This window comes from Rheinheimera sp. (assembly GCF_037442525.1).
Taxonomy (GTDB): domain Bacteria; phylum Pseudomonadota; class Gammaproteobacteria; order Enterobacterales; family Alteromonadaceae; genus Pararheinheimera.
On record NZ_JBBIQD010000007.1, the window covers coordinates 55,686 to 113,121 of the forward strand.

Here is a 57,436-nt window from a genome sequence, read left to right on the forward strand (position 1 = left end):
GTAAATCCTGCACCATGGCTTCGGCTGACGACAGCACCTGCTGGCGGTAGGCCGGGGACTCCGGCTGCACCAGCGCGGCGTTAAAAGACGAGTTCAGTTCAGCCAGCGCGTCATTCAGGTTCAGTGAATCTGTGCCCAACACTTCTTCCAGATACCCCAGATAATCCTGATAACTCTGGTAGTAATTCAGATCCGATTCGGTGCGCCAGATATCGGCATTGAGAAACTCGTCGACAATACGTTCAATTTTGGTCACCTTGACGCCGTTTTGCGTGCCATCGGCCGTCTGCAGCACCACAGTCTGGCGGCTGTAGCCTTTGACGGCCGCATTGGCAACGTTCTGGCTGACCGTATTCAGGGCGGCTGACGAGGCGTTCAGGCCAGAAATAGCGTTCGATAACATACTCATGATTCACCCTGACGCTTTGGAGTCAGTAACGGCTGCTGCAAGGCAGGCACTGAAAATTGCTGATACAACTCATCAGCGACAGGTTCAGCTACCGACTTTAATTTATTTTCCGGCCCGTCCTGGGTCAGCGGTTCCAGCTGCCGCACAATTTGCTCTGCCAGCCCCAACTGACTGCGCCCTGCCATGGTCTGCGCCAGCTGGCTGTCGTGCATATCACGGAACAACTGGGAGGAAGAGCTGGAAAACATGCCATCTTCACCGCTGATGGCTTCATTTGCCGCCCGCATGTTTTTCAGCACCAGCTGTAAAAACAAAGCTTCGAACTGCTCAGCACTTTGTTGCAAGGCTTCGGTCTCCGACAATCTGGCCGGTTGAATACGTTGAATTTGGGGGGCGAACGCCAGTCCCTGCGTCCGTTGTAATTGCACTTTGTCCATTAAATCACCACCAGATCGGCATCCAATGCCCCGGCTTTGTCCAGCGCCAGCAGGATCGACATCAGCTCAGTAGGGGTTGCGCCCAGGCTATTGACGGCCTGCACTATGGTGTCCAGCGAGGTACCTTCCGGCCACAACAGCATATTGGCGTTTTGCTGAGTCACATCAACCCCACTGTTTTGCACTGGCACTGTTTCGCCCTGACTGAAGGGCAACGGCTGAATAGCGCCCTGCTGCTCAGAAATGGTAATGGTCAGGTTGCCATGGCTGACGGCGGCGCGTTTCACCCGCACCAGATCGTTGATCACTACAGTGCCGGTGCGGCTGTTGAACACCACCCGGGGCCGCTGCGAGCCTTCTTCGACGGTCAGATCCTGCAGCATCGCCATAAAGGTGGTGCGGTTATCCGGGTCCAGCGGTGCACTGACCACCAGTTTGCTCCAGTTTTCCGCTTTGGCCACCGACGGGCCAAAGGTGTTATTGATGGCGGTGACCACATTGCGCGCCGTTTTGTAATTGGGTTTCTTCAGGTGCAGTACCAGGTCCGGCGACTGCTGCAGGCTGTCCACACTGCGTTCAATAATGGCGCCGCCAGGGATAATACCAGCCGTCGGCACGTTGACGGTGACCGAGCTGCCGTTCTGGCCTTCGGCTTTAATACCACCGACCACCAGATTGCCCTGCGCCAGCGCATAGACTTTCCCGTCCACCCCACGCAAGGGCGTCAGCATCAGGCTGCCACCATGCAGGCTTTTGGCGTCCCCCAAGGACGTCACTGTGACATCAATGGCCTGCCCTGCACCGGCCATTGGCGGCAGGGTCGCCTGAATAGCCACAGCAGCGACGTTTTTGGATTTTGGCAGAGTGCTTTCATCCAGCTGCACACCAAACTGCTTCAGCATATTGTTCAGCGACTGGGCGGCAAATTTGACCTGGGCTTTGTCACCCGAGCCGGGTAAACCCACCACCAGACCGTAACCCACCAGCTGGTTATCCCGTACCCCCTGAATATCCACTATATCCAGCAAAGGACGGGGGGCAGCCATCACCAAAGCACTGCTGCAGCAGGCCACAAGACTGAACAACAGCGCACACAAACGCATAAGCCGCTCCGTTAAAACAGGTTCAGATAAGTTGAAAATAAGCTGGTCAGCCAGCCCGGCTCTGCCGCGTCGGCCAAAGTGCCTTTACCTGCATAGGTAATGCGGGCATCGGCGATACGCTGTGACGAGACTCTGTTGGTCACATCAATATCTTCAGGCCGCACTATGCCCTGCAGCCGGATGTATTCATCCCCCTGATTCAGCCGGATCCACTTCTCGCCACGGATCGCCAGGGCTCCGTTTGACAAGACTTCAGTGACCCGCACTGTAATGGCGCCCTGCAAAAAGTTTTGCTGACTGGCACTGCTTTCACCGCTGTAGCTCTGGCCCGATTCAAACTGACCACGGAAACGGGAGGTGTCTCTGTTGCCAAGTAAGGGCAAAGCACCGGCAATTTCGCTGCTGCGGTCCAGCTGGCTGTCGGCACTTTTGCTGGACTGGGTGCGTTCATTCAGCGCCACCGTCAGAATGTCCCCCACCCGGTAGGCACGTTTGTCTTCAAATAAAGTGAACATATAGGAATCGGAATACAGGCTGCCGTCTGTCACCACACTTTGTTCAGCACTGCCCATTTGCACCGGCTTTTCACGCTGCCAGTCGGCTTCATCGGCCAGCGGGCTGTCCGGGGTGCTGCTGCAGCCGGTCAGCCACAGCAACGCCAGAAGGATCAGAGGCCACATCACTGCTCTCCCGTTACATGCTCTGGCTGATGTAATTCAGCATATCGTCAGCGGCACTGACCACTTTGGCGTTCATTTCATAAGCCCGTTGCACCGCAATCATATTGACCATTTCGTCCACCACGCTGACATTGGAACCTTCCAGCGTGCCTTGCTGCAACTGACCAAAAGCCTCTTCACCCGGAATACCTTCCAGTGCTTCACCAGAGCCCGCTGTGGCACGGTACAGGTTGCCCCCCAGGGCTTCCAGACCAGCCGGATTGACGAAATTCACTGTCAGAATCTGTCCCAGCTCCACCAGTTCGTCCTGACCCGGCACCTGTGCTGTGACTATGCCGTCACGGCCCACTGTGATTTTGGTCGCTTCCGGCGGAACTACGATGTTTTGCGCCAGTGGCAGACCATTGCCATTGGTGATCAGGCCATCGGCGTTTAAATGAAACTGACCGTTGCGTGAATACAGCAGCTCGCCATCCGGGCTTTCCACCTGGAAAAAACCCTGACCGGCAATGGCCAGGTCCAGCTGATTGCCTGTGGTTTCAAAGCTGCCTTCGGTAAAGATTTTCTGGGTGCCATTCACCCGTACGCCGGTGCCCATCTGAATACCGGCCGGCACCTGGTTCAGTTCATCGGCCTGAGTGCCAGGCTGGCGCTGTACCTGATAAAACAGGTCTTCAAACACCACCCTGTCCTTTTTAAAACCGACTGTATTGACGTTGGCCAGGTTGTTGGAAATGGTGGTCATCCGCATGTCCTGCGCCGCCAGACCGGTTTTACTTACCCATAAAGCAGAATTCATCGTGGGGTCCTCTGTGCGGGCCTTAGCCGCTGATTAATTTGTTGCCACTGGTCGCCAGTTCGTCGGCAGTTTTCATCATGCGCAGGTTCAGTTCAAACTGACGGCTGACATTCATGGTGCTGACCATTTCTTCCACTGCATTGACGTTGGAACCTTCCAGTACACCGGTGCGCAGGCTGATGGCATCGGACTGCGCCAGCTCCTCTTCGCCCTGAGGCCGGAATAAACCGTCGGCGCCTTTGAGCATGGTCATGCCTTGGGAATCAACCAGCTTGATCCGCTCCGCCTGCTCCACCACCCCACCACCAACGGGCAACAGGTTAATAGTGCCGTCCGCCCCAATGTCGATATCGCCAAACTCCGGCAACTGAATAGCGGCACCACCGCCCATCACGGCAAAGCCATTGACGGTCAGGGCGCCATCGGCTCCCACCTGCAACTCACCGGCCCTAGTGTAGGCTTCGTTACCTGCAGCATCCTGCACTGCAATAAAGCCCTTGCCATTGACGGCCACATCCAGATCCCGGCCGGTTTCCATCATGGCCCCAGGCTGAATGTCGGTTGCCACCGGCAGCAGCTGTGCCTGAAAGCGGGTGCGGTACCCATCGCCGGTAATTTGCATGGCTCTGGCCTGTTCCATATCGGCCTTAAAGCCGGTGGTATTCACATTGGCCAGGTTGTTGGCGGTAATGCGCAGTGCGGTTTGCGCCAGTTCAGCGCCGGACACCGCGGTGTGGATTAAACGTTCCATGCCTTACCCCTTACACAGCGTTAAACAGCACCTGCATCATTTCGTCGGCAGTGCTGATGGTTTTGGCATTGGCCTGGTAGCTTTGCTGGAAGGACATTAAATCCACCAGTTGCTTGCTGATATCGACGTTGGAACCTACATAAGCACCGGCCATCAGCGAACCGAAGCTGCCTTCAGAGGGCACACCAATCAAAGCAGCGCCGGATTGTTCGCTGGCATACCAGGTGGTGTTATTGGCGCTTTCCAGCCCTTGTGGGTTGGCAAAATTGGCCAGCACCACCTGCCCCTGTAGTTTGGTCTCGCCATTGGAGAAAGTGGCCAGCACTTTGCCGTCTTCCGCTACAGAGACGCCGGTAAACTCGCCGGAGGTGTAACCGTCGGCATTGTTTTCATACAGGCCAAAAGCACTGCCAAACTGGGTCGATTTCACCAGATCCAGCTTGATACTCATGGGGCTGGCGTCTGTGGGAGTAAAACTCAGAGTCAGTTCACGCACGTTGGACGGGTCCGTCACGTTGTTATCCGGGTCTGGTGTGCTGCCGTCCAGCGGTAATAACTGGCCGTCCGCGCCAAAACTCATTCGCACCACTGCCACACCTGTGACATCAGTACCGTCGCTGTTTTTGGCAGTAATGGTGCTGCTGGCGGCACCGCCGAGGGCGGCGGCATCCAGAGGCTGACCATCCATGTAATACACCACATCCCACTGGTTCGCACCGGCTTGGTTAAAGTATTGGGTCAGGGTATGGCTGTTGCCGAGTGAATCAAAGACTTCGGTCGATTGTGAATAGTTAAAGGCCGTACCGTCTTTTGGATCAAACACAGCGGCATAAGGCAGTACCGGGCTGCCTGAATTCAGGTTCAGCGAAAAATTCACCGTTTCAGTGGCTTTGGCCGGAATATTACTGGCTTCCACTTTCAGGCCAGTTAACACGCCAGGCACCAGATTGCCCTGGTCATCAATGCCATAGCCCTGCAGCTGGTTGCCGTTATTGGTGATCAGGTTACGCTGCTCATCCAGCTTGAACTGGCCGGCCTGGGTATACGCCAGACGGCCGTTTTCAGAAATGACAAAAAAACCTTTGCCGGTAATGGCTAAATCCAGGCTTTGGCCTGTCGACACCAGGGTGCCTTGCTTTTCAAAATTTTCGCTGGTGGCCGACACGCCGACACCACTGCGCTGACCATTGTTGTAGATGGCGGAAAATTCAGTGCTGGCCGTTTTGTAGCCGGCGGTGCCTGAGTTGGCGATATTGTTTGAGGTCACTTCCAGCGCTTTTTGGGTGGTATTCAGGCCACTCAGGCCAATATTAAACATAGACATAACGTTCTCCTTTAGCCCTGAGTTGCTTTGGTCAGCTGATTGATATCAAAAAGGTAATGATTCCCCAGGCCATTCACCTGCAGAATAATGTCATCCGGCCCTGTGCCAACCGATACCCGCTCCACTGTACTGCTCAGGTAAACCGGCGCTTTTTGTTTGCTCTGGCCTGCGGTCACCTCAGCTTCCACGCGGTACACCCCGGCGTCCTGACTGTCAAAAGCAAAACGGAAGGTGCCGATACCCGGCTGTTGCAGTTGCTGTTCAGCCACCAGCTCACCGTCCTGGTCATAGAGGCGGAAGCGGACCTGATCCACTTCGGCCCCCAGATTCAGCGCACCGCTGATCGGGCCATCCTGTTCCAGCACTATGGTGTCAGCCTCAACATCCACGCTTTGGCCCACCATGCCGGTGGCTTCCAGCGCCTGCAGGCTTTGCATGTACTTCAGCTGGCTGGCGGCCTGGGTGTTCAGATTTTCCAGACTTTCGACACTGCTGAATTCCGCCAGCTGGCTGACATACTGAGTACCGTCCATCGGGTTAAGTGGGTTCTGGTGACTGATTTGCGCCACCAGTAACTCAAGAAACATACTGGATAACCCGGCCGCATCGGTTTTGCCATTGCTGCTGATGCTGCTGTCCGGGGTGTTGTTATTCACCTGACTGTTATTGCTGACGGCTGACATAAGATTCCTTATTGCCCCAATTTCAGCAGGCTCTGCTGCATACTGGAGACCCGGTTCATTACTTCCACTGAGGTTTGGAACGCACGCGAAGCCGACATCATGTCGGCCATTTCAGCCACCGGATTGACATTGGAATAAAACACCATGCCATTGCCGTCGGCCAGCGGGTTGTTGGGTTCAAAGCGCTGTTCAACGCTGCGGTCTGACTGCACCACCCCCAGGGTTTGCACCTGAGCAGACACAGAGCGGTTATCAAAATCCTGGTTGTATAAGGCGGAAAATACCGGCTTGATGGCACGGTACGCGGTCGCTTCGCTGGCGGCCGCTGTGTCGGCATTCGCCAGGTTGGACGCCACTGTGTCCAGCCGCATCACCTGCGCCCGCATCGCGCTGCCGCCAATGTCATAAATTGCTGAAAATGACATGCTTATTCTCCTTTGATGGCTTTATGCAAGCCGCCAATTTTCATATTCAGGAAGGTCAGGCTGGTCTGAAAGTCCATGCTGTTGGCCGCGAAATTGGCCTGCTCCACACTGAGCTCTGCGGTATTGCCATCCGCCGACGGCTGATTTGGCACCCGGTACAGCAGCTGCTGACGCAGGTCTGCACTGCTGAAGCGGCCCCCTTCGTGGTTGCTGATATCCGACTCGATATTTTGCAGAATGCTTTTGTAATCCAAATCACGGGCCTGAAAACCCGGGGTGTCCACATTGGCCAGGTTGCCGGAAATAATCTCGGCTCTGTCCAGCCGCAGTTGCAGTGAAAAAGGATGCACACCTAAAGCTTTGTCAAAAAATTCCATCGTTGTATCCTGTAGCAGGCGATACTGCTTAGGTACAAAGTCTGTGCCATACTTTAAAGGCCAAAGATTTCAATGTGTTACATAACAAAACCTCGGCAACGGCAACGAAAAGCGGAAGCGCTGCTTCCGCCATGGAAGCAGCTGTTTTTCCTCCTGCTCTGGCCTGGCACCAGTCTGGCCGCTGGCCTGGAACAGCAAATTCAGCAGGCGATCCAGCAGGACGTCCGTCAGTTCAGCCTGAAACTTGGCGGCCCGGCCCGGCCAAAAACCCAGATCAGCCTGAACCTGCCAGCCGCCTTGCAGGACAAAGCGGCCTGCAGCGGACTGCAGATCAGTCGCGCTAACCCTCAGCAGGCCCCCTGGGGCCGGGTCAGTTACAGCCTGAACTGCCCTGCCCCCCAGAGCTGGCAAAGCCGCGCCACAGCACAAGTGCAGGTCTGGCTGCCGATAGTGGTCAGCAGCAGGGCACTGCAGCGGGATGAAGTGCTCAGCGCTGACATGCTCAAGCTGGAACTGACCGAACTGCGCCAGTCCCGGCTGGACCCGGAGTTACAGATAGAACCTTTGCTTGGCATGCGAACCAAACGCCGCTTCAGTGCCGGTCAGCCGGTCAGCCGGCATCTGCTGGAAGCCCAGCTGTTGGTGCGCAAAGGCCAGCAGGTGATTATTCAGGTGAAAACAGCCGATTTTGCCGCCAGCACCACAGGGGTCGCACTGGAGGATGGGGTATTGCATCAGCGTATCCGGGTGCAGAACAGCAGTTCCGGCGCTGAACTGGAGGCGGAAGTGGTTGCAGAAGATAGGGTGCAAACTTTATTCAGAAAAGATTAAAGTTCTGCCGTTGCAGCGTCGCTTAAGATGAATAACAGAGAATACAGACAGGTGCGTTATGCTGAAAATTGACCAGTACAACCCGGTTCAGGCCTTGAAAAAAGCAGGCCCGCAGACAGAGCAACAGCCCGTAAAAGCCGGCCAGCCAACAACGACTGACACTGGCAATGCACATGTGGTGGACGCCGCCAGCCGCCATTTGCAGCACAGCTTCGACCAGCTTGGCCAACAAAGTGAGGTCGACCTGGACAAAGTAGCTGCCATTAAGCAGGCACTGGCGTCCGGCCAGTTGAAGCTGAACGACGCACAAACCGCCCAGGATATTCTGGAGTTCCATAAAAAATGAACCAACAGCCGCTGAAGCTGGTTATCCAAAGCCTGCAGCAGGACCAGCAGTTGCTGCAGCAATTATCGCCCTTGTTGCAAAAGCAATATGTGCTGCTCAGCCTGCGTAAAAGTGCCGAACTGGAACTGTTAAATCAGCAGGCCACGGCGCTGCTGACCAAAGTGCAGCATAATCATCAGCAGCGCCTGCAAGCGATGCGCGAACTGCAGTTGCCTGCCACAGAGCAAGGTTTTAGCCTGCTGTTACAGAAGCTGCCTCAGACCATTCGTAACGCCAGTGCAGACCTGCTGCAGATGGTGCAAGATCACACCGAACTCTGCCAGCGTCTGAACCAGAAAAACGGCGAGCTGCTGGCGCAACAACGCCGCCTGTTACAACGCCTGCTCGGCCAACACGACCAGCAAAGTTACCCGCAATTGAGCTTCTGACTGGGCGCAGTCGCGACTTAATCCAGCCGCTTTTTAAACCCCAAAGTTGCCAGCGCCAGACCCATCAGCGCAAAGGCCAGCAAGGCCCCCAAGTCAGGCAGCAATTGCAGCCAGTGAGCGTCACGCAGCACCACAGCACGGATCATGCGCACAAAATGGGTGGCCGGTAAGACTTCGGCCACCCACTGCACTGGCTTTGGCATCGCGACAAAAGGAAACATAAAACCCGACAACAAAATAGAAGGCAGCAGAATAAACACCGTCATCTGCATCGCTTCCAGCTGGGTCTTGGCTTTGGTGGAAATCAGCAGCCCCAGCGTCAGGCTGGCCAGAATAAAGGCCAGAGTCACCATAAATAACGACACCAGATCCAGCGGCAAGGGCACCGCAAACAACAGATGACCTAACCCCAGAATCAACCCCGTCTGGATAAAACCAATGCAGAGATACGGCAAAATTTTCCCCAGCATCAGCTCCAGCGGTTTAATAGGTGTATTGATCAGAAACTCCATATTGCCCTGCTCCCGCTCCCGCACTATGGCGGCTGAGGTAAACAGAATCATCGTCATGGTCAGGATCACCGCCACCAGCCCTGGCACAATATTCACCGCCGTGCGCCGTTCCGGGTTGAAGTAATGCACCACCGCCAGCGCCCCTTGTTGTGGGCTACCCTGCAGCAGCTGCGTCTGTCCTATCGGCAATTGCTGCAGGCTGTGAATAGCGCCGGACAAGGTGGGGTCTGATGCATCCGTCAACCACTGCGCCAAAGGCCGCGCTGCCAGATGCCCTGACGCCTGCCCCAGCCGCCAGTCGGATAAACGCCGCTCATAATCGGGCGGAATATAAAGCACAGCACTGACCTGACCAGCGGTAATGGCCTGTTCGGCTTGTTGCACTGAGTCAAAACTTTGCACAAACAACAGGGCCTGACTGGCCTGCAAATCCTGCACCAGCTGGCGCGAGCCTGAGGTGCCGGCAAAATCCACCACACCCACAGGCACATCCCGTACATCGGTATTAATGGCAAAACCAAACAGCATCAGCTGAATAAGCGGGATCATCACAATCATCGCAAAGGTAATACGGTCGCGCGCCAGCTGGCGCAGCTCCTTAAACACTATGGCACCGGTTCTAATGAGTGCAGACATAAGCCCTCCCGGTATGGGCCACAAAGACATCCTCCAGCGACGGCCGAGCCTGTTCGGCACGGACACCGTCCGGCAATAAGGCCTGCAAGGCTGACAAATCAGCCGTTGGCTGACGCAGCAATACCCGCAGGCTTTGCCCGACCTGAGCCACCGACAACACAGCGGACTGCTGTTCCAGTTGCAGCTTCAGCACCCGCAGTTTGTCGCCGCGCAGTTCCAGTACCCGGCCCTGCAGCTGCTGCATCAGTACGGCCGGGTTGCCGTCGATGCGTTTTTGCCCCAGTTCCAGTATCGCCAGCTGGTGGCAACGTTCAGCTTCGTCCATATAGTGGGTGGACACCAGAATGGTGGTGCCCTGGTCGCTTAAATCGAACAGCCGCTCCCAAAAGTCACGCCGGTTCTCCGGGTCCACTGCCGAGGTGGGCTCGTCCAGAAACAGCAATGCAGGCTGATGCATGGTGGCCGCAGCCAGTGCCAGCCGCTGTTTCTGACCACCACTTAAGGCACCGGCCCGCACTTGCTGTTTGTCTTCAAGATGGTACAGCGCCAGCAGCTCTTTGCAGCGCTGAGCCCGGTGGGCGCTGCTCAGACCATAAATCTGCCCGACAAACTGCAGGTTTTCCTGCACCGATAAGTTGTCGTACAAAGAAAACTTCTGCGTCATATAGCCCACCTGCTGGCGCAGTTGTTCGGCCTGTTGTGGCAATGTCAGCCCCAATACCTTCAATTGACCACTGCTGGGCGTCAGCAGGCCGGTCAGCATACGGATAGAGGTGGATTTGCCGCAGCCATTCGGCCCCAAAAAGCCGTAAATGGAACCAGCCTGCACTTGTAAATCCAGCGCGTCCACCGCTGTGTAGTCACCAAAACGGCGGGTCATGCCACTGACATCAATAGCGAACTCAGTCATGGCAACACCAATTGCACTGGCAGACCCGATGGCAGTTTTTCAGCGCCGGTCAGGTCAATTTCGGTCAGAAACACCAGCCGGGCCCGGTCTTTTTGCTGCAAGGCATAGTGCGGGGTAAAGCTGGCTTCGCTGGCAATTTTGCGGACTTTGCCAGCCAGTGGCGCAGCCAAGCCGTCAACCTGCACCTGCACGACCGAGCCGACATGCACTTTGGCAAGGTAAGGCTCCGGCAGATACACCCTGGCATAAGGCGCCTCATCGGCCGACACAATGGCCGCCACTGCCCCTTGCGGTATGCGCTCACCTAACTTGTAGGGCAAATCCTCCAGCAGGCCAGTGCGGGTGGCGACAATGCTTAAATCGGCCAGTTTTTTCCGCTCCTGCGCCAGTACCATCTGCTGTGCCTGTACGGCCGCTTGCGCCTGCAACAGCACTTCAGACCGGCTGCCTTGCTGCAATTCCTGCCACTGTTCGCGCGCACTCTTGACCGCAGCGCTGGCGGCTTTGCTGGCCGCCACTGCGCTGTCTAAATCGGACTGACTATTCAGTTTCTGGCTGCGCAGCTGGCGTTGCCGTGCCAGTTGTTGCTGCGCCAGCTGTTGTTCGGCCTGCAGTTGCTGTACTGTGGCGGCCGCCGCCGCTATTTGTTCCACCCTGTTGCCATTTTGCCGTTCCAGCAGCAGCGCCTGTAACCGCTCAAGCTCGGCCTGAGCCTGCGCCAGCCGGAACTTCTGATGGCTATCATCCAGCTGCAGCAGCAAGTCGCCTTGTTGCACCCGGCTGCCTTTGCTCACAGGGCTTTGCACCACCAGCTCAGTGCTGGTGGCCAATAAACTGATGCGGTCACGCTCCAGGGTGCCAAAAGCTGCGACCTGCGATTCACCCTGACAACCAGCCACTACCAGCAACCCCAGAACCAGCGGCCACTTGTTTAATTTAAACATTCTGCTTCTCCTGATCGGGCACCAGACCACTGTGCAACAGTTGCTGCTGATGTTGCCCCAGCTGGGTTAAAAATTCCGGGGTCATGGCAATCCCCAATTGTTGTTTCACTACGTCGGGCATTAAAAACGGGAAGATTGCCAAACTGACACAAGAAACGATGGCGTTCAGCGGATCACACTCAGGCTTCAACCGGCCTGGTTCACGCATATAGCGCTGCAGCTGGCTGATCATCTGCTGAAACATCTGACCAAAAATTTTGCTGACAATACGGTGTTCCGCTGAGTCCGGGTCGTGCAAGGAACGGAAGATCAGTTTTGGCAGTTCAGGGGCCTGCCCCATCAGCTGGTAATAGGTCTGAATAAACAGCGCCGGGCTGCTCTGGCTTTTTTGCTGGTTTTGCTGGCGGACCAGCCGGGCTAGTGGCTGAATGGTTTCGGTGACCACAGCCTCAAACAGACCGGCTTTGTCCTGAAAGTAATACCGGATCATCGCCGCATTGACGCCAGCCGCGTCGGCAATCAGCCGGGTCGACACTTTGGCGTAACCTTTTTTCGAAAACAGCAGCCGGGCATGGTGCAACAGCTGCTGACGGATTTGACTGTCCCCTGACGGACGGCCTGCATGCTCCGGCATGGCACACCTCATAATTCATCAGTTGATGAATATGCTAGAGGTTGCGGTCCAATTGCTCCAGCTGATTAATTCTCCACCAACTGCAGCTTTGATGAATTAGCTGGCGGATTCAGACCAAACAACAGACAAAGCACAGAGGACCGGCGAATGCTTTCATAGGCCAGAGCCCCACTGGTGATGGTGCCAAGCAGGATCAGCAGCGCTTCCGGCCCTGCGGGCAGCGCCAGCGGTTTCAGTACCATGGCAAAGACAATAATCAGCGTTTGATGCAACAGGTACCAGGGCAGAATGGCCTGATTACAATAAGTCAGCCAGCTGCTGTTGCGCCCGGCCAGGTAGCGGCCGGCATAACCCAGAATGGCCAGCAAAAAGCCCCAGTGGTTTAGCACCACCACCAGCGCCACTATACAGGTCAGCCACCACTGGGTGCCAGCCGGGTCTTCCAGAGAGTCAAACCACTGGTGGCGGTCAGCAATAATCAGTGCATAACTCAGCAGCGCCAGCCCCAGCCAAAGCCGGCGGTACTGCAGCAGCTGCGCCCACCAGTGAGACTGACGCGCCAGCACAAAACCAGCCAGAAACACCGGCAGGTATTTGGCATGGTTATACCAGTCATCGACCAGCGCATGCGTGCTTGGGTACAGCGGCTTTAACCAGTACCAGGCGGCCGCCAGCACCAGCAAGACCAGCAGCAGCGCCAGCCAGGCTGGCCAGTGCTGCGCCTGCCGCACCAGCCATTGCAATAATGGCAGAGCCACCAGCGCCAGCAGGCTGTAACACCAGAGGTAAGGAATAAACCAGGCGTGGTTCCAGGTCAGCAGGCCAATAGGGCTGTGGTGCTCCGGCAATAACGAGGTCCAGGGGTTAATGTACTGCTGCCAGAACTTAAAATAGCCAGGTTCAATCAGTTGCTGACTGAGTGCTTCGAAATACACCTGCGGCACCACCAACACCGCCATGGTCAACAGCAGCGGGATCAGTAACCTTTTGGAGCGCAGCCCCAGCAACTGCAAGGGCGGGTATTTATGGCACACCAGGCTAAGCGCCATACCGCTGAGTAAAAACAGCAGCGACATCCGCCAGGGATTGGTGAAGATCATCAGGTCCTGCAACCAGACTTGCGGCTGGTCAGTTTTTACATGCCAGCCCCAGTCGGCCACATAGTACATGCCCAGGTGGTACAGGATCAGAACGGCAAAAGCCAGACAGCGCAGCCAGTCCAGTTCATATCGACGTTCAGTGTCAGTTCGTGTCATGCTAAACCTCCTTCAGTTGACAGCCGCACTGTGCCTGAACAGGCGGGGACAAGGGAGCTGAAGTGGTTCTGAGGTGGTAGTCGGGGATAAGAGGTGGCTGATGGGGACGAAAAATCCGGGCTGGTTTGCATTGATAGATAAAAACCCGATGCTCTGGGGCTATGGGGTACTGCTGCTTTATCTGCTGCTGAATAACAGCATCAATGCCAGCTCGGTCTGGATAGAGCACAGCCGCGATCCCGGCAATACTTTGTTGTGGTGGGAACCCTGGCTCTGGGAGTTCAGCAGCCTGCTGTCGACCCTGACGTTGTGCCCGCTGCTGTTCTGGTTTTTCCGCCTTTACCCACCACGTTTCAATGCGCTGCGCCAGCAGTTGTTAGTGCATGCGCTGGTCAGCCTGCTGTTCAGCCTGAGCCATGTCGGTTTGATGGTGCTGCAACGCGAACTGGTATACCACTGGCAAGGTATGGGCTACAACTTTGGGCCTTTAGGCCGCGAACTCTGGTATGAATACCGCAAAGACGTCTGGGGTTATCTGTTTTTACTGACCTGCTATCAGTTGCTGGGTTTTGTCTGGCGCCGGTTAAAAGGCGATGCCAGACTGATCGCCGAACAAGCCAACCAACACAGCAGTGAACCTGAACCCGCGGCGCAGGCACCGAAGCACTTTCTGGTACGTAAACTGGACAAAGAATTTCTGGTCAAAGTGGCCGATATTGACTGGCTGGAGGCCAATGGCAATTACGTCAACCTGCACAGTGCAGGCCGGATTTACCCGCTGCGTGCCACCCTGGCCCAGCTGTGCAGTCAACTGGAGTCTCAAGGATTCAGCCGTATTCACCGCAGCCTGGCCGTCAATCACCGGGCCATCCAAAGCATCAGCTATGACGCCAGCGGTGATGGTGAAATAGAGCTGTCTGGCGGGCAACGGCTGGCGTTATCCAGGCGCTACAAAGAACAACTTCGCAATCAATTTCGTCAGGTGGCCCCTACATGACGCCTGCAATTCTGACCGCACGCCGTGCCCGTATTGCTTTTGAAGTGCTGGACTACCCGCATGATCCTGCCGCAGTCTCTTATGGCCTGGAAGCGGCGGAAAAACTGCAGCTGCCGCCTGAACAGGTGTTTAAAACCCTGGTGATCCAGCTCGATGGCAGCGAGTTAGTGGTCGCACTGGTGCCGGTGCAGCATCAACTGGACCTGAAAGCACTGGCCCGTCAGGCCGGTTGCAAAAAGGCGCAACTGGCCGACGCTGCGTTGGTGGAGCGGGTGACCGGTTATGTGCTGGGTGGGGTCAGCCCACTGGGGCAGAAGAAACTGCTGCGCACCCTGATTGACCAGAGCGCCCGGCAATTTGCCCAAATTTACGTCAGCGCAGGCCGGCGAGGGCTGGAACTGCAGGTGGCTCCTGCAGATTTGGCTGCATGCTGCCGCGCTGAATTCAGGCCATTGGCCCGCTGATCCGCTGTATCGCAGCTGGCCTGTCGCTGAGCAGGCAAACCGCCGGCACCAGCCCGGCCACAGGGAATTCACTTTACTTCGGCTTTAAAATCACTAAGATGTCGGCATCATCTTTTTCAGCCACAGGCCTATGAAACCCGACCGAAGGTGCGCTGCAATCCTGCCGATTGTAGCGTGTAACAACCTGAAACCAACCAACAGCCCGCCTCAGGCGGCTGAGGTTATTGCATCTGGTCCAGCGGTTGCCCTGCCTGTAGCACACCCAATACGGACCCCGACCTCTTTTTGGATGGTGGTGGTCTTACCCAGTTATTCAGCTTTAACAGCACCTGCCCGGATGGCAGGTAGCTATCCTTTTTCTTAATACGCGGAGCATATAGAAACTTTATGGAAATTTTCATTCTGGTCGGTTTGATCGTCTTGAATGGTATTTTTGCGATGTCAGAAATAGCGCTGGTCACAGCGCGTAAATCCCGACTGACCGCATTGGCCCACAGCGGCAGCAGTTCAGCCAAAATGGCGCTGAAACTGGCCGAAGACCCCACCCAGTTTTTATCCACAGTACAGATTGGTATTACCTCCATCGGTATTCTGAACGGTATTTTCGGTGAATCTATTCTGGCCGAACCTTTTTCTGTCTGGATGCAGAGCTACGGTGTGCCGCTGAATGTGGCCAGCGTGTTGTCCACTGTACTGGTGGTTATAGTCGTCACTTATGTGTCTATTGTGGTGGGTGAACTGGTGCCCAAACGTATTGGCCAGGTGTCGGCCGAAACCATCGCCTGCCTGATTGCCAAACCCATGGCATTGCTGGCCGTAGTCACCAAACCTTTTGTCTGGATGCTGTCGGGCTCAACCCACACCCTGATGCGTCTGCTGGGCTTTAACCATCAGATGGGCGACAACGTCACGCACGAAGATATTCAGGCCATGTTGCAGGAAGGCTCCAGCGCCGGTGTCATTGAGCACAGCGAACACGCCATGGTGAAAAACGTCTTCCGGCTGGACGAACGCAGCATTTCCTCCTTGATGGTGCCTCGCTCCGACATTATCTACCTGGATGTCAACCAGCCACTGGAGGAAAACCTGAAACGGGTGATGCAGTCACCACATTCGCGTTTTCCGATTTGCCGTAACAACATTGATGACGTGGTTGGCATTGTGTCGGCCAAACAGCTGCTGGCGCAGTCCATTGCCGGCAAAAACATTCAGATAGCCACGCTCGCCAAACCGGTGAATTTTGTGCCGGACAGCCTGTCGGGCATGGAACTGCTGGACCATTTCCGCACCGCCGGTTCGCAAATGGTGTTTGTGGTGGACGAATACGGCGACCTCAAAGGCATGGTCACACTGCAGGACATGATGGACGCACTGACAGGTGAATTTGACCAACAGGACGATGATGAAAAAATGGTGATCCGCCGCGACGACGGCAGCTTGCTGCTGGACGGTTTATTGCCGGTGATCGACCTGAAAGACACGCTGGAAATCAAAGAACTGCCAGAAGAAGACGAAGGCCGTTACCAAACCTTAAACGGCTTGCTGATGTACGAGCTGGGCCGCATCCCGCAAACCACAGACGTGGTGGAAATTGCCGGCTGGCGCCTGGAAATTATGGATATGGACGGCAAACGGGTCGATAAAGTGCTGGCCGAAAAACTGCCGGAGCAGATGCTGGACGAAGATTTAATGGATTAAACCACAGAGCGGCCCTCTGTGGGCCGCTTTGCTTTTCTGTACTTCGATTTAACCAATAATCCGCTTTTGCACTGTGATCCCCAGCCGTTTTGCCAGCCGGGTCAGGTTGGCTCTGTCCTGCTGTAAACGCCGAGCCGCTTCGGCCCAGTTGCCGTCTGTTTGCTGCAAAGTCTGTAAAATCAGCTGACGCTGAAAGCTGTCGGTCGCTGTTTTTAAATCGGTCAGCTGCTCGGGCAACACAGAGGCTTGGCTGGCCAGTGCCACAGGTGCAGCAGCTGTCAGCTCCAGCTGTGCAGCGTCCACACTGACAATAGCGGCCCGGCCTTTTTGCCCGGCGGCTTTCAGCGCGGCCCGGCTTAACATATGCTCCAGCTCCCGCACATTGCCAGGCCAGTTGTAACTGACCAAGGCATCGGCGGCGTCAGCGGCCAGTTTCAGTTGGCGAATGCCCAGTTTGCGGCTGATCTGTTCGAGAAAATAACCGGCCAGCAGCAGCACATCATGCTGGCGCTGGCGCAGCGGCGGTACGGTCAGCGGGTACACCGTCAGCCGGTGGTACAAATCAGCCCGAAACCGGCCTTGTTCCACTTCCAGTTGTAAATCGCGGTTGGTGGCGGCAATCACCCGCACATTGACCTTTTGCACCGCATCTTTGCCAACCGGCTGAATTTCACCACTCTGCAGCACCCGCAGCAGTTTGGCCTGAATACTCAGGGGCAACTCGCCCACTTCATCCAGAAAAATACTGCCGCCGTCGGCCAGTAAAAACTTACCGGGCCGCTCTTTTTCCGCACCGGTAAAAGCACCACGGGCGTGGCCGAACAATTCTGCTTCTGCCAGGCTTTCCGGCAATGAAGCGCAGTTCAGATGCACCAAAGGCGCGGTTTTGCGTGGCGATAACTGATGTAAGGTGCGGGCCACCAGCTCTTTGCCAACACCGGTTTCGCCCTGCACCAGCACTGTGTAGTCAGACCCTGCCACCAGCTGAATATCACTGCGCAGCGCCTGCATCGCCGCACTCTGGCCTATCAGTTCACCACCATCCCGCAGCAGTGCTTCCTGCGTCAGCTCCTGCACCAGTTGCTGCGCATGCTGGGCACTCAGTGCCAGTTTGGTCATCTCAAAAGCGCTTTTTAAGGTCGCCGCCGACAAGGCCGCCATCAGCTCCAGTGTTTTGTCACTGATGCTGTCAAAGGCATAAGGTTCCAGGCTGTCGATGGTCAAGAGGCCAATCAGCTGCTGGTCGGAATACAGCGGCAAGCCCATGCAGGAATGCACGGGCAAATCGCCGGAACGCGCCAATAGCAGGCCGTCGTAGGGATCGGCCAGCTCACTGTCTGCCGGGAACCGGTAAGGGCCCGGGCTTTGGCATAACAGCGCCAGCCGGGGGTGTTCGCTCAGGCTAAAACGTCGCCCCATGGTGTCCGCCGACAGGCCCTGAATGGCCAGAGGCGTCAGCACCTGCTGATGCAGCCCCATCAGCACCACGGCGTCGCAACGAATGGCTTTACGGATCGAGGTTAATAAACGGTCGAAGCGGTTTTCATTGTTCAGGCTATTGGCTAAATCCAGTGCCACTTCCAGCAGTATGGCGCTGTTTTGTTCTGTCGCTGCAGCAGACATGTCAAATTGACTCTTTTATTGCAAATTAACTGCGAAACAGCATAGGTCAAAATGACATGATTACCAATAAACTTTACTTAAATCATTGAAATAAAACACTAAATAAAGGTGGCACGTTCAATGCTCTGTTAAGACTGAAATCAGTATTTACCAGGAGCTCTGTATGCAAGCCACGACTTCATTCTTCACTATGGCCGGTTACCAGAAGTTATTGGGCTGGTCCAATGTACTGCTGACGTTGTCAGTGCTGATCTTAATCACCACAGTGCTGATCTGTTACCCCTTTGAGCAGTGGTTCAGCATGCAGCAGCTGATCGCTGGCCACCTGAGCATGATCGGCAGTGCCACGCTGATGAAAATCAGCTACGTCGGCCGCTGTGTGGCTCAGTACGGCTTACAGCAAGAGGTGCGCTGAATATGTTGCCGCAGAATATTGAGCCGAACCCGGCCAGCAGCGCCATACCTGCGGTGTTGGCACTGGCGTTCCGGCCCTTCTTTTTATTGGCCGGGCTCTGGGCCCTGCTCGCCATCGGCCTCTGGCTTGGCCAACTGTCCGGCTGGTGGCCAGGCCAATTATTGCTGCCAGCAACGCTCTGGCACAGCCACGAAATGCTGTTTGGTTTTGGCGCTTTGGTGGCGGCCGGTTTTCTGCTGACCGCAGCGCAAAACTGGACCGGCGTACCAGGGCTGAAAGGCGGCAAACTGGCGCTGCTCTGCCTGATTTGGCTGTCGGCGCGGCTGACGCCTTTTGTCGCCCCCAGTCAGGGGATCTGGCTTTTGATCGCGCTGCAAAGCCTGTGGTGGCTGGGGGTGATTGCAGCATTAGGCCGACAGCTCTGGCTGGCGAAAAGCCGCAACAACTACCAGTTTCTGCCGTTGCTGCTGGCGATGGCCTGCCTGAATGCAGCAGTGCTTTGGCTAAGCCAGAGCCAGCACTTGGCCTTAGCCTCTCATCTAAGCCACAGCATGATCCTGCTGTTCTGCCTGCTGATGGGCCTGGTCGGCGGCCGGGTTATCCCCTTTTTCACCGCCCGCGCCACTCAGACCGAACAAGTGCGCACGGCGCGGCTGGACCCACTGCTGCTGTGGGTCAGCCTGCCGGGTACCGCGCTTTTTATCAGCAGTGGTTTTTTCCAGCCGCTGTGTTCACCGGGTTGGCTGATGGCGCTGGCTGGCCTTCTGCATCTGGTCCGGCTTGGCTGCTGGTTCACCCCTGGCTTGCTGCGTCAGCCCTTGCTCTGGTCTTTGCATGCCTCCTATCTCGCGATGGCGCTGGGCTTGCTGCTGATGGGTATTGCCCTGCTGACCGGCTGGCTGAATTTTAAAGACATGTTGCACCTGGTGGCGATTGGCGCCATGGCCGCGATGATGCTGGCGATGATGGCGCGGGTGTCGCTCGGCCATACAGGCCGGCCTTTAGCTACCCGGCCTGTGATGGCCTGGAGTTTTGCCGCCTTATTGCTGGCCGGGCTCTGCCGCAGCCTGGCCAGCGCACTGAGCGCACCGCATCTGTGGTGGCAACTGAGCGCTGCGCTCTGGCTGGCCGCCTTCCTGATTTTTACCCGGGTCTACTGGCCCATCCTGACTTCCCGCCGGCTTGACGGCCGGGCGGGCTGATTTTTACTCCACACGAGGTTGATATGTTAACTGCAAAGCAAATTGAACTGGTCAAAAGCACTGTGCCCCTGCTGGAAAACGCTGGCGTGGCGGTCACAGATTATTTCTACAAGCGGATGTTTAACGCCGAACCCCAGCTGATGAATATTTTTAATCTTTCCAATCAGCGCAGCGGCCGCCAGCAGTTTGCGCTATTCAGTGCTGTGGCGTCCTACGCCAGGCATATAGATAACCTGGGGGTGCTGGGGGCTGTGGTGGAACGGGTGGCGCATAAACACAGCAGTTTTGTGATTGAACCTGCCCATTACGACATTGTCGGTCACCACCTGATTTGCACCTTAAAAGAACTGGCACCAGATCAATTTACCGACGAAGTGGCTGAAGCCTGGACAGTGGCTTACCAGCTGCTGGCTGGCATTCTGATCGGCCGTGAAAAACAGCTGTATCAGCAGTCCGCCGAGGCCTCCGGTGGCTGGTCGGGCGCCCGCCGTTTTGTGGTCAGTGAAAAAACCAAAGAGTCGGAGCTGGTGTACAGCTTTGTGCTGACACCGGAAGACGGTGGTCCGGTGATCGGCTACCAGCCAGGCCAATACCTGGGCGTTAAGGTGAAACCGCCTTACGCAGATTATGTCGAAATTCGCCAGTATTCGCTGTCGGACAAAGCCAATGGCCGCAACTACCGCATCAGCGTGAAACGCGAACAGCAGCCACAGCCTGGCCTGGTCTCCAACTACCTGCATCAGCAGGTGCAGCCAGGTGACGTACTGGAACTGATGCCACCGGCCGGTGACTTTTACCTGAAATCGCAGACGGTGCCGACAGTGCTGATTTCAGCCGGTGTCGGCCTGACCCCAATGCTGGCGATGCTGGAAACACTGGTGGCCGCACAAGCGCAAGTGCCGGTCTGGTATCTGCACGCCTGCGAAAACCCAGAGCAGCATTCTTTCCGCCAGCGTATCAGCGAGCTGCAGCAGCAGTACCACGCTCTGCAAAGCTACAGCTGGTACCAGCAACCACAACCAGCGGCAGCAGGTGAGTTCAGCGGCCTGATGCAGCTGGACGCCATCGCCACTGAACTCCCGCTGCACACAGGCCAGTTTTATCTTTGTGGCCCCACCGGCTTTATGAAGTTTGCCAAAGACCAGTTACTGGCCTTAGGCGTGCATGCGGAAGCCATTCATTACGAAGTGTTTGGCCCGCACAGCGACCTGTAATACAGGCTTTGCAAGGGAGGGCTTGCCCTCCCGGTTCCGGAGGTTTTATGTGGACTTTGATTCGGCGCCAACTGAGTGCCCCAGCCGAGCTGAAACGGACACAACAGCACAATGCCCTGCTGCAACAGCAGCTGGAGCTTGCCAGACAACAGCAACAGGAACTGCAAAACCAGCTGAGCCAACTGCAACAACAGTCGCAACAGCAACACCAACTGCTGCAGTTTCGCAGCAAAGCAGCCGGCAGCATGCAACGCTTTGGTGACAGTGTGGCACAACTGGACCATGCCATGCTGACCCTGTCCGGCGATTTGCAGCTGCAATTGCAACAAAGCAAGGCGTTACGCCAGCTCAGCCAAACCAACAGCCAGCAACTGGAACAGAGTGCAGCCTTGCTCAACACTCAGCACCAGTTGCAACAACAAGCCGCTGAGTCGCTGCACCAACTGAGCGAAGAAGCCTCCGCTGTAGGCGATGTACTGGGCTTGATCCGGCAAATAGCGAACCAGACTAATTTGCTGGCGCTGAACGCCGCCATTGAAGCCGCCCGCGCAGGCAATGATGGTCGCGGTTTTGCCGTGGTCGCCAGTGAAATCCGCCAGCTGTCGGCCAGTACCAGCACAGCGACCGAACGCACCACCACAGCCCTTGAACACATTCGCAGCAAAATTGATCAGACCGCCAGTCTGATGGATCAGCTGACCGCTCAGCATCAGCAGTTGGAGCAAAGCTTCTGGCAAAACCGGCAACATGTTGCCAGCCTGAACCAGCATATTGCCCGGTCAGCCTGCCAGAGTGCCAACGCCAGTCTGGTGTTTGAGGTGGAACTTGCCAACCTGCAGGAGCTGGCGCTGAAACTGCAGGTGTACCAGCAATTATTCAGCGATGTCCACACTGGCAATCAGTCTTCAGCTGTGCTGGATGAACAACAGTGCCGGTTGGGTCAGTGGTTCAGTCGCCATCAATTTGCCAGCCAGCCACAAACTGCAGCCATTTACCGGCAAATAGAACCACCGCATCAGGCTGTGCACCAGCAGGCTGAGCAGGCACTGCAGCAGTATCAGCAAGGCCAGTACGACAGGGCCGCTGACAGCCTTCAGCAGATGGAACAAGCCAATCAACAGGTCACCGCATTGTTGCAACAGCTGCTGGAGGCTCTGTTACAACAGACAGACAGCAGCCCCAGCGGGGATGGTAGCCAGTGTCACCCGGTGTAAAAGTCTGTTTCGATTTTGTAATCCCTACCTGTCTTGGTATGGGCTTTGCTGCAGATCGCAGGCCAGGTCAACAAGGAGCTGGCCCAGGCTTGTTTATCTTTGTTACAGGAGTAGTCCCCTTATGAGTGGTATCCCATTAAACACAATGCAGGTCGGAACTATGCAGGTCAGCAACCACTGGCTGGAGTATCAACTGGTGGCACCACAGGACAGTGCTTCTGGTCCCAGCCGACGTAAACTGACGGCCGATGATTACAAAACTGCGGCGGCCTCAGCTCAGGCTGAACATGCAGCACGGCAAGGTCAACCGCAAGCAGCCCCTGCATCTGCAAAGCAGCAAGACGTCGCACAACAGGAGCAGGAGCACCAGCAGAGTCAGCAACGCCAGCAGTTACTGGACTCCTTGTTCGCTCAGTTGCGTACCGCACCACCGCAGCAGTCCCATGGCAATACCACTGTGGCCTGAGGAGCCGCAGATACTCCTTTGTGCTGGCTTGGAAACTGAGCATAAAAAAACCGGCGCTATCCTGAAATGCGCCGGTTGTACTCGTTAATTCAAACCCGCTTTATTCAGGCCAAAAGCCGCATCCTGCGAGCCAGGTTCCACCAGCGCCAGAATCTGCATCCGGTTCCAGAAGTTAATCAGACCAATGCTGTAGGTCAGCTCTGAAATTTCCACATCGCTGAAATGCTCTTTGGTCGCATTGTATAATTCAGAGCTGATCCCGGTGTCAGGCAGTTGGGTCAGAGCCTCAGTTAACGCCAGAGCGGCTTTTTCTTTGGCGTTAAACAGTGGCGACTCGCGCCAGATAGCCACATGGTAAATCCGCAATTCACGCTCACCTTTAATTTTGGCTTGTTTGATATGCATATCCAGACAGAAGGCACAGGCATTCAGCTGCGAAGCGCGGATATCAATCAGGCTTTTGATCAAAGGATCAATCGACGTTTTGTAGGCGGCCATACTGGCATCCATCAACGCCTTGGTCAGGTGCGGCACAGTTTCAAAGTGGTTCAGTCGTGCGGTCATGATTACATCTCCTGTGGGTTAACAAAGTGAGTCATTAAAAACTCTGTGGCGGCCATTGCCTCTGGAATAGCGCTGGCTTTGGTGCGCGGATGGTGAGTGCCATCGACGCGGATAAACCTCAGATCCGTAATGCCGATGTAACGCAAGGCGGTGCGGATGTAAGGGGTAAACTGGTCGTCCTGCTCAGTCGGCTGGCCGATAAAAGGGGTGCCATTGGCCATCACCACAAACACAGGTCTGTCCGGCACCAGCCCCACTTTGTCGCCTTGGGCGGTAAACGCAAAAGTGCGGCCAGCACGGGTGATATGGTCAAACCAGGCTTTCAGCACTGAAGGCAAGCCCAGGTTCCATACCGGTGATGCAATCAGCAGCATGTCGTGCGCCAGCAGTTGATCGACCAGCTGGTCTGACAACAGCACGGCTTTGTGTTGCCCGGCACTGCGCTCGTCCGGCTTGGTCAGAAAAGCACTGACTGTCAGAGCGTCCAGGTGCGGCAGCGGGTCCTGTGCTAAATCCAGTGTGGTGACCTGCAACCCAGGGTAACGCTGTCTCAGTTGCGTTAACAGATATTCGGCGACTGCTCTGGACGCTGAATTCAGCCGGTTCGGGCTGACAGTGATATGTAACAGTTTCATGCGGTCACTCCGTGGCCAGTCTGTGGCGTTGCTGGAATCGATGTGCAAAGTTTAGCCATTCATGCCATAGTTGAAAGATACAAAAACCGTGTATTTAGGTAGGACATGGGGTATCAGCAGATTTATCAGCGTTATAAACAGCAGATCTTAAGCGGCCAGCTGAAGCCGGGTGAGAAGGTGCCGGCGATCCGGGTGTTAGCAGACGATTTGGGCGTAGCAAAAAAAACCGTGGAAACGGCCTATAACATCCTGTGCGGTGAGGGGTATCTGGTCAGCCGCGGCGCTTTAGGCACCCTGGTGAATCCCGATTTGCAGTTGCCTCCACCTAAAACGGAAGGAAAGACCGGTCTGCAGGACACCGAATTACAGCATCTGCTGGATTTGCGTGATAACACAGGTTATTTCCGGCTTGGCATACCTGCACTTGACGAATTCCCTTACAAAAAGTGGCTGTTGTTATCCGGCAAAGCCATTCGGGCCATGCGGCCTGAGCAGATGCTGTTGCCGCCTGTGATGGGCTTGCCAGCGCTACGTGAAGCCATTGCCAGTTATGTGACTATTTCCCGCGGGCTGAATTGCACAGCCAGTCAGGTCTGCATTACCAGCGGCTACAAGCACAGCATAGCGCTGATCCTGCAAAGCCTGTTGCAACCGCAGGACAAAGTGATATACGAAGAACCCGGCTATTTTTTTGGCCAAAAGCTGCTGAAACGCATCGCGGCCAACCTGCATTATGTGCCGGTGGACAAAGAGGGCCTGAATGTCGATTACCTGCTGCAGCACCATCCGGATGCACGGCTGGTGATTTGCAGCCCCAGCCACCACAGCCCGCTGGCGGTCACTATGTCGTTGCCCAGACGGCAAAAATTGCTGGCCTGGGCGCAGCAGCGCCACAGCTATCTGGTGGAAGATGACTACGACGGTGAATTTCACTACACCAAAAAAGTACTGCCAGCACTGAAAAGCCAGGACCAGGCCGATAGGGTGATTTACCTTGGCACCTTCAGTAAAACTGTGATGCCATCGATGCGGGTCAGTTATCTGGTGTTGCCCAAAGCCTTGGTGAATTCGTTTCACGAAACTGCCGAAATTGTCGAAACCGGCCTGCCCTTGCTGCCGCAACAAATTCTCAGCCGTTTTCTCAGCGAAGGCCATTTCTTTAAGCACCTGAAAAAAATGCGGGTGTTGTACCAACAGCGCCGCCAGATGGTGCTGGCAGCGATAGAGCAGGTGTTTCCCGGTCTGTTTCAGTTTGAACTGACGGACGGCGGCATGCACTTGGTGGCCTTTTTACGCCACGGCAGCGCCGACAGCCAGCTGGCGGCCATCTGGCAGGCTCAGCAGCTGCTAGTGTTTCCGTTGTCGGCCTGGTACGCCACTTCGCAAAAACGTTATGGCCTGGTGATTGGCTACACCAATATTCAGTCACAGCAGCAGGCGGAGGAACTGCTGCAACGGGTGCAGGCCGCCACCAAAGCCCTGCTGGACCAGCGTTAAGCGGCTGGCCGCTGCCTGCCACCAGGCTCAGGTCACAATGCAATTATCCGGCACTGCGGGTGCCGGATTCACCTGCTCTCCCAGCATCTCTTTTAACGACGACTCAATCACTTCAGTCATCGCGTCCAAGGCCAGATCATTGGCTTCGGTACCAAAGGGTTCCTGCAGCTCTTCGGCCAGTGCTTCAATGGCTAAAAAGGTGTAAGCGACAAAAGCCACAATCAGCGGCGTCATCACGCCCAGGGTTGCCACCAGCCCCAAAGGCAATAAAAAGCTGTAGAGGTAAACAGTGCGGTGCAGAATCACCGAATACGCAAAAGGCACAGGCGTGCTGGCAATCCGCTCACAACCGCCAAGGCAAGCCGCCAGCTGGGATAACTGCTGGTCCATGCTGGCAAATAAAATCGGTTCCAGTTGTTTAGCACGGCGCAGCTCGGCCAGTTGCAGCGAAAGATCGCGCACCACCAGCGCCGGTTTAAAGCGGGCCCGCGACAACTCAGGCCACAGCAAAGGCCGCACCAGCGGCTGCAACAGACTGGCCGCGTCCTGCTGGCGTAACTGAGCACGCAGTGCATAGACAAAGGCAATCAGGCTGTGGACAAACTGGCGCTGCTGAGTGTCGCTGGCGTCACTGGCCGACAATAGCTGCCGGGTTAAAGCGCGGGTTTCCACCAGCACAGCGCCCCACAATTTGCGGGCTTCCCAGAAACGCTCATAACTGACTGAATTGCGAAAACTCAAGAAAATCGCCAGCGCTATACCCAGCAAGGTAAAAGGCACAGGCGTTAAGTCGGGCACATAGGCCGGATAACAGCGTTTTGCCAGCACCACCAAGCCAGCTATCAGCACCAGGGTACAGAGCTGCGGCAAAATACGCACCACCACTGAACCACGCCAGACAAATAACATACGCAACCAGTGCAGCTTGGGCCGGACAATCATAGGGCTAAAGGCTTTTTAAGTAAGAAATGGAAGGCGGCGCTTATGGTAAAGCCCCGCCTGCAGAATTCCCAGTGTGCAACCACAAAATGCGACTAATGGATGAGTTCATCATTAGGTGCTTTTCAGGCGCTGTATCAAGGGGAAAATCTATTGATAAATGGGATTACCTGCCTACAAAAATTCAGATCAACTCCCATTTTGCGCTACATATAGAGCAAAAAAGAAACTCATGCTTCATATATGGCGCATAATGTGGGAATGAATTTGCACACACCCCAACAATGCACTATACATGACACATATAGGCTCAATGTGATTCGTATATGGAGCAAACATGCCAAAATCTGTTACAAGAACTTATTCCCGCTATACCGAAGAAGTATTAACACTCTTGGCTGGCCTGATACGTGCAGCAAGGCTTGAAAACAAAATGACAGCTCAGGACGTAGCTGATCGTGCGGGTATTTCCAGAGGTATGCTCTCCCGGATCGAGAAGGCAGATCCTAAATGTGAAATAGGTGCCACATTTGAAGTAGCCAGGATTGTTGGTGTGTCTTTATTTGAAGCGGAACCGGGGAGGCTGGCCATGCACAGCAAACAGGTAGAACAAAAGTTGACTCTTTTACCCAAAAGCGCCCGAAAAGAGAAAAAGGTAGTCATGGATGACTTCTAAAAATAACTATAAAGAAGCATTTGTCTGGGTTTGGCTGCCACAAGCAACAACTCCTGTCGTTGCAGGGCGTTTGGTGCCAGAAGGAAACAAGCTGCTGTTCAACTACGGTAAAAGCTATCTTGAACGAATTCAGGATGCCATCCCCATTTATGAACCAGAACTACCCTTACAGCCTGGCATCTTGCCACTGCAGGATGGTCTGAGCATTCCCGGCTGTATCAGAGACGGAGCGCCAGATGCCTGGGGACGGAGGGTCATCATCAATCGACGCCTTGGACTCAAAGGCAAAGACATTGATACCGATCAGCTCGATGAACTCACCTATTTGCTTGAATCAGGCTCAGACCGGATAGGCGCATTAGACTTTCAACAGTCACCAACAGAATATGTGCCCAGATCTGCAATAAACGTCAGCCTGGAAGAATTGCAAGAATCTGCTGCCCGCGTCGAGAAAGGCATCCCATTGACTGCGGAATTGGACCAGGCACTCTTTCATGGCAGCTCCATCGGTGGTGCGCGCCCTAAAGCATTAATCGAGGAAAACAACACCAAATACATCGCAAAATTCTCAGCAAGTAATGACCTTTACAATGTGGTAAAAGCGGAATTTATCGCGATGCGGCTGGCTAAATTAGCTGGGGTTAATGCAGCTCCAGTCAAACTGACACAAGCCGCGCATAAGGATGTTTTGCTGGTCGAACGCTTTGACCGGGTTGTTGCACCGCATGGTTGGTCACGCAAGTCTGTCGTTTCTGCCCTCACCTTACTTGCATTGGATGACATGATGGCGCGGTACGCAAGCTACGAAACCCTTGCCGAGATTATCCGCTACCGCTTCACCAAACCAAAAGAAACTCTGCGGGAGCTATTTTGCCGCCTTAGTTTTAATATTTTGTCCGGCAACACAGATGATCATGCCAGAAACCATGCCGCGTTTTGGGATGGTAAAACACTGTCACTGACCCCAGCTTACGACATTTGCCCCCAAGGCCGTACCGGTAATGAAGCAACCCAGGCTATGTTGATCGCGGGGAATAACAAACTGAGCCAGTTAGCAACCTGCCTGGCCGCGGCACATAACTTTTTGCTCTCTTCGGATGAAGCCAAAGCGATATTCGAATACCAAATACAGGCGATTACCGATCACTGGGAGGTTGTCTGTGATGAAGCCAGACTCAGTGAAGTGGATAAGCAGTTGCTGTGGCAGCGGCAGTTTCTCAACCCATTTTCTATGACACTGTAGGAACCAACCCAACCAGCTGAAGCTGCATTGTGCGCAGGGGCTAATGCCCGACCTAATATCACTGAGTTTGTAACCAGGCCTGCAGGGCCAGATGATCCGAGCGGCGGTTCGTCAGATCGTCCGCCACCAGTTGGGCTTTTTGCACCGACAACCGGGTTTTTGGCACCAGCATAAAATCCAGTCGTTTGCCCTGCTCTGGTTTGTCGTACCAATCGAGGTAACTGTAAGCCGGACCTGTCGAAGGGGTCAGTGCCAGCACATCCTGATATTGTGGCAGCGCCTTTTGCATGACCTGCAACAGAGCATCATCGCCGGACGGATTAAAGTCGCCCATCACCACGGCCACAGCGCCTTGCGGCCAGGCAGCCAGTTTAGTAGCCACCAGCTGCACCGACTGACGCCGCGCTTCCGCGCCCAGATGGTCCAGATGCAGGTTCAGCACCCGCCACTGCTGTTTAGTCTGCTTGTCCTGCAGCAAAACCCAGCTGCAAATGCGTGGTAAAGCCGCGTCCCAGCCCGCTTTACCCACGCTGTTGTCTGGGTTCAGCCAGAAGGTGCCGCTGTCGAGCAGCTCAAAGCGGCTTTGTTTATACAGCACAGGGCTGTATTCACCCCCTTGTTTGCCATCGTCCCGGCCTACCCCGACCACGCCATACCCAGGCAGCGCCTGCTTCACCTGCTCCAGTTGATGATGCAGCACTTCCTGCAACCCCAGCACGTCAGGTTGTTGCTGTTGCAACCAGCCGGTGACCCGGCCAGCCCGATGTGGCCAGGCCAGCTCTTTGTCGGCGGCGGTATCCAGCCGGATATTCCAGCTGATCAGTTGCACAGGTTCGGCCCGGATCACACTACTGAACAGGGCGGCCAACAGCCAGATCGAAGCAGATAATCGCATGTTATTTCCTTGGTTCTGCATTCAGGCCATGCACCTGTTACAGCGCTTGGCCCATCGCTCTTTCGGGCGATTTTAGTCGCCACAGATGGAGTTATGATGACAGCTCTGCTAAGCCTTTCAGAGACCGTCTGTCTCGTGGCCAAGGAGCCATTATGTTACTGACCCTGCACCTTCTGATTAGCCTGCTGGCATTACTGGCAGGCGCCTGTTTCAGCTTAGCCTTGCTGACCCACAAACCCGGCGCCCTGCTGCATAGCCTGTTTTGGTGGCTGACGCTGTTGACCAGCCTGAGCGGTGTGATTTTGCCTGCCGACAAGTTCTTACCTTCGCATCTTTTTGCCATCCTGTCACTGCTGGTACTGGCGCTGTCGGGTTATGCCTGGTGGAAAACAGCACTGACTGGCGGCTGGCGCGTCAGCTTTATTGTCTGCAGCCTGTTTGCGTTTTACCTCAATGCTTTTGTCGCTGTGGTGCAGTCTTTTATGAAGCTGCCGCCCTTGCGCCAGCTGGCCCCCACCCAATCGGAGCCGCCTTTTGCGGTGGCGCAAGCAGTGCTGTTTGTGATCTTTCTGCTGCTGGGTTACCTCAGCTTTAGCCGCAGAAACAGCTGGGCCTCCCAAAGCGAGGAAAGGTAAAGAACTAAGCAGACCGTCTTTGGCAGGGAAGCCAAAGCCGAGCCTATAGGGACATATCCACGGCGTGTCTGCGTGGGCTTTGCCTTTTCCGCTGCATCCAAACCAACTATTGAACAGATAAGCAGTTTTTGCCTAAAAACTGCTTATCTGACAAAGATTCGGACTACTCATAGCTAACGGTTCATCTGAAACACCAGCTCGCCGCCCTGCATCAGTTGCTGGTACGACAGTTTCAACCCCAGCGCCTGACCATTTAACTGCCAGCCTTTGACTGTGCCTGCCAAATCGCCTTCGGTACGAATACGCAGTTGTTTGCCACCCGGCAGCGCTAAACGCACATCACGGAACTGAGGTAAACCACGAACAAAACCGTCGTCCACCGGGTTCACCGGGTAAAAACCCAGAGCACTGAACACATACCAGGCCGACATCTGGCCAACGTCGTCGTTACCGGCCAAACCGTCCGGCTGCGCTTTGTACATAGTGTCGCGGATATGGCGTAACCAGTGCTGGCCTTTTTCCGGCGCGCTGGTAAAAGCGTACAGATAGGCCACATGATGCACCGGTTCATTGCCATGGGCGTACTGGCCAATCAGGCCGGTAATGTCCGGCGACACGTCGCCGTGCATTTTCTCTTTGGTGGTAAACAGCTCATCCAGCTTGGCCAGAAACGCTTGCTCAGTAGGGTACAAGGCCATCATGCCGGCCACATCGTGCGGCACAAAGAAGTTGTATTGCCAGGCATTGGCTTCGGTGTAATCAGTGGTGCGGTGCGCCACATAAGTCGGGCTGAACGGGCTGACAAACTGGCCGTCTTTGGTTTTGCCACGCATAAAGCCTGTGCTGCGATCAAACAGCTGGCGGTAGCTTTGCGCCCGCTGGTTGAACACTGTGGCGTCGTCGGTTTTGCCCATAGCCTGTGCCAGGCGGGCAATGGCTGCATCGTCAAAGGCGTATTCCAGCGTTTTTGACACCGCTTCCAGCTCCAGCTCGGACGGCACATAGCCGTACTGGCGGTACAGGTCAGTGCCAAATTTGTTCTGCATGGCCGAGGCTTTGACCGCTCGCAGCAGATGCTCTGGGTCGGCGCTGGTTAAGCCTTTTAAGTAGGCGTCTGCTATCACCGGCACCGCGTGGTAACCAATCATCACATCGGTTTCATTCGACATTAAATCCCAGCTTGGCAACAGACCGGTTTCGTCATAAAAACCCAGCATGGATTTGACCATATCATCGACCCGTTCCGGGTTACTCAGAGTCAACAGCGGGTGCAAAGCGCGGAAGGTGTCCCACAGCGAAAACAGGCTGTGGCGCTGGTAACCCGGCTGGATATGGGTCGCGCCATCGGCACCGAAAAAAGCACCGTCGACGTCGCTGAACAGCTGTGGCGCTAAAAAGCTGTGGTACAGCGCAGTGTAAAACTTAGTTTTATTTACCTGGTTGTCGTCCTGCACCTCAAAGCGGCCCAGCTGCGCTGCCCAGGCCTGCTGCGCCTGTTGCTTCACCGTTGCAAAGTTTTTACCGGCCGTTTCTGCCGCCAGGTTGCGTTTGGCACCGGCAATGCTGGTATAAGACAAAGCCATCTGTGCTTCAACCGCCGTTTTCGGCTGGCCAAAGTTCAGCACTATTTGGCTTTGTTCAGCCTGCAGTTGCTCGCCTTTGGCGGGTTTTTGCGCCTGATACAGCTGGTAGCTGAACGGCTGGTTGAACCGGGCAACAAAATACAGTGGCTGCAGTTTGGCCCAGCCTGTCGAGACCCGGTAACCGACTATGGTGTGGTCGTTTTCTACCCGGATGAAGGTGGTCACCGGTTTATCAAAGTTTTGCGCATAACCTAAGTCCAGCAGCAACTGAGCGTCCTGCTCACCGCTGAAACTGTATTGATGCACCCCCACTCTGGCACTGGCCGTTAATTCGGCTTTTACCTGTTCTGCTGGCAGCTCCAGCGCGTAATAACCTGCTTGCGCCACTTCGCCTTGATGGCTGTATTTAGTGAAAATACGGCCTTTGTCATCGCGTTCGCGCTTTAAATAATCACCGCGAAACGGCATCACCAGTAAATCCAGCATGTCGCCCACCCCGGTGCCGGACAAATGGGTGTGGCTGAAACCCAGCAAGGTGTCGTCGGAATAATGGTAACCCGAAGTCCAGTCCCAGCCTTTGGACGGATTGTCCGGGCTTAACTGCACCATACCAAAAGGCACCACGGCCCCAGGAAACGTATGGCCATGGCCGCCGGTGCCGATCAGTGGATCGACATAAACCAGTGGGCTTTTTGCCGCTAAATTTGGCGAGTCGGCCGTTTGCGAGGCGCAAGCAGCCAGACTCAGCAGTGCCGCAGCACTGCCAAGCAGGAGATGTTTCATTGTTAGTCCTTCAGTTTATCCAGCCAGTTTTTCTTTAAAAACCAACTGGAGAGCAAGGCGACAGCCAGAGTCCAGCCGAACTCAGGCCATTGTTGGATCACCAGATAGATAGGCAGCGCGACCAGCGCCAGTTGCCAGACCATGCCAACCAGAATATTGATGGCGTCACGGCCCGGGTGGGTATCCGGGTCAAAATCAGGTTGTTCTGCCAGTACCTGCTGTTTCACCGGCCCCCAGCAACCCCATGGCCGCACCTGACGGTAAAAATCACAGAGCACCTGCATCGATTCAGCCGGAGTCATTAGGGTACCTAGTACAGAACCTGCCAGGCTAAGCGCCAATATCGCCGGGAAGGCATAGAGCGGATGGGTATCCGGCAGCACCAGCGGCAACGCCATGGAAGCCACCAGGCCAGACATCATGCCCCAGAAGTAGCCGTAAGCATTAAAACGCCACCAGTGCCATTTCAGCAGGTTGGCCGCCGCATAACCACCAAACAGCGCACCAAAAATCCACTGCATAATGTTGTTGATGCTGCTGAGCATATAACCCAGCGCAACGCCCACCACCACCAGCACCAACGACATCAGGGTACTTAACCGCACATAGGTTTTGGCTTCAGCATTGGGGTTAAAGTACTTTTTGTAGACGTCGTTCACCAGATAGACAGGCGCGGCATTGACCGACGCCGCCAGCGTCGACATAAAGGCCGCCAGCAAACCGGCGATCAGTAAGCCCGCCAAGCCCACCGGCACATACTGCGAAATCGCGATAGGCAGCAGCTGCTCAAAGTCAAAGTTCTGACCCTGTGCTTTAATTTCCGGCCCCATATAGACCAGCGCCAGCACAGTAAAACCGGCCACCATCATGTAACGTGGCACAAACATCACCAGGGAGACCAGACCACTCATTTTGGCCGCTTCGGTCGGCGTTTTCGCCGCCAGAATGCGCTGCATATCGTAGTTCGGCACCGGGCCTGCCATGCTGAACAGCACACCTTTAAACAGCATCATCATAATCATCAGGCCAAACAGGTCCATGCCGTCGGACTGGATCCGGTCATTGGCAGCGTCGAGCAGGCCCTGCCAGTTCAGGTCCAGCTGCCAGCCAAACCACAGCTGGTCCCAGCCATCGGGCGTGGCCTGCTGAATTTGCTCCGGGCTGACCAGCGACATCGCAATCACACCGACAGCCACAGCCGCCAGCGTCATAATGACGAACTGCAGCAACTCGGTCAGCACCACGGAATACATGCCACCTTTAAGCACATACAAGGTAGTAAAGGCGAAGATCAGCAGTGCATAGGTGTCCGGTGACCAGTGCCAGGGAAAGAAAATGGCGGCAAATTTACCAATGCCTTTAAAGGCGTAAGCAATAAAACCTATGGCGCTGACAATGGCAAAAATGACCACCACCCATTGGCATAACTCGGCACCGCGGCCTTTGCCAAAGCGGGTTTCCAGCCATTCGGCGCCTGTCATCACATTGGAACGGCGCAACCAGAGTGACAGGTACACCATCAGAAACACCTGGTTGAAAATAGGCCAGACCCAAGGCAACCAGACGCTTTTCAGACCATAGATAAAACAGACAGTGACCAGCCACATGGTGCCGGCAATATCAAACATGCCGGACGCATTGGACACACCCAAAGCCCACCAGGGGATTTTTTTGCCGCCAAGGAAATAGGCATTCATATCCTGCCGTGCTTTATTGGCAATGTAAAAGCCCAGACCTAAAGTGCCGGCCATATACAGAGCTATGACCAGCAAGTCGAACCAATGCAGCGTCATGAGTGAAAGCCCCCCAAGGCTCGCCAGCTCAGGCTTGGCAACAAGGCTTGCAGTTGCTGGGTTGTCCAACCTGCCGCTTGCAGGCGGATGGTTTTCGGCTGGTTAGGCAACAGATCAAAGAAGTTGTCCGATAAATTGGCCGGCATAGGGCTGAACTCCAGGAAACATTGACGCACCAAAGACCGGCTTTGCAGCTGCAGCACCAGGCAATCGCCTTCGATACTGCTTTGGATGCTCAGTTCTGGCCGGCTCAGGGTCTGTTGTTTGGCTGGAACAAAATAATACAGATTTTCGGTCAGTAACTGACCCGAGCTGTTCAGCAATCTGGCCTGAAACACCAGCTGTTCAGCGGTTTTACCGGCCAGCAGTTCAGCCTTCGGCATCGACCAGACCAGCGCCGACGCATTGGCTGGGGTGGAAAGCCCGGCCTGCTGTTGCCACAGCACAGCGCCGTTAAAGTCGAGTAATTGCAGCGCTAAGGTCGCTTGTTGGGTACTGTGACGGTCCGACACCAGCTGAATTTGCAGTTGCTGCTGTTGTTCGGTGATCACCAGCAAGTCAGTGGCAAAGCTGCGGCCCGCCTGGTAATGCAAGGCTTTCCAGCGGCCGTAATAGTCAATACCAGACCAGGACGCGGCTGGCCAGGTGTCATTCAACTGCCAGTACAAGGTACCCATACAAAACGGCATCGCCGCACGGTGCGCCTCAAAGGCCAGTTTTAAGCCTTCGGCCTGCTGCACCTGGCTTAAGTACATCAGGTCGGTAAAGTCAGCTGCGGCTCTGTGTTCCTGCTGCAGATAGCTGTGGATCAGCTTATTGCCGCGTGGGTGTTTCTGATGCACCCGCAATACCTCTGAGCCTAAATCCCAGTCTTCTGCTTCGGTAAAACGTTGCATCGACGACTGTACAGGGAACGACTGAAAGCCATATTCCGACATAAAACGCGGAATACGTTTTTGGTATTCGCTAAAAGGCTGCTCGCCATGCCAGACGCCCCAGAAGTGATGGTTGCCTAAATGGTCTGAATCATCTTCCCAGAACACAGCAGGCGAAGAGCGTAGGTAAAAACGCTGCGGGTCCAGCTGCTGCAGCTGCTGTGGCAACAGCTCGCCAAACAGCGCCATGTACTCTTGTTTTAAACGGCTAAACAGTTCATCGCTGTAACCAAATTTGGCTGGCCATTCCCATTTTTCAATGCCCATATCCACTTCGTTATTGCCACACCAAAGCGCGATACAAGGGTGGTTACGCAGCCGCTTGATGTTGTACTGCGCTTCTTCTGCCACATTGGCCATAAAGGCAGCGTCACCCGGGTACAGCGAACAGGCGAACATAAAGTCCTGCCAAATCAGAATGCCGTGTTGGTCCGCCAGTTGATAAAACACATCGTCCTGGTAAACGCCACCGCCCCAGACCCGCAGCATATTCATATTGGCCGCGACCACAGCGACAAAATCGGCCTGATGCCGTTCGGCAGTCATGCGATGGATAAAACTGTCGCCCGGAATGTAGTTGGCGCCTTTCATAAAGACCGGCTCGCCATTCACTTTCAGGAAAAAGCTGACGCCGTCGGCGTCGGGTTTATTCACCACTTCGATGCTGCGTAAACCAATTTTTTGTTGCTGCTGGTCCAGCAGTTCGCCGTCCACCGTCAGGCTAAAGTCAAACTGGTATAAAAAGGCCTCACCCAAGCCATTCGGCCACCACAACTGCGGCTGCGCCAGCTGAAATTTCAGTTCAGTGGTTTGGCCTTCGGTCAGTTGCAGCCGCAATTGCTGGTTTAGCTGTGGCGCCTGGGCACAACGCACCTGCAACACGGCTTCACAGCTTTGTTTCAGCTGATAGCTGGCGACAAAGCTGAATTCCGCCAGCTTTGCCGACAAACGCTGCTGGACAAAATGCAGGTTACTGATGCGGGCTTTCGGCACTTTACGCAGATAAATCGGCCGCCAGATACCGCTGGTGACAAAACGTGGGCCCCAGTCCCAGCCAAAATGGCAAGGTGCCTTGCGGCAGTACACACTGAGTTTTTCTTCCGATTTATCATTTTCTGCCGGGTAGGTGTAACCCGCCGCCAAATGCTGAGGCATGGTTTCGTTGATCGGCGAACGAAAGCGGATTTCCAGCTGATTTTCACCGGCTTTCAGTAATTCAGCACAAGCAAACTGCTGGCCGGTAAACATATTCTGGCTTTGCCCCAGCAACTTGCCGTTCAGGTACAAATCACAAAAAGTGTCCAGACCTTCGGCCACCAGCTCAATGTCGTGTTCCAGCCAGTCGGCCGGCAGCACAAAGCTTTTGCGGTAAAACCAGTCTTTCTGCTCAATCCATTGCAGCTTGTTTTCATTGTCACGGTAGAAAGGTTCGTCGATCAGACCATTGGCCTGCAAATCGGTAAAGTTACAACCCGGCACTGTCGCCGCAAACCAGTCCTGCTGGTCCGCCTGGCGGAATTGCCAGTCACCGTTCAGATCCAAAATGCCTGAAGACTCAGATACAACCATGATAAATGCTCTTGTAATGACTTAAGTGACGCCATTGCTGACGTGGTGTAACACCTTTCAGCGGCACAACTGTACCAGCTGACTGACCTTGTCCGGGTCGACCCGGCCCTGGCTCAGTAAGGCGGAATAACTATGGATAGAAAAACCCTGGCGCCAGCGCTGCAAAGCAGGCAGCAACTGCGGCAAATTCTGCGCATTCACCCCTCCACCCAGTACCAGCTCCAACCGGCCAGCGGCCTGTTGCAATAACTGCTGCACCAGAGGTAAACCATCCAGAATGCCCAGACCACTGCCCCAGGCGGTGCCTGCGGTTAAAATGCGCTGCACACCCAAATCGGCCAATTGCTCTAAGGCGACCAGCGGGTCGGGCAAGGCGTCAAAAGCGCGGTGAAAAGTGACCTGCAGGCCGGCGGCCTGGCTTTGCGCCAGCAAAGGTTTTAACCGGGAGACATCCAGTTGGCCCCCGGCCGTTAACAGCCCCAGCACCACACCATCAGCACCAGCCTGTGCCGCCATCTCAATGCTGTGTTGCATCTGCAGCAGCTCAGCGCTGCTGTAGCAAAAGTCACCGTCACGCGGCCGGATCATCACCAGCAACCCCGGCACATCTGCCAGCGCCTGACGGGCAGTCGCTACTGCGGCTGGCGACGGGGTTAAACCGTCTTGATGCATAGCACCACAAAGCTCAACCCGACGGGCACCTGCGCTGATAGCGGCCTGTAAATCGCCCGGCAGGGCCTGCAAATTGTCGGCGTTAATACAGGCTTCCACTGTGATCATGGCAACAGCTCCAGTTCGCCAATACGGGCATCCAGCGGGGTATCCCCTGCGCTTAGCACGACTCCAATTTCCACCAGCTGCTGGCCTGCCAGCTCTGGCCAGCGGGCGATCAGTTGTTGCCAGTTGGCACTGTTTTGCAGTGGCAGAGTCAGACGTTGACCTGTCGCGGTCTGCAGATAAAGGCTGATGCCTTCGGCCTGACCCCAGACCCGCAGTTTCAGCTGAGTCTTGTCGCTGACAGGCAACGCGGTGCGGAAGAGTGGACTATGGCTGGGCTGGCGACTGCCGCTGCGCTGTATAGCCAGCGAGCTGCCACCGGACCAGGCGCGGTCAAAGTCATAAAACAACTTCACACCAGGGTCGCCCAACACGGCAAATTGCCAGGTTGGTAGCAGGTCTTGTTGGCTGATATCGCTCCAGGGCGCACCGCCAGCCTGGCCTTGTTGCCACAGCTGTTTGCCATGGCCTGTGTTAAAGCGGGTCTGAAACGGCAGGCTAAGCAAGCTGGTTTTGGCGGCCAGATACGCGCCCAGTCCTTTCCAGCCGGATGCGTCTGTAACGGCCTGGTTTAAATCGTCACCGGCAAACAGCCGCTGCTCAGTCTGGTAAAACCGCTGCACATCGTCTGGCTGGTGTTGGAATTGACTAAAGGCCGGGGTGTCGGCTTCACCGTCGAAGTTAAAATTCACATTAGGCGCAAAGAGTGCGATGGAGGTCAGCGCTTTACCGTCGACAAATAAATCATCCAGCCAGCGGGTCTGGCTAAAAGCTCGTTGGGCAGTGCGGCTTGGCCATAAATCGGCGCCTGTGTACACCTCATAAGGGCTGCGGCCCAGCATCACAGCGCGTTCGGCCGACTGGCGGATCATCGGCTGGTCCCACCAATAATTCAGAAACATAGCGTCACTGCTGCGCACCGCGCCCTGCAAATAACGCTGGTTCTGTTCATTCAACTGGTTTTGCCAGCGCACCACGCCGGAGGGCAGCATGGAGTCGTACCAATGAATTTCCATGCCTTGGGGCGCGCGGGCGGTCAGGTACTGCATAAAAGCCAGCAAACGAGTGGCCAGCTCAGCACCACGTTGTGGGTTTTTCTGGCCTTTCACCAATTGGTTGGCGGCATCTTTCACTGCGGTTAAATCGGTTTCCTGATTCACCAGCCAACCGTCAAAACCATAAAATTCTGCAATGCGGATCAGCTGTTCGGCCAGCACAAAACGGCCCTGACTGTCTTGCTGCAGCAGCGCTTCGACGGTATCCGGGTTGCCACCCCACTGGGCGATGCCAAGAAACACCGAACCTATCACCTTAACGCCATTTTTATGGGCGGTATCGACCCAGGGCCGCGCCGGAATTTGTACCGTCAGATCGGCAGTGCCGGCAAACCAGTTCAGAATGTCGATTTGCGACCAGTGGCTAAAGCTATACAGATTGAACTGCGGCTGGGGCGTTAAATAATTACCAAAGTTATTCATGCCATCTGGCGCGTACAGCACTTTGGCTTGTGTGTCCTGCACTGTCAGCCCGTCCAGCGGTGCGCTTTGTCGCCGGGCTAAAGGCACCTGGCTGCGGTTGGCTGCACTGGCGGTTGCGCCCTGCTCTGTCCAGTCCGCCAGTTGCTGCAGCGTCAGCGCAAAAGGTGGTTCGGCTGGCTGAAGGCCAGCGGCCTGCGTCCTTTCTGCTGGCTGCGCTGAAACAACTGGCTGCGCCAGACCGCTGCACAGCGCTACACAGCACCAGAACAAACTTCGCATCAGGCTTTGGCTCCGAGCAGACTTTTGCCGTCAATCAGCTGGCTGCCGCTTTGCTGACGCACGGCGTAGTTAAAACCAGGCTGAATACAGAATGCACCGTACTGGCCCTGCCGGTTTAAGGCTAAAAAGCCCACCTGAAACGCAGCGTAATCACCAATTTTGCGGGCGATACGTTCGACAGCTTCACGGCAGGCCTGCTCCGGGCTCGCACCCTGACGCATCAGCTCCACTACCAGGTGGCTGCCGACGGTTTTGATCATCAGCTCGCCCATACCTGTGGCTGTGGCGGCACCCACCTCGTTGTCCACATACAAACCGGCCCCAATAATGGGTGAATCACCGACCCGGCCATGCATTTTGTAGGCGGCGCCACTGGTGGTGCAGGCACCACTTAAGTTGCCGTTGGCGTCCAGCGCCAGCATGCCGATAGTGTCGTGGTTTTCGATATTAATCAGTTGCAACTGCTGGTCTTTTTGCCAGGCCAGCCAGTCGGCTTTGCTTTCTGCTGTCAGCAGGTCTTCTTCGACAAAGCCCTGCGACAAGGCAAATTGTTTGGCACCTTCACCGACCAGCATTACATGTGGTGTTTTCTCCATTACGGCGCGGGCCACGGAAATCGGGTGTTTAATATTCTGCAAAAAGGCCACTGAACCGCAGTTCATGTTTTCATCCATAATGCAGGCGTCTAAGGTGACAATGCCGTTTTTATCCGGGTAACCGCCGTAACCGACAGTGCGCACTTTCGGGTCCGCTTCCGGCACCCGCACCCCGGCTTCAACCGCGTCGAGCGCCCGGCCGCCTTTGCTCAGTACTTGCCAGGCCGCTTCATTGGCAGGCATGCCATGTTCCCAGGTCGACACCACCACAGGTTTATTGACACTGGCCGGAGCCGCCAGCACCTGCTGGCTTTTAAACAGACCTGTCACGCCCAATAAGGCAGACAGTTTCAGAAAATCGCGCCGTGATCTCATTGGGTTGCTCCCTGCAGGCTGGTGCGTTGCTGGCGGGCTAACAAGATGGCACCCTGCTCAGGCGACGCCAGTGCTGGCGTAATGCAGGCCGCCAGCTGAGGGTCCAGCCAGGGTTTAATACGTTCGGTAATGCCGCCAATCAGCGCCAGCCGGTCGGCACCACAGGCCAATAAACGACGGATCACCTGATTGACGAAGCTGGCGCCTTGCTGGATCAAGCCCAGGCTGACTTTGTCGCCAGCGTCTGCCGCACTGAACACCAGCGGGGCATAACGGGCAAATTCGGTGGCACTGGCGTTCATCAGTTGCTGCGCCAGCTCAGTGGCAGTGCAACAGGCCAGCATATGTTGGGTCAGGCTGGTCGGCAGCCCGACGCCATCGGCGTCCAATAACACCGCCTTCACCGCTTCCAGACCAAACCAGGAACCGCTGCAGGTGGCATTAATAGGAAAACCATAACCGCCAACCTGAGTTTGTTTACCCGCCACATTGGCCAGCGAACTGAAGCCGGTGCCAAGGATCAGCACAGCGCCATCCAGCCCCTGGTGGGCTCCGGCAGCGGCCGCATGCAAGTCTGTGGTCAGGTATAACGAATGAAAAGGGTGCTGCCATAACGCCAAGGCGTCACGCATCGCCGGTAAATGCAGGCCAGCCAGGCCAGCCCCCACCACCAGACGGGAAAAGTCTGCCGTGCTGAGGCCTGCCTGTTGCAGGGCTTCAGTCACAGCAGCCAGAATAGAGTTTTTGCATTGTTCCAGACCATTGACCGGGTTGGCCGGGCCGCTTTTGCCGCTGCCCAGACTGACGCTGGCCGTGTTTTGCAACAAAGCACGGCAATGGCTGGCACCACCGTCTATGCCGACAAATAGCAGCTCGTCGCCTTTTGCTGCAGAAGTTTGCAGCCCCTTACTGATCTGAATCATGTCGCGAATCCTGTAAAACCAGGCTCCGGAATTCCGGAGCCTGCATGGCTGTTGCAGCCAGGTTAGATGTCAGGGCCGATCAGTTCGATTTCAGCCACCTGCATCAGGTTGCTGTCACCTTTGTTTTTGCTGATCTCCACCCGGTAAAAGCGGAAGGCGCGGCCACTGCCGGTATTGAACAGCTTGCGTTCAAACCGCTGGTCAAAGGTTTCACCAATCCATGACCCCACAGTAAACCAGCTTTCGCCGTCGTTCGAGCCTAACAGGCTGAAGTTTTCCGGATCACGGTCTGGCGCATCGTTGGCACTGGTCAGCGCCAGCGCATTCACAATGACTTCAGAGCCCATATCCAGCTCAACCCAGCTTGGCGCTTCGGCTGTAGGTACAGCTTCGTTGTCCAGCCACTTGGTGCTGCTGTCGCCGTCAAAGGCTTTGCCCGCCGCTTCGTTGTCGCTGATAGCAGCCCGGCCTGTAATGGCCACACCGGCCTGATGGCTGTGCACCACGGCCTGGTGCTGCGGACCAATCAGTTCAATTTCGGCGACTTGCATCAGGTTGGCATCACCTTTGTTTTTGGTGATGTTCAGACGGTAGTAAGGGAAACCTAACTGGTTGCCCACCGAGAAGATCTGGCGCTGAAAGCGTGCATCAAAGCTCACGCCTAACCAGCTGGCCAGGTCAATCCAGGTTTCACCGTCTTTCGACGCCTGCAGTGTAAAGTTTTCCGGGTCACGGTCTGGTGCATCATTGGCACTGGTCAGCGCCAGTTGTGTCACAGCCTGTGCCGTTGGCAGACTGATCTCAGCCCAGGCCGGAGCCGCCGCTGTAGGAACAGCTTCGTTATCCAGCCACTTGGTGCTGCTGTCGCCGTCAAAGGCTTTGGTCACAGCTTCACCATCACTGATAGCGGCACGGCCAGTGATTTGTACACCACTGCTGCGGCCATGGTTCAGGCCAGGCACTTCAGGGCCAATCAGTTCAATTTCAGCCACCTGCATTAACACGTCATCACCTTTGTTTTTGGTGATATTCAGGCGGTAGCTGCTAAACGCCAGGCTGTTATCGACACGGAAGCTCTGACGCTCAAAACGCTCGTCAAAGGATTCGCCCAACCAGGAGCCTAAGGTGACCCAGGTCACACCGTCGTTCGAGCCTTGCAGGTTAAAGTTTTCCGGGTCACGGCTTGGTGAGTCGTTGGCACTGGTCAGTGCCAGCGAGCTGACGGCCACTGGGGCTGGGTAATCCAGTTGTACCCAGCTAGGCTCTGCTTCGCTTGGGACACCTTTGTTGTCCAGCCACTTGGTTTCGGTATCACCGTCAAAGGCTTTGGTCGGCGCTTCTGCATCGCTGATTTGACCGCGCGCTGTGATATTGGCATTGGCCGTCGGGTGTTTCAGATCCGGATAGATAGGACCAAACAGCTCAATCTCAGCCAGCTGCATCAGGCCGTCGTCACCTTTGTTTTTGGTGATATTCAGCTTGTAGTAGCTGTAGGCCAGACCGTTATCAAACTTAAAGTCTTTGCTTTCAAAGCGCTCATCAAAGGTCTCGCCGATAAAGCTGCCTAAAGTAACCCAGGTTTCACCGTCGTTAGAACCCAGTACGTCAAAGTTTTCCGGGTCACGGCTTGGTGAGTCGTTGGCACTGGTGATCGACAGGGTGTTCACCGCCTGTGGCGTGGCAAACTGAATTTGGATCCAGGACGGATTTTCTTCAGTTGGCGCGCCTTTCCAGTCGTTGTGGTCCAGCCATTTGGTGCTGGTCAGGCCGTCAAAGGCTTTTTGTTCGGCTTCGGCGTCACTGATGCGGTTACGGCCGGTGATCACCGCAGTCGCCAGGTTGGCCGCTGTGGTAATGCGATGAATTGGGCCTGTGTCAGCGTCCTCTTCAGCAAACTTCAGTTTCAGATCCACTACATCTGCTGCCGTTAACCCCAACTGGTCGAGGAAAGGCACTGCTGCAATGGAATCCAGTAAGCGCTGACGCAGCGGCTCCAGTGCCGTTTCATCGCCATCCTGCGCCAGGTAAATGGCGTCCAGTGCTGAAGTAAACAGCTGGTCAAATTGTTCGCTTGATTGCAGGTTGGCAAAAGCCGCGTTCAGCAGTGACAGCTTGATCACATCAGGCGCCACCAGCACGTCGGTGCATTGCTCCTGCACTGTGGTATTGCCGTCACCGTCTGTCACTTCCACGTCTTCACATTGGGTGTCAGTGACAAAGTTTTCATAAGCTTCGGCACTGACCAGTGCGGTGCTGAACACGTTGGTTTTGCTGTCCAGACCCAAAGCACGCAGAGCGCGGCGAGCATTGTCGGCCAGCGCCAGTTCGTACAAGGCACGCACAGCGACGTTACGGCCACCGGCGACATCTTTTTCCACCAGTGCTGTGGCAATAGTGGTCAGCGCGTTGGCGTAAAACTGCGCGTCGGCCTGGTTGTCTGCCTGGCTGGCGTACGCCACCTGCAGGTAGGTCATGGTGTTCAGTTTCAGACTGGTCAGGCTGTCACCTGACAAGCTGCCACCCATAGCAGTACCGGCACAGCTGATGGCGTCACACACCATCTGGCTTTGCGCGTCGGCTGTGACAGCAATTTTCAGCATTGAGTTAATGCCGTAACCAGGCTGGCCTGACACGCTGAAACCGGCTTCGCCCGCTGCATCAGTGCGGGGGGTGCTGCTTAAGGTCAGCGCTGAACCGTTCAGCTGAGTGACCTGAATAGCGGCATTACTTAACGTGCCTTTGACCACTGAACCGGCCAGATCGGCCGAGGTGGTATCCAGTTGCACCGGCACATCCGTAGGGTCGACTTCTTTGCCGCCACCACAACCTGTCAGTACACCAAAAGCGACCGCCAGGGCTAAAGCTGATTGAGTTGTTTTAAAGGTTTTCATCTGTTTATTTCCTTTTCGTTAACCTGACATTGGCGCTACAGATCAGAATCTGTAGGTGGCTCCGGCGTAGAACCGGCGGCCGCTGTATGCGTTCATAATGAAACGCTTGTCGGTGTCATTGCCCAAATGCTGATACACCTCAGATTTGGTCAGGTTAATGACGGAGGCAGACAGAATCAGACTCTCAGTCAGGTTGTAACTGGCGTTTACGTCGACCTGGTCATACACGTCTTCGTAGTAGTTCATTTCCCAGTCAGAGTTGTAACTGCCGACACGCGGACCCCGTCTGTTGTAGGATGCCCGCACACTGAACAACTCATCTTCGTAGAAGGCGGAGAAGTTCATCTGGTATTTGGAGCTGCCAATCAGCGGCGATTCACCCAGTTTTTCGCCATTGAGTTCCACATTGGCCTGGTTGGTCAAAGTGCGGGTGTAGTTGGCGTATAAACCAAAACCGTTTTCGAAGAAGTGCTGCATAAAGACTTCCATCCCTTTCACGGTCGCGTTGGTTCCGTTACCTGAGGTGGAGAAATCACGCACCAGCTGGTTGGCGCCGCCGACACTGATCAGCTCGTTACCGGCGTTGATCAGCTCAAACTGCTCCACCGGCATATCCTGGGTAATATCCAGGATCAGCGGAACCACGAAGTTGTCGACGTCTTTCTTAAACAGCGCGGCACCAAAACCTGAACCATTGCCGTAGTAATACTCCAGTGACAAGTCAAACTGGGTGGCTTCGTATGGTTTCAGTTCAGTGTTACCACCCGAACCAGTCCAGCCTTCGCCATCGATCACTTCGTCGAAGTTATCTGCCGACGAACGGTCTGCTGAGTATTCGCTGGAGGTGTAGGTTAAGGTCTGGAAACGGCCTAACGAGTTGTAACCAGGGCGCGCCATAGTTTTGGATGCGGCGCCACGCAGTACCCAGTTGTCGTCAATGTCCCACACCAGGTTCAGGCTGGGTAAGGCTTTGGTTTCAGTGCTTTCTTTTTCGATATAAACAAAATCTTCCACCCGTTGCTGGTCGATTGGCAGCTCGGCGCCGCTGTCGTCAGTCCAGTCCAGACGGTAAGTAATTTTGTCGGACGAGCCGGTGGTGGTGGTGGTGCGGACAAAACGCACACCCAGGTTACCGCGCAGGCTTTGGTACTGGTAATCCGCCTGGATATAAGCGGCTGAGATTTCCTCTTCTACGTCATAAACGTAGTTCGGTTCATAACGCGTGTATTTCTGGAAGTTTTCCCCGATGATCTGCCGGTATTTGCGCCAGTCAACCGCCGGGAACAGGTTGGTATTAATAGCACCAGACAGGTTTTGCAGCGACTGCGGCAGAATTACGTCCGTGATCAGTGGAATACCACCGTTTTTCGAGTAGTCGTCATCCAGGTCGATAGTGCCGGCCGCTTCGCCTGCAGCAATATCAAAGTCTTTCGCCAGGAAGAAGGTGTTACGGGTTTCACGGTGGATTTTACCTTTGCGGTATTTGGCACCGTAATGCAGGGTTTCTACAATGCCCAGATTAACGAACTGGTCTACGTCGATGCTGGCGTAATCTTCATCCTGAGTACCGGCCACAAAGCTGGAGTCGGTCGCACCGGCGTCCGCTTCACCACCAATGCCCTGAACCAGATTATTAATCATGTTCGGGTCCATGTAGGTGGTCATGTTTTTGTTGGTCAGGTCATAGCCGTAGTAGCCAGACGACGCGCCGGCGTAGTAAGCAGCACGGTATTTTTCAGTTGGGCCACCTTCTGCTTTGGTGCGGCCAAAAGTGATATGCGATTTAAAGTTATCGCCTTCGTAATCGGCGAAGAAGTCGAAAGTGTCTGACGTCGCTTCTTCAATTTTGTATTCGCCGTTGATACGCGGAATTGGCGTGTCCAGCAAAGTACCGGAAGCGGCCGCTGAGTAGTCGATGCCGGTGACAAATTCGGCGTCGGCGTCGACGCGGATATCAGTCCAGTAGTTGTCGTTGTTGTTCCACTCCGGGTATTCCAGCTGGTTCAGAATGGAGTTTAAACCCAGGGTAAAACGGAAATAGTTAAAACCTACTTCCAACCTGTCGTTAATGCGCCATTGCGTAGTGGCCTGGTAACCGCGGCGTTCACGGTCTTCTTCCAGCACTTCCTGCACCATACTCTGGGCGGCATAACCTTTGGCGCCACCAGCGACCGTTTGTTTGTCCACCATTTCGCCGTAGTAGTAGTTACGGTTCATGATGTTGATACGGGAATCCTGGGTGCGGTTGGTTCTGTCCTGCTGGGTGTAACCGAACAGGAAACCGAAATCTTCGTCGTCATTTTTCCAGGAATAGATACCGCTGAGCTGAGGTTCGTTTTTGTCGGTAATGTCGGAGTTGCTGTATTCGACATTCAGCACGCCTTCGTTGGCGTCCATGCTCAGAGGTTTGCGGCTGTACATCAAGACGGTACCGCCGATACCACCTTCGTCCAGACGGGCTTCAGAGGATTTGTACACCTCAACCCGGTCAATCATGGTGGAAGGCAACAAGGCATAAGAGAAAGAACGTGACGGTTCACCCGGCGATGAGGCAATGAAATTGCCGTTCAGCTGAGTGAAAGTTAAATCTGAAGATAAGCCGCGGATAGATACAGTGGAGCCTTCACCACCGTCACGCTGAATGGTGACACCTGGCACCCGCTGCAGCGAGTCGGCGACGTTTTTATCCGGGAATTTACCAATGTCTTCTGAGGTAATGGCGTCAATGGTCGCCAGAGACATCCGCTTCACCGCCAGGTTTTCTGCCGATGAAGCACGAATACCCCTGACTTCGATCACTTCAGTCTGGGCTTCTTGTTCTTTCTTTTGTTCAGCACTTTGCTCTTCCTGGGCCTGAGCCAGGCCAATGGTGCTGAACATTGATATATATAACAAAGACTTAGCGAAGCCTTTGTAACGATCTGTATACCCTGTTGAATTCCGTTTAGCCATGACCGGCTCCCCCTCGGACTTTATGTAATCGTATTCATCAAAACCAAAATGAACCGATAATTTCTTTATATTTCTAATACTTACACAACTGCCATTAAGTATTAGCAGTTCATTGCCATAAACATAAATGTAATCGTTTACAGGCAGCGTCAGATACTAGCCCCGGATTATTTAGCTGTCAACATCAGCTCAGAATCAGCGCAGTTTTGCTGGAGCGATAAAAGAAAAAACAACAGACAAGCTGTTGTTTTTATTTAGATAAAAATAGATATCTGACCAGAAATTAAGCAGTCTGGCGCGGCACAGGGCCACTGCTGCCACGTTCGAGCAGATGGAAAGGCAGGATCTCCCGGCTGCGTTTGAGTGGCTGGCGTTTAATCAGTTGCAGCAAGACTTCAACAGCGCGGCGGCCCATGTCGTTGGCCGGTTGGTCCACTGTGGTCAGTGGCGGGTCCATATAGGCCGACACCCGGATATTATCGAAGCCGGTCAGCGAGATATCCTGCGGCACCCGCAGGCCCTGGCGTTTAATTTCGTGCAAAGCACCAATGGCGATGTCGTCGTTAAAGCAGACAATGGCGGTTGGCCGCACTGGTAACTTCAATAAGTCCTGCACACCACGGATGCCTGTCTCTATCTGATAACTGCCACCGACCAGCATTTGCTCGTCAAACTCCAGCCCTTCTTCCTGCAACACTGAACGGATACCGGCCAGCCGGTCATGGTGGATCTGGCTGGCAATCTGGCCGGCAATAATGCCAAAGCGCTGATGGCCATAACTGATCAGATGGTGGCTTAACGCCCGGCCAGCCGCGTAGTTATCTAACTCGATGACAGGAAATTTCTTTTCCCCTTCAATGCGTTCACAGACACTGACCATAGGCACCACGGCCGCCAGCTCGGCGTCTGCAGCGGAAAACGGAAAGGAATGGTCGAGCTGAATTAAACCATCGGCTCTGTTGGTCAGCACCATGCTGGCGTATTCGTTTTCCCGCTCGGCTTTGCCTTGGGTATCGCCCAGCAGCACCGAATAACCATTTTCCTGCGCCGCCTGTTCTATGCCTTCAATAATGCGCATAAAAAACGGGTTCACCAGGTTGGGAACCAGCACCACAATGGAATTGGATTTACCTGATTTGACGCTGGAGGCCAGCCAGTTCGGCCGGTAACCAGCCCGTTTTACCGCTTCCATCACTTTTTCACGGGTCTGGGCTGTCACCAGATCAGGGGACTTCAAGGTTCTGGACACAGTTGCCGTCGACACACCGGCTAACTCACTTACCTTTTTAATATTGGTCATGACCTTTTGAATTTCCTAACAAAATTCTTAAATCCGCAGATAAAATCTTACCTTTCACAGGCTGAACCTACCGACAAATCACGGCCAGGTTGTCTCAGCCAAACACCAGGGCTAGTTGACGTTTCACAGTTACTTTTACGTCAACAATCCTTCATGTAAACGGTATCATCAGTCGGCAAATTTGCCAAATAGTAGCAGTTTACCGTGCTTATTATCCCTCTGGTAGGACAAGACCGTTTTTTTCTGGACAGAATCAAATGTAATCGTTTACAGTCAAAATCCGGGGAAAATGAACCGGTGTCAAATGGCCAGGCGATCACAAAAGCAGCCAACAGGAACACCGGGACAATCAGAGCTGAATGATGATAACTATTAAACAACTCAGCCTGCTTGCCGCTTTTAGTCTGGTTTTACCGGCTTGCAGCCAGCAGCAGAATCAACAACAGGCACCAGTGGATCTGGTACAACAGGACTTGGTCAGCTACGTCAATCCGTTGATGGGCACCGACTCCAAGTTCAGTTTATCCAATGGCAATACCTATCCGGCCGTCGCCATGCCATGGGGCATGCACTTCTGGACGCCGATGACGGCGGCTATGGGCGACGGCTGGACTTACAAATACCGCGACGACACTATTCGTGGTATTAAACAAACCCACCAACCCAGCCCCTGGTTGAACGACTATGGCGCCTTTTCGCTGATGGCGGTCACAGGTGAGCTGAAGTTTGAACAGGAACAACGGGCGTCCTGGTTTTCACATAAAGCCGAAACCTCAGGGCCGGATTATTATTCGGTCTACCTGGCCGACTATGACGTGACAGCGGAGGTAGCACCGACTGAACGCGCTGCCCAGTTCCGTTTTACTTTCCCGGATAACCAGCACAGCTACATTCTGCTGGACGCCTTTGATAAAGGCTCCAAAGTGCAGATTATTCCGGCCGAACGCAAAATTATCGGTTATGCCCGCAACAACCATGGCGGCGTGCCCGGCAACTTCCATAACTACTTTGTGCTGCAGTTTGATAAAGACTTCGAGCTGAGCCACACCTGGGGCGACAACTGGGCACTACAGCAAGGCAGCACTCAAAGTGAAGGCCAGCATGTTGGCGCCATTATTGGTTTTAAAACCAAAAAAGGTGAGCAGGTGCAGGTGAAAGTGGCCTCGTCTTTTATCAGCCCTGAACAGGCTGAACTCAACCTGCAGCGCGAAATTGGCAAGGATAACTTTGAGCAAACCCGCAGCAAAGCCCGCGCCAGCTGGCAGGCTGAACTGAGCAAAATCCGCCTGCACGACCAGGATCTAGACCAGGTTCGCACCTTTTATTCCACCCTGTACCGGGTGCTGCTGTTCCCACGTAAATTCTACGAACTGGACGCCAAAGACCAGGTGGTGCACTACAGCCCGTACAATGGCCAGGTGCTGCCGGGTTATCTATTTACCGACAATGGCTTTTGGGACACCTTCCGCGCTGTATTCCCGTTTTTCAGCCTGATGTACCCAGAGCTGAACAGCCAGATTATGCAAGGCCTGGTGAACACCTATCACGAATCCGGCTGGTTACCTGAATGGGCCAGCCCGGGCCACCGCGATGTGATGATCGGCTCCAACTCGGCCAATATTATCGCCGACGCCTATATGAAAGGCGTGCGGGGTTTTGATATCGACACCTTGTATCAGGCGATGAAAAAGAACGCTGAAGTGGACGCCGGGCGGCCGGTGAAGTCGGTCGGCCGCGAAGGTGTGAACTACTACAACCAGCTGGGTTATGTGCCTTATGACTCAGGCATTCACGAAAACGTGGCCCGTAGTCTGGAGTACGCTTTTGCCGACTTTAACCTGTCGCAACTGGCTACAGCTCTTGGCAAAACCGACGACGCGGCGCTGTTTTTACAGCGGGCGCATAACTACCAGCAGCTGTTTGATCCACAAAGCGGCTGGATGCGTGGCAAAAACCAGGACGGCAGCTTTCAGAGCCCCTTTAACCCACTGAAATGGGGCGACGCCTTTACCGAAGGCAACGCCTTGCATTACAGCTGGTCGGTGTTCCATGACATTGCCGGATTAAAGCAACTAATGGGTGGCGACCAGGCCTTTGTCGCCAAACTGGACCAGGTGTTTGAGATGCCGCCGCTGTTTGACGACTCCTACTACGGCTTTACTATTCACGAAATCCGCGAAATGCAGATTGTGAATATGGGCAACTACGCCCATGGCAACCAGCCTATTCAGCACATGCTGTACCTGTACAACTACGCAGGTCAGCCATGGAAAGGTGAAGCCCGACTGCGTGAAGTGATGGACAAACTCTATGCTGCCACGCCGGATGGTTATGCCGGTGATGAAGACAACGGCCAGACCTCAGCCTGGTATGTGTTCAGCGCTTTAGGGTTTTACCCTGTCACCCCAGGGGTGCCTCAGTATGTGCTGGGCAGCCCGCTGTTTGATAAAGCGGTGCTGAGCCTGCCAAACGGCAAGCAACTGACCATCAGCGCCAGCAACAACCTGGCTGACCACCCTTATGTGCAGCAGGTGCAGTTCAATGGCCAGACCCAGACGCAAAGCTGGCTCAGCCATCAGGCACTGCTGCAAGGCGGTGAACTGCAGTTCAGCATGGGCGCGGCGCCGAACCAGAACCGGCTTGCCGGCCCGGATGCCGCTCCTTATTCCATGTCGACCAGCCACTAACCCTTCTGGCCAGAGCCCTGCTCTGGCCTTTTTCAGAGAGAAATTTTATGGCCACTTTCAGCTCAGCTCAGGCAGTGCAAAGCAGCGGTAAATCCAGCCAGTTTGCCTTTGCTGCCATGACCAGCCTGTTTTTTATCTGGGGTTTTGTTACTGCCCTGAACGATATTTTAATTCCACACCTCAAAGCCGCCTTTGAACTGAATTACTTCCAGGCAATGCTGGTGCAGTTTTGTTTTTTTGGTGCTTATTTCATTGTGTCGCCGCTGGCCGGCAAACTGATTGAACGCATCGGTTATATTCGCGGCATTATTACCGGCTTGCTGACCATGGCCGCCGGTTGCCTGCTGTTTTACCCGGCCGCCGAAGTGGCAGTTTATGGTGTGTTTTTGCTGGGCCTGTTTGTACTGGCCAGCGGCATTACTATTTTGCAGGTATCGGCCAACCCTTATGTCGCCATTCTGGGTGAAGAACGCACCGCCGCCAGCCGTTTAAGCCTGGCGCAGGCGATTAACTCCTTGGGTCATACCCTGGCGCCACTCTTTGGGGCTGCGTTGATTTTTGGTGCCTTACATGCCGACAGTGCTAAAGCGGTACAGCTGCCTTACCTAATCCTGGCCGCAGCCGTGGTCGCTACCGCCATTGGTTTTCGTTTCCTGCAATTGCCGGAGCTGAGCAGCCCGGCCAGCACTGAAGGCGAACAGAAAGACAGCATCTGGCAACACAAACACCTGGTGTTTGGTGCCATCGCAATTTTTGTCTACGTTGGTGCTGAAGTGTCGATTGGCAGCTTTTTGGTGAACTACTTCGCCCAACCGGATATTGCCGGCCTGAGTGAACAACAAGCGAGCCAGATGGTGTCCTATTATTGGGGTGGCGCTATGCTGGGCCGTTTTGCCGGTGCACTGATCACCCGCTGGATTGCGCCTGTGTATGTGCTGGCGTTTAACTCTGTAATTGCGGTGCTGTTACTGCTGGTGACTATTAACAGCACTGGCACTGTCGCCGTTTGGTCTGTACTGGCAGTGGGTTTCTTTAACTCTATTATGTTCCCGACTATTTTCACTCTGGCCATCCGTGGTCTGGGCGACTTAACCAGCCGGGGCTCAGGTTTATTATGTCAGGCCATTGTTGGTGGGGCTTTATTGCCACTGCTGCAAGGTCTGGTGGCAGATGCCAGCTCGGTGCAATGGAGTTTCCTGGTACCAGCACTGGCCTATTTCTACATTGGCTGGTATGCCTTATCCGGCAGCAACATCAGCCACAACTCAAGTGAGACTAAGGCAACATCATGAAAAACGTTCTTTGTTTCGGCGAAGCACTGATCGACTTCCTGCACATAGGTGCAACCAGCCAGGGGCCACTCAGCCTGCCGGAATTCCGCCAGTATCCGGGCGGTGCACCGGCTAATGCCGCCGTTGCTGTGGCACAACTGGGTGGACAGGCACGTTTTGCCGGCCAGGTTGGTGCGGACAAATTTGGTGATTTTCTGTCGTCTGCGCTTGAGCAGTACGGTGTCGATACCCGTTTTTTACTGCGCCACCCCAGCGCCAAAACCAGCCTGGCCTTTGTGATGCTGGACGACAGCGGCGACCGCAGTTTTTCCTTTTATCGCCATGAAACCGCCGACGTGATGCTGACCCCGGCGCAAATCAGCCCGGACTGGTTCAACCCGGACGGCCTGGTACATATTTGCAGCAATACGCTGACCACCCCTGCTATTGCACAAAGCACCACAGCACTGATCGCGCAGGCCAAAGCCGCCGGTCAGTTTATTAGTTTTGATGTGAACCTGCGCCATAACCTGTGGGCGGCCGGAGCCGCCGACCGCGACGTGGTAAACGCGCTGGTCAAACAAGCCGATTTAGTGAAGTTCTCCCGCGATGAGCTCGAGTATTTAGCGCAAGGCCAATCCGAGGCGTACCTGCAGGACTGCCTGCACGCCGGTTGCGCTTTATTGCTGGTCACTGACGGTGCTAACCGCATCGATTTTTATGGCCAACACCACAGTGGCAGCATTCAGCCACCCAAAGTCAAAGCAGTCGACACCACAGCAGGCGGCGACGCCTTTATTGGTGGGGTGTTGTTTGGTCTGAGCGTACTGAACAGTCAGCAGGCCGTATTCAGCGATGCCGCTTTACTGAAGCAGCTGCTGACTTTCGCCAGTTTCTGTGGCGCTTATGCCGTGACGTTGCCGGGCGCCTTCCCGGCTTTACCTGATCAGCAGGCCGTAGCCCAGCTGATGCAACAGCACCAGCTGTCCCCGACCGACTTTGACCCAGCGTTTTTCCGGAGCCTGTGATGAATTTCTATTCTGAAGCCTTTTTACTTGAGCACTGCCAGAGCATTCTGGATTTTTACACCGACAAAGTGGTGGACCCAAGCGGCGGGTATCACCAGAACTATCTGGACGATGGCAGCCTGTTTGACACCCACTTTAAACAGCTGGTCAGCAGCACCCGTATTATTGTCAATTACGCGCTGGCGTCCCTGGTGTATGACAATGCCGATTACAAAGCCATAGCTCAGCATGGCCTGAACTATCTGGAGCAGGTGCACTGGCAGGCAGAAACACAGACCTACGCCTGGACCTTAAACAACCATCAGCCGCTGGATATGACCCAACAGGCTTATGGTTATGCCTTTGTGTTGCTGGCTTATTCGGCGGCGTACAAAGCCAAACTGATCGACTCTGCCGAGCCGTTAAAACACACTTATCAGTTGCTGGAGCAGCGCTTCTGGCAGGCGGATTATGGCCTCTATGCGGACGAAATCAGCGTGGCTGGCGAACTCAGCCCTTACCGTGGCCAAAACTCCAATATGCATTTGTGTGAAGCCATGCTGGCAGCTTTCGAAGCCTGTGGCGAGCCGCTGTTTTTACAACGCGCCAAAACCCTGGCCTACAACATTGCGGTGCGTCAGGCCGACCAGACCGGTGGCCTGGTGTGGGAACACTACAAACCAGATTTCAGCATCGACTGGGATTACAACAAAGACGACCCGAAAAACCTGTACCGCCCCTGGGGTTTCCAGCCTGGCCATCAGACCGAATGGACCAAACTGCTGCTGATTTTGCACCGCCATGCGCCGGAAGACTGGATGCTGCAACGCGCTGCTTCACTCTTTGATCAAGCCTACAGCAAAGCCTGGGACGCTGAGCACGGCGGCCTGATTTATGGCTTTGACCCACAAGGCCAGTGGTGTGACGACGACAAATATTTCTGGGTGCAGGCCGAAAGCCTGGCCGCGGCCGCCATGCTGCACCAGCAAAATGGCGACAGCAAATACCTGGAGCAGTACCAGTCGCTCTGGCAGTACAGCTGGCAGCATATGGTGGATCACCAATACGGCGCCTGGTTCCGTCTGTTGCACCGTGACAACAGCAAGTACTCCAACCAGAAAAGCGCCGCCGGTGCCAAGTGTGACTACCACACCTTATGTGCCTGCTTTGAAGTGTTACGTACTTTAGGCCTGAAAGCGCTGGCATAAGCCAGCGCAAGCCCCTGGTCCGGAGGAAGATGGATGCGAGTTGCTGTGATGACCCTGGCGGCGGCGCTGTTATTTGGCTGCGGCCAGAGCGCACAGACCCCACCCACTGCGTTTGACCCTTTGCCTTATGTAAACCCATTGATTGGCACAGACGGCAAAGGCAAAACCTACCCTGGCGCTACTGTGCCCCATGGCATGGTGCAATTAAGCCCGGACAATGGCCGCACCGGCTGGGACTGGATAGCAGGTTATTTCTACCCGGATAACCTGATTGCCGGCTTTAGCCATACCCATTTGTCCGGCACGGGCGCTGGCGACTTGTACGACATTTCTTTTATGCCGCTGACCCGGCCTTTTCAGCGCCAGCCGACGGAAGGCGGCCCAAATGGTGGAACAATAGTTTCTACCTTCAGCCACCAGCAGGAACAGGCCAAAGCCGGTTATTACCAGGTACTGCTGCAAGACTACGGCATTAATGTCGAACTGACGGCAGGGCCACGCAGTGGTCTGCAGCGCTACAGTTTTCCGGCTAACACCACCACTGGTGTGGTGCGGCTGGATTTAGGCTACAGCCGCAACTGGGACAAAACCACCGCCACTTATGTGCAGGTGATCGACTCGTACCATATTGCCGGTTACCGTAAATCCACCGGCTGGGCCAAAGACCAGCGGGTGTATTTTTACAGCCAGTTGTCGCAGCCGATCAGCAGCCATCAGATCATTGCCGACGCTAAAACCCTGTCCTCAGCAGAAGCTTCAGGCGTAGATATCGCGCTGGAAATGGATTTTGCACTGAATGGCCAGCCACTGCTGCTGCAAACCGCCATCAGCTCGGTCAGTATCGACAACGCCAAAGCCAATCTGCTGGCCGAACCTGCACTGCTGAATTTTGACGCCCTGCGCGCTCAGGCCGAACAAGCCTGGCGTAGCGAGCTTAATCGTATTCAGGTGGAGGCGTCGGATGACAACAAAACCCAGTTTTATACCGCGATGTACCATGCCGCTTTGGCACCCCGGCTCTATTCCGACGTGGACGGCCGTTACAAAGGCCCGGACGGCAACATTCATCAAAGCAAAGACCAGCCACGCTATGAGTTCTTCTCGTTATGGGACAGCTTCCGCGCCTTGCACCCCTGGCTGACGCTGGTGAAACCTAAGCAAAACGCCGACATGCTGCAAAGCCTGCTGACGCATTACCGCGAAGTGGGCCGCTTACCGGTCTGGAGTTTTGAAGGCAACGAAACCGATATGATGCTGGGCTACCACTCGGTGCCTGTGCTGGTGGACGCTTATTTAAAAGGCCAAATTGAGCTGGACCCACAAGAGCTGCTGCAAGCCGCGCTGCACAGTGCCCGCCAGCAGGAATTTGGTCTGGCCAGCTACCAGCAACTGGGCTATGTGCCCTTTGAAGAGCGCAACTGGAACGTCGCGCTGACCATGGAATACGCCTTTGACGACTCAGCCATAGCCCGGCTGGCGGACGCCATAGGCCAACCTCAGGTCGCGGCCGAGTTTCAGCAACGCGCGATGAATTACCGCAAGCATTTCGACCCGGCCTCGGGTTTTATGCGGGCGAAAAATAAGCAAGGCCAATTCCGTCAGCCGTTTGACCCTAATGCGTATTACCCGGAAGACTATTGCGAAGCCAATGCCTGGCAATACAACTTTTTTGTGCCGCACGACATCCCGGGCATGATTGAGCTGATGGGCGGTCAACAGGCAGTGGCCGCCAAACTGGATGCCATGTTTAACACCGAACAAAAGCCCGGCGAGCTACCCGAGTGGATCTCTGGGTATATAGGCCAGTATGTGCATGGCAACGAACCCAGCCACCATGTGCCTTACCTGTATCAGTACCTGGGCCAGCCAGATAAAACCCAGCTGTTGGTGCGCCGCATTATGAAGGAGCTGTACCATACGGCGCCGGACGGGCTGGCGGGGAACGAAGACGCAGGCCAGATGTCGGCCTGGTATTTATTCAGTGCTTTAGGCTTTTATCCGGTCGACCCGGTGTCGGGCCAGTATGTGTTAGGCAGCCCGGAAGTCACAAGCGCGGTCGTGCAGCTGGAAAACGGCAAACAGCTGCGTATCAGTACGGTCGACCAGGCTGACGATCACCCTTATGTCAAAGCTGTGTATTGGAACAACCAGCGCCTGACCCACTTTATGTTAAGCCACCAGCAACTGATGCAAGGTGGTGAACTGAAATTTGAAATGAGTGCAACGCCATGAAATCAGTGTTACTCGGCCTGCTGCTTGGTTGCAGCTGTACAGTGCTGGCGGGCAACAGCCAGTATGTAAACCCCTTTATTGGCACCTCCAATTTCGGCGCCACCCACCCGGGCGCCCAGTACCCGAATGCGCTGGCCTCGGTGTCGCCCTTTAATGTGGCCTATGGCGGCGAGCTGAATAAATTTGAGAAAGACGCCGCCTGGAATTCGCGCGGTTACATTTATGAAAACCACTACCTGACCGGTTACAGCCACCTGAATTTAAGCGGTGTCGGCTGCCCGGAAGCCGGGGTGTTGCTGCTGATGCCAACCACAGGCGAGTTAAATCTGGATGCCAAAACCTACGGCAGTACCTATTCCGCCGAACAGGCCAGCGCCGGTTATTACCGCCACAGTCTGGATAAATACGGTGTGACCAGCGAGCTGACCAGTACCTTACGCACCGGCTTAAGCCGTTTTACCTTTCCGGCCGGTCAGTCGCACCTGCTGCTGAATTTAGGCCTGGGCCTGACCAATGAAAGCGGCGGCAGTTTAACAATAGTGTCGGATCAGGAAATCGAAGGCAGCCGGATGATTGGCACCTTCTGTTACCACCCGGAAGATGTGCGGCCTGTGTATTTTGTCGCCCGTTTCAGCAAAGCAGCAAGCCAAACCGGTGCCTTTAAACAGATGCCGCAGTACCACAAGGTGGAAGCCGACTGGATGCAGTACAACAACAGCATCAAACCTTATCCGGGTTACCGCCAGGAGATGTCCGGCGATGAAATTGGCGCCTGGTTTAGTTTTAACACCAAAGCCAACGAACAGATTGAAGTGAAGCTGGGTATTTCCTTTGTCAGCATTGCCAATGCCCGCGCCAACCTGGACGCAGAGCAGCCGGGTTTCGACTTTGACAAAACCCGCCAGCAGTCTGTTGCCGCCTGGGACCAGCTGCTG

51 protein-coding genes (2 of these 51 only partly in view) are annotated in these 57,436 nt (G+C 55.0%); 21 read left to right on the forward strand and 30 right to left on the reverse strand.

The annotated features are described in order from the left end of the window. The 10 genes in view from flgK to flgB are tightly spaced (at most 22 nt apart) and all read right to left on the reverse strand, a layout consistent with a single transcriptional unit that may run on beyond the window. Window positions 1-409 carry the 5' end (the start) of a flagellar hook-associated protein FlgK gene (gene flgK / locus WKJ03_RS11735; RefSeq protein ID WP_337842397.1) on the reverse strand. Its footprint begins 926 nt before the window's first position, so only the first 409 of its 1,335 coding nucleotides appear in the window; it begins with the start codon at window positions 407-409; the stop codon falls past the left edge of the window. Then, a complete protein-coding gene (locus WKJ03_RS11740; protein ID WP_337842398.1) occupies window positions 406-846 on the reverse strand; it encodes a rod-binding protein in 441 nt (146 codons plus the stop codon). The genes flgK and WKJ03_RS11740 overlap by 4 nt, the downstream gene beginning before the upstream one ends. Continuing rightward, a complete protein-coding gene (locus WKJ03_RS11745; protein ID WP_337842399.1) occupies window positions 846-1,949 on the reverse strand; it encodes a flagellar basal body P-ring protein FlgI in 1,104 nt (367 codons plus the stop codon). Before WKJ03_RS11745 ends, WKJ03_RS11740 begins: the two co-directional genes overlap by 1 nt. Window positions 1,950-1,960: 11 nt before the next feature. Next, complete coding sequence (locus tag WKJ03_RS11750) at window positions 1,961-2,629, reverse strand: flagellar basal body L-ring protein FlgH (protein ID WP_337842400.1); 669 nt, start codon at window positions 2,627-2,629, stop codon at window positions 1,961-1,963. Between the two features lie 13 nt (window positions 2,630-2,642). Further along, window positions 2,643-3,428, reverse strand: a complete 786-nt coding sequence (flgG, locus tag WKJ03_RS11755; protein WP_337842401.1) for a flagellar basal-body rod protein FlgG — start codon at window positions 3,426-3,428, stop codon at window positions 2,643-2,645. Window positions 3,429-3,450: 22 nt separating this feature from the next. Then, window positions 3,451-4,179: a flagellar basal body rod protein FlgF gene (locus tag WKJ03_RS11760; protein ID WP_337842402.1), complete on the reverse strand. Its 729-nt coding sequence runs from the start codon at window positions 4,177-4,179 to the stop codon at window positions 3,451-3,453. 10 nt (window positions 4,180-4,189) lie between these two features. Then, window positions 4,190-5,503 carry a flagellar hook-basal body complex protein gene (locus tag WKJ03_RS11765; RefSeq protein ID WP_337842403.1) on the reverse strand — a complete coding sequence of 438 codons (1,314 nt, stop codon included), beginning with the start codon at window positions 5,501-5,503 and terminating at the stop codon, window positions 4,190-4,192. A gap of 11 nt (window positions 5,504-5,514) precedes the next feature. Further along, window positions 5,515-6,186: a flagellar hook capping FlgD N-terminal domain-containing protein gene (locus WKJ03_RS11770; protein WP_337842404.1), complete on the reverse strand. Its 672-nt coding sequence runs from the start codon at window positions 6,184-6,186 to the stop codon at window positions 5,515-5,517. Between the two features lie 8 nt (window positions 6,187-6,194). Next, window positions 6,195-6,611, reverse strand: a complete 417-nt coding sequence (gene flgC / locus WKJ03_RS11775; RefSeq protein WP_337842405.1) for a flagellar basal body rod protein FlgC — start codon at window positions 6,609-6,611, stop codon at window positions 6,195-6,197. 2 nt (window positions 6,612-6,613) lie between these two features. Then, the gene (gene flgB / locus WKJ03_RS11780) at window positions 6,614-6,988 is read right to left on the reverse strand and encodes a flagellar basal body rod protein FlgB (RefSeq protein ID WP_337842406.1); all 375 of its coding nucleotides are present in this window, start codon (window positions 6,986-6,988) and stop codon (window positions 6,614-6,616) included. A 72-nt stretch (window positions 6,989-7,060) separates the two neighbouring features. Here flgB and flgA point away from each other — a divergent pair, with 72 nt between their 5' ends. The 3 genes from flgA to flgN are packed head-to-tail and all read left to right on the forward strand — an operon-like array spanning window position 7,061 to window position 8,593. Continuing rightward, window positions 7,061-7,819 carry a flagellar basal body P-ring formation chaperone FlgA gene (gene flgA / locus WKJ03_RS11785; protein ID WP_337842407.1) on the forward strand — a complete coding sequence of 253 codons (759 nt, stop codon included), beginning with the start codon at window positions 7,061-7,063 and terminating at the stop codon, window positions 7,817-7,819. A gap of 58 nt (window positions 7,820-7,877) precedes the next feature. Next, window positions 7,878-8,165: a flagellar biosynthesis anti-sigma factor FlgM gene (flgM, locus tag WKJ03_RS11790; protein WP_337842408.1), complete on the forward strand. Its 288-nt coding sequence runs from the start codon at window positions 7,878-7,880 to the stop codon at window positions 8,163-8,165. Then, the gene (gene flgN / locus WKJ03_RS11795; RefSeq protein ID WP_337842409.1) at window positions 8,162-8,593 is read left to right on the forward strand and encodes a flagellar export chaperone FlgN; all 432 of its coding nucleotides are present in this window, start codon (window positions 8,162-8,164) and stop codon (window positions 8,591-8,593) included. The genes flgM and flgN overlap by 4 nt, the downstream gene beginning before the upstream one ends. A gap of 17 nt (window positions 8,594-8,610) precedes the next feature. On the opposite strand, the gene WKJ03_RS11800 is transcribed toward flgN, so the two are convergent. From WKJ03_RS11800 to WKJ03_RS11820, 5 genes are all read right to left on the reverse strand, one after another. Next, entirely contained in the window at window positions 8,611-9,741 is a 1,131-nt protein-coding gene (locus WKJ03_RS11800) for an ABC transporter permease (RefSeq protein WP_337842410.1), read from the reverse strand. Beyond that, window positions 9,725-10,651, reverse strand: coding sequence for an ABC transporter ATP-binding protein (locus tag WKJ03_RS11805; RefSeq protein ID WP_337842411.1), 927 nt, complete (start codon window positions 10,649-10,651; stop codon window positions 9,725-9,727). The genes WKJ03_RS11800 and WKJ03_RS11805 overlap by 17 nt, the downstream gene beginning before the upstream one ends. After that, window positions 10,648-11,595 carry an HlyD family efflux transporter periplasmic adaptor subunit gene (locus tag WKJ03_RS11810; RefSeq protein ID WP_337842412.1) on the reverse strand — a complete coding sequence of 316 codons (948 nt, stop codon included), beginning with the start codon at window positions 11,593-11,595 and terminating at the stop codon, window positions 10,648-10,650. Before WKJ03_RS11810 ends, WKJ03_RS11805 begins: the two co-directional genes overlap by 4 nt. Next, window positions 11,588-12,229, reverse strand: a complete 642-nt coding sequence (locus WKJ03_RS11815; protein WP_337842413.1) for a TetR/AcrR family transcriptional regulator — start codon at window positions 12,227-12,229, stop codon at window positions 11,588-11,590. The genes WKJ03_RS11810 and WKJ03_RS11815 overlap by 8 nt, the downstream gene beginning before the upstream one ends. Before the next feature lie 65 nt (window positions 12,230-12,294). Beyond that, window positions 12,295-13,485: an acyltransferase family protein gene (locus tag WKJ03_RS11820; RefSeq protein ID WP_337842414.1), complete on the reverse strand. Its 1,191-nt coding sequence runs from the start codon at window positions 13,483-13,485 to the stop codon at window positions 12,295-12,297. A gap of 100 nt (window positions 13,486-13,585) precedes the next feature. On the opposite strand from WKJ03_RS11820, the gene WKJ03_RS11825 reads away from it, so the two are divergent. From WKJ03_RS11825 to WKJ03_RS11835, 3 genes are all read left to right on the forward strand, one after another. After that, the gene (locus tag WKJ03_RS11825; protein ID WP_337842415.1) at window positions 13,586-14,482 is read left to right on the forward strand and encodes a LytTR family DNA-binding domain-containing protein; all 897 of its coding nucleotides are present in this window, start codon (window positions 13,586-13,588) and stop codon (window positions 14,480-14,482) included. Beyond that, entirely contained in the window at window positions 14,479-14,946 is a 468-nt protein-coding gene (ybaK, locus tag WKJ03_RS11830; RefSeq protein WP_337842416.1) for a Cys-tRNA(Pro) deacylase, read from the forward strand. The genes WKJ03_RS11825 and ybaK overlap by 4 nt, the downstream gene beginning before the upstream one ends. A gap of 387 nt (window positions 14,947-15,333) precedes the next feature. Continuing rightward, window positions 15,334-16,644 (forward strand): hemolysin family protein, encoded by a 1,311-nt coding sequence (locus WKJ03_RS11835; RefSeq protein WP_337842417.1) that lies wholly within the window; start codon window positions 15,334-15,336, stop codon window positions 16,642-16,644. Window positions 16,645-16,692: 48 nt separating this feature from the next. On the opposite strand, the gene norR is transcribed toward WKJ03_RS11835, so the two are convergent. Then, the gene (gene norR / locus WKJ03_RS11840) at window positions 16,693-18,267 is read right to left on the reverse strand and encodes a nitric oxide reductase transcriptional regulator NorR (protein WP_337842418.1); all 1,575 of its coding nucleotides are present in this window, start codon (window positions 18,265-18,267) and stop codon (window positions 16,693-16,695) included. Window positions 18,268-18,430: 163 nt separating this feature from the next. On the opposite strand from norR, the gene WKJ03_RS11845 reads away from it, so the two are divergent. The 5 genes from WKJ03_RS11845 (at window position 18,431) to WKJ03_RS11865 (ending at window position 22,778) form a co-directional block, all read left to right on the forward strand. After that, entirely contained in the window at window positions 18,431-18,682 is a 252-nt protein-coding gene (locus tag WKJ03_RS11845) for a hypothetical protein (protein ID WP_337842419.1), read from the forward strand. Window positions 18,683-18,684: 2 nt separating this feature from the next. Then, window positions 18,685-19,884: an NnrS family protein gene (locus tag WKJ03_RS11850; RefSeq protein WP_337842420.1), complete on the forward strand. Its 1,200-nt coding sequence runs from the start codon at window positions 18,685-18,687 to the stop codon at window positions 19,882-19,884. Between the two features lie 23 nt (window positions 19,885-19,907). Beyond that, complete coding sequence (gene hmpA / locus WKJ03_RS11855) at window positions 19,908-21,098, forward strand: NO-inducible flavohemoprotein (RefSeq protein ID WP_337842421.1); 1,191 nt, start codon at window positions 19,908-19,910, stop codon at window positions 21,096-21,098. Window positions 21,099-21,145: 47 nt separating this feature from the next. After that, window positions 21,146-22,312, forward strand: coding sequence for a methyl-accepting chemotaxis protein (locus WKJ03_RS11860; RefSeq protein WP_337842422.1), 1,167 nt, complete (start codon window positions 21,146-21,148; stop codon window positions 22,310-22,312). Between the two features lie 121 nt (window positions 22,313-22,433). Next, window positions 22,434-22,778, forward strand: a complete 345-nt coding sequence (locus WKJ03_RS11865) for a hypothetical protein (protein ID WP_337842423.1) — start codon at window positions 22,434-22,436, stop codon at window positions 22,776-22,778. A gap of 84 nt (window positions 22,779-22,862) precedes the next feature. On the opposite strand, the gene WKJ03_RS11870 is transcribed toward WKJ03_RS11865, so the two are convergent. Continuing rightward, window positions 22,863-23,342: a carboxymuconolactone decarboxylase family protein gene (locus WKJ03_RS11870; RefSeq protein ID WP_337842424.1), complete on the reverse strand. Its 480-nt coding sequence runs from the start codon at window positions 23,340-23,342 to the stop codon at window positions 22,863-22,865. A 2-nt stretch (window positions 23,343-23,344) separates the two neighbouring features. Continuing rightward, window positions 23,345-23,977: an NAD(P)H-dependent oxidoreductase gene (locus WKJ03_RS11875; RefSeq protein WP_337842425.1), complete on the reverse strand. Its 633-nt coding sequence runs from the start codon at window positions 23,975-23,977 to the stop codon at window positions 23,345-23,347. A gap of 105 nt (window positions 23,978-24,082) precedes the next feature. Here WKJ03_RS11875 and WKJ03_RS11880 point away from each other — a divergent pair, with 105 nt between their 5' ends. Further along, window positions 24,083-25,474, forward strand: a complete 1,392-nt coding sequence (locus tag WKJ03_RS11880) for a PLP-dependent aminotransferase family protein (RefSeq protein WP_337842426.1) — start codon at window positions 24,083-24,085, stop codon at window positions 25,472-25,474. A gap of 27 nt (window positions 25,475-25,501) precedes the next feature. On the opposite strand, the gene WKJ03_RS11885 is transcribed toward WKJ03_RS11880, so the two are convergent. Continuing rightward, entirely contained in the window at window positions 25,502-26,416 is a 915-nt protein-coding gene (locus WKJ03_RS11885; protein WP_337842427.1) for a bestrophin family ion channel, read from the reverse strand. A 334-nt stretch (window positions 26,417-26,750) separates the two neighbouring features. Between WKJ03_RS11885 and WKJ03_RS11890 the strand changes: the two genes are divergently transcribed. Beyond that, window positions 26,751-27,089, forward strand: a complete 339-nt coding sequence (locus WKJ03_RS11890) for a helix-turn-helix transcriptional regulator (RefSeq protein ID WP_337842428.1) — start codon at window positions 26,751-26,753, stop codon at window positions 27,087-27,089. Then, entirely contained in the window at window positions 27,079-28,332 is a 1,254-nt protein-coding gene (locus tag WKJ03_RS11895; protein WP_337842429.1) for a type II toxin-antitoxin system HipA family toxin, read from the forward strand. Before WKJ03_RS11890 ends, WKJ03_RS11895 begins: the two co-directional genes overlap by 11 nt. A 58-nt stretch (window positions 28,333-28,390) precedes the next feature. On the opposite strand, the gene WKJ03_RS11900 is transcribed toward WKJ03_RS11895, so the two are convergent. Next, window positions 28,391-29,227 (reverse strand): endonuclease/exonuclease/phosphatase family protein, encoded by an 837-nt coding sequence (locus WKJ03_RS11900; RefSeq protein ID WP_337842430.1) that lies wholly within the window; start codon window positions 29,225-29,227, stop codon window positions 28,391-28,393. Between the two features lie 152 nt (window positions 29,228-29,379). Between WKJ03_RS11900 and WKJ03_RS11905 the strand changes: the two genes are divergently transcribed. After that, on the forward strand, window positions 29,380-29,862 hold the full coding sequence (locus WKJ03_RS11905; RefSeq protein ID WP_337842431.1) for a hypothetical protein: 483 nt from the start codon (window positions 29,380-29,382) through the stop codon (window positions 29,860-29,862). Between the two features lie 173 nt (window positions 29,863-30,035). Here the strand turns inward: WKJ03_RS11905 and WKJ03_RS11910 are convergent, their stop codons facing one another. The 10 genes from WKJ03_RS11910 to WKJ03_RS11955 all read right to left on the reverse strand — a co-directional run bounded on the left by WKJ03_RS11910 (window position 30,036) and on the right by WKJ03_RS11955 (window position 48,096). Then, complete coding sequence (locus tag WKJ03_RS11910; protein ID WP_337842432.1) at window positions 30,036-32,228, reverse strand: GH92 family glycosyl hydrolase; 2,193 nt, start codon at window positions 32,226-32,228, stop codon at window positions 30,036-30,038. A gap of 2 nt (window positions 32,229-32,230) precedes the next feature. Further along, on the reverse strand, window positions 32,231-34,021 hold the full coding sequence (locus WKJ03_RS11915; protein ID WP_337842433.1) for a sodium:solute symporter family protein: 1,791 nt from the start codon (window positions 34,019-34,021) through the stop codon (window positions 32,231-32,233). Beyond that, window positions 34,018-36,525 carry a glycoside hydrolase family 2 protein gene (locus tag WKJ03_RS11920; protein ID WP_337842434.1) on the reverse strand — a complete coding sequence of 836 codons (2,508 nt, stop codon included), beginning with the start codon at window positions 36,523-36,525 and terminating at the stop codon, window positions 34,018-34,020. The genes WKJ03_RS11915 and WKJ03_RS11920 overlap by 4 nt, the downstream gene beginning before the upstream one ends. A gap of 57 nt (window positions 36,526-36,582) precedes the next feature. Continuing rightward, the gene (locus tag WKJ03_RS11925) at window positions 36,583-37,305 is read right to left on the reverse strand and encodes a copper homeostasis protein CutC (protein ID WP_337842435.1); all 723 of its coding nucleotides are present in this window, start codon (window positions 37,303-37,305) and stop codon (window positions 36,583-36,585) included. After that, complete coding sequence (locus WKJ03_RS11930; RefSeq protein ID WP_337842436.1) at window positions 37,302-39,059, reverse strand: endo-beta-N-acetylglucosaminidase; 1,758 nt, start codon at window positions 39,057-39,059, stop codon at window positions 37,302-37,304. Before WKJ03_RS11930 ends, WKJ03_RS11925 begins: the two co-directional genes overlap by 4 nt. Continuing rightward, entirely contained in the window at window positions 39,059-40,030 is a 972-nt protein-coding gene (locus tag WKJ03_RS11935; RefSeq protein ID WP_337842437.1) for a N(4)-(beta-N-acetylglucosaminyl)-L-asparaginase, read from the reverse strand. Before WKJ03_RS11935 ends, WKJ03_RS11930 begins: the two co-directional genes overlap by 1 nt. Next, window positions 40,027-40,953 carry a BadF/BadG/BcrA/BcrD ATPase family protein gene (locus WKJ03_RS11940; protein WP_337842438.1) on the reverse strand — a complete coding sequence of 309 codons (927 nt, stop codon included), beginning with the start codon at window positions 40,951-40,953 and terminating at the stop codon, window positions 40,027-40,029. Before WKJ03_RS11940 ends, WKJ03_RS11935 begins: the two co-directional genes overlap by 4 nt. 62 nt (window positions 40,954-41,015) lie before the next feature. Beyond that, entirely contained in the window at window positions 41,016-43,844 is a 2,829-nt protein-coding gene (locus WKJ03_RS11945; RefSeq protein WP_337842439.1) for a discoidin domain-containing protein, read from the reverse strand. Window positions 43,845-43,886: 42 nt separating this feature from the next. Beyond that, window positions 43,887-46,796 (reverse strand): TonB-dependent receptor, encoded by a 2,910-nt coding sequence (locus tag WKJ03_RS11950; RefSeq protein WP_337842440.1) that lies wholly within the window; start codon window positions 46,794-46,796, stop codon window positions 43,887-43,889. A 283-nt stretch (window positions 46,797-47,079) separates the two neighbouring features. Further along, window positions 47,080-48,096, reverse strand: a complete 1,017-nt coding sequence (locus WKJ03_RS11955; RefSeq protein ID WP_337842441.1) for a LacI family DNA-binding transcriptional regulator — start codon at window positions 48,094-48,096, stop codon at window positions 47,080-47,082. A 359-nt stretch (window positions 48,097-48,455) separates the two neighbouring features. On the opposite strand from WKJ03_RS11955, the gene WKJ03_RS11960 reads away from it, so the two are divergent. The 6 genes in view from WKJ03_RS11960 to WKJ03_RS11985 are tightly spaced (at most 47 nt apart) and all read left to right on the forward strand, a layout consistent with a single transcriptional unit that may run on beyond the window. After that, window positions 48,456-50,783: a GH92 family glycosyl hydrolase gene (locus tag WKJ03_RS11960; RefSeq protein ID WP_337842442.1), complete on the forward strand. Its 2,328-nt coding sequence runs from the start codon at window positions 48,456-48,458 to the stop codon at window positions 50,781-50,783. A gap of 47 nt (window positions 50,784-50,830) precedes the next feature. Continuing rightward, on the forward strand, window positions 50,831-52,075 hold the full coding sequence (locus WKJ03_RS11965) for a sugar MFS transporter (protein WP_337842443.1): 1,245 nt from the start codon (window positions 50,831-50,833) through the stop codon (window positions 52,073-52,075). Further along, the gene (locus WKJ03_RS11970; RefSeq protein WP_337842444.1) at window positions 52,072-53,082 is read left to right on the forward strand and encodes a carbohydrate kinase; all 1,011 of its coding nucleotides are present in this window, start codon (window positions 52,072-52,074) and stop codon (window positions 53,080-53,082) included. The genes WKJ03_RS11965 and WKJ03_RS11970 overlap by 4 nt, the downstream gene beginning before the upstream one ends. Beyond that, the gene (locus WKJ03_RS11975) at window positions 53,082-54,269 is read left to right on the forward strand and encodes an AGE family epimerase/isomerase (RefSeq protein WP_337842445.1); all 1,188 of its coding nucleotides are present in this window, start codon (window positions 53,082-53,084) and stop codon (window positions 54,267-54,269) included. The genes WKJ03_RS11970 and WKJ03_RS11975 overlap by 1 nt, the downstream gene beginning before the upstream one ends. Window positions 54,270-54,302: 33 nt before the next feature. Next, window positions 54,303-56,501, forward strand: coding sequence for a GH92 family glycosyl hydrolase (locus WKJ03_RS11980; RefSeq protein ID WP_337842446.1), 2,199 nt, complete (start codon window positions 54,303-54,305; stop codon window positions 56,499-56,501). Beyond that, window positions 56,498-57,436, forward strand: the beginning of a protein-coding gene (locus WKJ03_RS11985; protein WP_337842447.1) for a GH92 family glycosyl hydrolase. The gene runs 1,287 nt beyond the window's last position; 939 of the gene's 2,226 nt are visible here — the first part of the coding sequence; it begins with the start codon at window positions 56,498-56,500; its stop codon lies off the right edge, out of view. The genes WKJ03_RS11980 and WKJ03_RS11985 overlap by 4 nt, the downstream gene beginning before the upstream one ends.

Coding starts and splice junctions, on each gene's coding strand:
- WKJ03_RS11745 (WP_337842399.1), bottom strand. CDS start 1,949: ATGCGTTTGTGTGCGCTGTTGTTCAGTCTTGTGGCCTGCTGCAGCAGT.
- WKJ03_RS11905 (WP_337842431.1), top strand. CDS start 29,380: ATGTTACTGACCCTGCACCTTCTGATTAGCCTGCTGGCATTACTGGCA.
- WKJ03_RS11740 (WP_337842398.1), bottom strand. CDS start 846: ATGGACAAAGTGCAATTACAACGGACGCAGGGACTGGCGTTCGCCCCC.
- WKJ03_RS11845 (WP_337842419.1), top strand. CDS start 18,431: ATGCAAGCCACGACTTCATTCTTCACTATGGCCGGTTACCAGAAGTTA.
- WKJ03_RS11940 (WP_337842438.1), bottom strand. CDS start 40,953: ATGATTCAGATCAGTAAGGGGCTGCAAACTTCTGCAGCAAAAGGCGAC.
- WKJ03_RS11810 (WP_337842412.1), bottom strand. CDS start 11,595: ATGTTTAAATTAAACAAGTGGCCGCTGGTTCTGGGGTTGCTGGTAGTG.
- WKJ03_RS11750 (WP_337842400.1), bottom strand. CDS start 2,629: ATGTGGCCTCTGATCCTTCTGGCGTTGCTGTGGCTGACCGGCTGCAGC.
- WKJ03_RS11980 (WP_337842446.1), top strand. CDS start 54,303: ATGCGAGTTGCTGTGATGACCCTGGCGGCGGCGCTGTTATTTGGCTGC.
- WKJ03_RS11815 (WP_337842413.1), bottom strand. CDS start 12,229: ATGCCGGAGCATGCAGGCCGTCCGTCAGGGGACAGTCAAATCCGTCAG.
- WKJ03_RS11975 (WP_337842445.1), top strand. CDS start 53,082: ATGAATTTCTATTCTGAAGCCTTTTTACTTGAGCACTGCCAGAGCATT.
- WKJ03_RS11900 (WP_337842430.1), bottom strand. CDS start 29,227: ATGCGATTATCTGCTTCGATCTGGCTGTTGGCCGCCCTGTTCAGTAGT.
- norR (WP_337842418.1), bottom strand. CDS start 18,267: ATGTCTGCTGCAGCGACAGAACAAAACAGCGCCATACTGCTGGAAGTG.
- WKJ03_RS11920 (WP_337842434.1), bottom strand. CDS start 36,525: ATGGTTGTATCTGAGTCTTCAGGCATTTTGGATCTGAACGGTGACTGG.
- WKJ03_RS11930 (WP_337842436.1), bottom strand. CDS start 39,059: ATGCGAAGTTTGTTCTGGTGCTGTGTAGCGCTGTGCAGCGGTCTGGCG.
- WKJ03_RS11950 (WP_337842440.1), bottom strand. CDS start 46,796: ATGGCTAAACGGAATTCAACAGGGTATACAGATCGTTACAAAGGCTTC.
- WKJ03_RS11835 (WP_337842417.1), top strand. CDS start 15,334: ATGGAAATTTTCATTCTGGTCGGTTTGATCGTCTTGAATGGTATTTTT.
- flgC (WP_337842405.1), bottom strand. CDS start 6,611: ATGTCATTTTCAGCAATTTATGACATTGGCGGCAGCGCGATGCGGGCG.
- WKJ03_RS11925 (WP_337842435.1), bottom strand. CDS start 37,305: ATGATCACAGTGGAAGCCTGTATTAACGCCGACAATTTGCAGGCCCTG.
- WKJ03_RS11825 (WP_337842415.1), top strand. CDS start 13,586: ATGGGGACGAAAAATCCGGGCTGGTTTGCATTGATAGATAAAAACCCG.
- WKJ03_RS11965 (WP_337842443.1), top strand. CDS start 50,831: ATGGCCACTTTCAGCTCAGCTCAGGCAGTGCAAAGCAGCGGTAAATCC.
- flgG (WP_337842401.1), bottom strand. CDS start 3,428: ATGAATTCTGCTTTATGGGTAAGTAAAACCGGTCTGGCGGCGCAGGAC.
- WKJ03_RS11915 (WP_337842433.1), bottom strand. CDS start 34,021: ATGACGCTGCATTGGTTCGACTTGCTGGTCATAGCTCTGTATATGGCC.
- WKJ03_RS11945 (WP_337842439.1), bottom strand. CDS start 43,844: ATGAAAACCTTTAAAACAACTCAATCAGCTTTAGCCCTGGCGGTCGCT.
- WKJ03_RS11910 (WP_337842432.1), bottom strand. CDS start 32,228: ATGAAACATCTCCTGCTTGGCAGTGCTGCGGCACTGCTGAGTCTGGCT.
- WKJ03_RS11880 (WP_337842426.1), top strand. CDS start 24,083: ATGGGGTATCAGCAGATTTATCAGCGTTATAAACAGCAGATCTTAAGC.
- WKJ03_RS11765 (WP_337842403.1), bottom strand. CDS start 5,503: ATGTCTATGTTTAATATTGGCCTGAGTGGCCTGAATACCACCCAAAAA.
- WKJ03_RS11935 (WP_337842437.1), bottom strand. CDS start 40,030: ATGAGATCACGGCGCGATTTTCTGAAACTGTCTGCCTTATTGGGCGTG.
- ybaK (WP_337842416.1), top strand. CDS start 14,479: ATGACGCCTGCAATTCTGACCGCACGCCGTGCCCGTATTGCTTTTGAA.
- hmpA (WP_337842421.1), top strand. CDS start 19,908: ATGTTAACTGCAAAGCAAATTGAACTGGTCAAAAGCACTGTGCCCCTG.
- WKJ03_RS11875 (WP_337842425.1), bottom strand. CDS start 23,977: ATGAAACTGTTACATATCACTGTCAGCCCGAACCGGCTGAATTCAGCG.
- WKJ03_RS11955 (WP_337842441.1), bottom strand. CDS start 48,096: ATGACCAATATTAAAAAGGTAAGTGAGTTAGCCGGTGTGTCGACGGCA.
- WKJ03_RS11960 (WP_337842442.1), top strand. CDS start 48,456: ATGATGATAACTATTAAACAACTCAGCCTGCTTGCCGCTTTTAGTCTG.
- WKJ03_RS11895 (WP_337842429.1), top strand. CDS start 27,079: ATGACTTCTAAAAATAACTATAAAGAAGCATTTGTCTGGGTTTGGCTG.
- flgM (WP_337842408.1), top strand. CDS start 7,878: ATGCTGAAAATTGACCAGTACAACCCGGTTCAGGCCTTGAAAAAAGCA.
- WKJ03_RS11890 (WP_337842428.1), top strand. CDS start 26,751: ATGCCAAAATCTGTTACAAGAACTTATTCCCGCTATACCGAAGAAGTA.
- WKJ03_RS11820 (WP_337842414.1), bottom strand. CDS start 13,485: ATGACACGAACTGACACTGAACGTCGATATGAACTGGACTGGCTGCGC.
- WKJ03_RS11805 (WP_337842411.1), bottom strand. CDS start 10,651: ATGACTGAGTTCGCTATTGATGTCAGTGGCATGACCCGCCGTTTTGGT.
- WKJ03_RS11885 (WP_337842427.1), bottom strand. CDS start 26,416: ATGATTGTCCGGCCCAAGCTGCACTGGTTGCGTATGTTATTTGTCTGG.
- WKJ03_RS11800 (WP_337842410.1), bottom strand. CDS start 9,741: ATGTCTGCACTCATTAGAACCGGTGCCATAGTGTTTAAGGAGCTGCGC.
- flgN (WP_337842409.1), top strand. CDS start 8,162: ATGAACCAACAGCCGCTGAAGCTGGTTATCCAAAGCCTGCAGCAGGAC.
- WKJ03_RS11970 (WP_337842444.1), top strand. CDS start 52,072: ATGAAAAACGTTCTTTGTTTCGGCGAAGCACTGATCGACTTCCTGCAC.
- WKJ03_RS11865 (WP_337842423.1), top strand. CDS start 22,434: ATGAGTGGTATCCCATTAAACACAATGCAGGTCGGAACTATGCAGGTC.
- flgB (WP_337842406.1), bottom strand. CDS start 6,988: ATGGAATTTTTTGACAAAGCTTTAGGTGTGCATCCTTTTTCACTGCAA.
- WKJ03_RS11770 (WP_337842404.1), bottom strand. CDS start 6,186: ATGTCAGCCGTCAGCAATAACAGTCAGGTGAATAACAACACCCCGGAC.
- WKJ03_RS11860 (WP_337842422.1), top strand. CDS start 21,146: ATGTGGACTTTGATTCGGCGCCAACTGAGTGCCCCAGCCGAGCTGAAA.
- flgA (WP_337842407.1), top strand. CDS start 7,061: ATGTGTTACATAACAAAACCTCGGCAACGGCAACGAAAAGCGGAAGCG.
- WKJ03_RS11760 (WP_337842402.1), bottom strand. CDS start 4,179: ATGGAACGTTTAATCCACACCGCGGTGTCCGGCGCTGAACTGGCGCAA.
- WKJ03_RS11870 (WP_337842424.1), bottom strand. CDS start 23,342: ATGACCGCACGACTGAACCACTTTGAAACTGTGCCGCACCTGACCAAG.
- WKJ03_RS11850 (WP_337842420.1), top strand. CDS start 18,685: ATGTTGCCGCAGAATATTGAGCCGAACCCGGCCAGCAGCGCCATACCT.